General features: G+C 56.0%; 49 protein-coding genes and 1 tRNA gene (2 of these 50 cut by a window edge). 18 read left to right on the forward strand and 32 right to left on the reverse strand.

Annotation, left to right across the window (positions count from 1 at the left end; translation table 11 throughout):
* On the reverse strand, positions 1-64 hold the start of the coding sequence (locus J1779_RS15845) for a hypothetical protein (RefSeq protein WP_217204219.1). The gene continues 476 nt to the left of window position 1, outside the view; the window shows 64 of its 540 coding nt (coding positions 1-64); it begins with the start codon at positions 62-64; the stop codon falls past the left edge of the window.
* Positions 65-384: 320 nt separating this feature from the next.
* Here J1779_RS15845 and J1779_RS15850 point away from each other — a divergent pair, with 320 nt between their 5' ends.
* Entirely contained in the window at positions 385-2,313 is a 1,929-nt protein-coding gene (locus tag J1779_RS15850; protein WP_238485185.1) for a methyl-accepting chemotaxis protein, read from the forward strand.
* Positions 2,314-2,417: 104 nt separating this feature from the next.
* On the forward strand, positions 2,418-3,050 hold the full coding sequence (gene yfcF / locus J1779_RS15855; RefSeq protein WP_056775806.1) for a glutathione transferase: 633 nt from the start codon (positions 2,418-2,420) through the stop codon (positions 3,048-3,050).
* A gap of 45 nt (positions 3,051-3,095) precedes the next feature.
* Here the strand turns inward: yfcF and J1779_RS15860 are convergent, their stop codons facing one another.
* Entirely contained in the window at positions 3,096-3,539 is a 444-nt protein-coding gene (locus tag J1779_RS15860) for a GNAT family N-acetyltransferase (protein WP_217204220.1), read from the reverse strand.
* 191 nt (positions 3,540-3,730) lie between these two features.
* Positions 3,731-3,988: a multiple stress resistance protein BhsA gene (gene bhsA, locus J1779_RS15865; protein ID WP_217204221.1), complete on the reverse strand. Its 258-nt coding sequence runs from the start codon at positions 3,986-3,988 to the stop codon at positions 3,731-3,733.
* A 416-nt stretch (positions 3,989-4,404) separates the two neighbouring features.
* Between bhsA and J1779_RS15870 the strand changes: the two genes are divergently transcribed.
* The gene (locus J1779_RS15870; protein ID WP_056775793.1) at positions 4,405-4,653 is read left to right on the forward strand and encodes a GlsB/YeaQ/YmgE family stress response membrane protein; all 249 of its coding nucleotides are present in this window, start codon (positions 4,405-4,407) and stop codon (positions 4,651-4,653) included.
* 67 nt (positions 4,654-4,720) lie between these two features.
* On the opposite strand, the gene J1779_RS15875 is transcribed toward J1779_RS15870, so the two are convergent.
* The 17 genes from J1779_RS15875 to atzF all read right to left on the reverse strand — a co-directional run bounded on the left by J1779_RS15875 (position 4,721) and on the right by atzF (position 26,099).
* On the reverse strand, positions 4,721-5,104 hold the full coding sequence (locus tag J1779_RS15875; protein WP_136375840.1) for a hypothetical protein: 384 nt from the start codon (positions 5,102-5,104) through the stop codon (positions 4,721-4,723).
* A gap of 28 nt (positions 5,105-5,132) precedes the next feature.
* The gene (locus J1779_RS15880; RefSeq protein WP_217204222.1) at positions 5,133-6,038 is read right to left on the reverse strand and encodes a LysR substrate-binding domain-containing protein; all 906 of its coding nucleotides are present in this window, start codon (positions 6,036-6,038) and stop codon (positions 5,133-5,135) included.
* Between the two features lie 84 nt (positions 6,039-6,122).
* Positions 6,123-7,343 (reverse strand): cytosine permease, encoded by a 1,221-nt coding sequence (locus tag J1779_RS15885; RefSeq protein ID WP_217204223.1) that lies wholly within the window; start codon positions 7,341-7,343, stop codon positions 6,123-6,125.
* A gap of 31 nt (positions 7,344-7,374) precedes the next feature.
* Positions 7,375-7,767 carry an allophanate hydrolase-related protein gene (locus J1779_RS15890; RefSeq protein ID WP_056775786.1) on the reverse strand — a complete coding sequence of 131 codons (393 nt, stop codon included), beginning with the start codon at positions 7,765-7,767 and terminating at the stop codon, positions 7,375-7,377.
* Positions 7,768-7,782: 15 nt separating this feature from the next.
* On the reverse strand, positions 7,783-8,745 hold the full coding sequence (gene arcC, locus J1779_RS15895; protein WP_183849882.1) for a carbamate kinase: 963 nt from the start codon (positions 8,743-8,745) through the stop codon (positions 7,783-7,785).
* On the reverse strand, positions 8,742-10,151 hold the full coding sequence (locus J1779_RS15900; protein WP_122097182.1) for a YlbE family protein: 1,410 nt from the start codon (positions 10,149-10,151) through the stop codon (positions 8,742-8,744). The genes arcC and J1779_RS15900 overlap by 4 nt, the downstream gene beginning before the upstream one ends.
* A complete protein-coding gene (gene fdrA, locus J1779_RS15905; RefSeq protein WP_217204224.1) occupies positions 10,151-11,689 on the reverse strand; it encodes an acyl-CoA synthetase FdrA in 1,539 nt (512 codons plus the stop codon). Before fdrA ends, J1779_RS15900 begins: the two co-directional genes overlap by 1 nt.
* A gap of 92 nt (positions 11,690-11,781) precedes the next feature.
* Positions 11,782-12,570 (reverse strand): oxamate carbamoyltransferase subunit AllH family protein, encoded by a 789-nt coding sequence (locus J1779_RS15910; protein WP_217204225.1) that lies wholly within the window; start codon positions 12,568-12,570, stop codon positions 11,782-11,784.
* Between the two features lies 1 nt (position 12,571).
* On the reverse strand, positions 12,572-13,240 hold the full coding sequence (locus tag J1779_RS15915) for a cysteine hydrolase family protein (RefSeq protein WP_136376848.1): 669 nt from the start codon (positions 13,238-13,240) through the stop codon (positions 12,572-12,574).
* 233 nt (positions 13,241-13,473) lie between these two features.
* The gene (gene urtE, locus J1779_RS15920; RefSeq protein WP_183849874.1) at positions 13,474-14,172 is read right to left on the reverse strand and encodes an urea ABC transporter ATP-binding subunit UrtE; all 699 of its coding nucleotides are present in this window, start codon (positions 14,170-14,172) and stop codon (positions 13,474-13,476) included.
* An 11-nt stretch (positions 14,173-14,183) separates the two neighbouring features.
* The gene (gene urtD, locus J1779_RS15925) at positions 14,184-14,981 is read right to left on the reverse strand and encodes an urea ABC transporter ATP-binding protein UrtD (RefSeq protein WP_056777157.1); all 798 of its coding nucleotides are present in this window, start codon (positions 14,979-14,981) and stop codon (positions 14,184-14,186) included.
* A gap of 8 nt (positions 14,982-14,989) precedes the next feature.
* Complete coding sequence (gene urtC / locus J1779_RS15930; RefSeq protein WP_122097190.1) at positions 14,990-16,063, reverse strand: urea ABC transporter permease subunit UrtC; 1,074 nt, start codon at positions 16,061-16,063, stop codon at positions 14,990-14,992.
* Positions 16,063-17,631, reverse strand: a complete 1,569-nt coding sequence (gene urtB, locus J1779_RS15935) for an urea ABC transporter permease subunit UrtB (RefSeq protein ID WP_217204285.1) — start codon at positions 17,629-17,631, stop codon at positions 16,063-16,065. The genes urtC and urtB overlap by 1 nt, the downstream gene beginning before the upstream one ends.
* An 881-nt stretch (positions 17,632-18,512) precedes the next feature.
* Positions 18,513-19,781, reverse strand: a complete 1,269-nt coding sequence (urtA, locus tag J1779_RS15940; RefSeq protein WP_056775768.1) for an urea ABC transporter substrate-binding protein — start codon at positions 19,779-19,781, stop codon at positions 18,513-18,515.
* A 74-nt stretch (positions 19,782-19,855) separates the two neighbouring features.
* Positions 19,856-20,581 (reverse strand): GntR family transcriptional regulator, encoded by a 726-nt coding sequence (locus J1779_RS15945; RefSeq protein WP_217204226.1) that lies wholly within the window; start codon positions 20,579-20,581, stop codon positions 19,856-19,858.
* Between the two features lie 27 nt (positions 20,582-20,608).
* Positions 20,609-24,241 carry an urea carboxylase gene (uca, locus tag J1779_RS15950; RefSeq protein WP_217204227.1) on the reverse strand — a complete coding sequence of 1,211 codons (3,633 nt, stop codon included), beginning with the start codon at positions 24,239-24,241 and terminating at the stop codon, positions 20,609-20,611.
* A gap of 10 nt (positions 24,242-24,251) precedes the next feature.
* Positions 24,252-26,099 (reverse strand): allophanate hydrolase, encoded by a 1,848-nt coding sequence (gene atzF, locus J1779_RS15955; RefSeq protein ID WP_217204228.1) that lies wholly within the window; start codon positions 26,097-26,099, stop codon positions 24,252-24,254.
* A gap of 362 nt (positions 26,100-26,461) precedes the next feature.
* Between atzF and J1779_RS15960 the strand changes: the two genes are divergently transcribed.
* The 5 genes from J1779_RS15960 (at position 26,462) to J1779_RS15980 (ending at position 31,168) form a co-directional block, all read left to right on the forward strand.
* The gene (locus J1779_RS15960) at positions 26,462-27,907 is read left to right on the forward strand and encodes an alpha/beta hydrolase (protein WP_056775759.1); all 1,446 of its coding nucleotides are present in this window, start codon (positions 26,462-26,464) and stop codon (positions 27,905-27,907) included.
* Between the two features lie 93 nt (positions 27,908-28,000).
* Complete coding sequence (locus J1779_RS15965) at positions 28,001-28,456, forward strand: MarR family winged helix-turn-helix transcriptional regulator (RefSeq protein ID WP_056775757.1); 456 nt, start codon at positions 28,001-28,003, stop codon at positions 28,454-28,456.
* A 189-nt stretch (positions 28,457-28,645) separates the two neighbouring features.
* Positions 28,646-29,068, forward strand: coding sequence for an organic hydroperoxide resistance protein (locus tag J1779_RS15970; RefSeq protein ID WP_122097196.1), 423 nt, complete (start codon positions 28,646-28,648; stop codon positions 29,066-29,068).
* A 243-nt stretch (positions 29,069-29,311) separates the two neighbouring features.
* Entirely contained in the window at positions 29,312-30,991 is a 1,680-nt protein-coding gene (eptB, locus tag J1779_RS15975; RefSeq protein WP_122097197.1) for a kdo(2)-lipid A phosphoethanolamine 7''-transferase, read from the forward strand.
* A 100-nt stretch (positions 30,992-31,091) separates the two neighbouring features.
* Positions 31,092-31,168 (forward strand) — tRNA-Pro (locus J1779_RS15980).
* A gap of 88 nt (positions 31,169-31,256) precedes the next feature.
* On the opposite strand, the gene J1779_RS15985 is transcribed toward J1779_RS15980, so the two are convergent.
* The 3 genes from J1779_RS15985 to J1779_RS15995 all read right to left on the reverse strand — a co-directional run bounded on the left by J1779_RS15985 (position 31,257) and on the right by J1779_RS15995 (position 32,507).
* Positions 31,257-31,736 carry a type II toxin-antitoxin system YhaV family toxin gene (locus J1779_RS15985; RefSeq protein WP_122097198.1) on the reverse strand — a complete coding sequence of 160 codons (480 nt, stop codon included), beginning with the start codon at positions 31,734-31,736 and terminating at the stop codon, positions 31,257-31,259.
* 6 nt (positions 31,737-31,742) lie between these two features.
* A complete protein-coding gene (locus J1779_RS15990) occupies positions 31,743-32,087 on the reverse strand; it encodes a type II toxin-antitoxin system PrlF family antitoxin (protein ID WP_183849859.1) in 345 nt (114 codons plus the stop codon).
* A 99-nt stretch (positions 32,088-32,186) separates the two neighbouring features.
* Positions 32,187-32,507 carry a hypothetical protein gene (locus J1779_RS15995; RefSeq protein WP_217204229.1) on the reverse strand — a complete coding sequence of 107 codons (321 nt, stop codon included), beginning with the start codon at positions 32,505-32,507 and terminating at the stop codon, positions 32,187-32,189.
* Positions 32,508-32,967: 460 nt separating this feature from the next.
* On the opposite strand from J1779_RS15995, the gene dppA reads away from it, so the two are divergent.
* The 7 genes from dppA to J1779_RS16030 all read left to right on the forward strand — a co-directional run bounded on the left by dppA (position 32,968) and on the right by J1779_RS16030 (position 39,641).
* A complete protein-coding gene (gene dppA, locus J1779_RS16000) occupies positions 32,968-34,575 on the forward strand; it encodes a dipeptide ABC transporter periplasmic-binding protein DppA (protein ID WP_122097200.1) in 1,608 nt (535 codons plus the stop codon).
* A 147-nt stretch (positions 34,576-34,722) separates the two neighbouring features.
* Complete coding sequence (gene dppB / locus J1779_RS16005) at positions 34,723-35,742, forward strand: dipeptide ABC transporter permease DppB (RefSeq protein ID WP_056775743.1); 1,020 nt, start codon at positions 34,723-34,725, stop codon at positions 35,740-35,742.
* A gap of 10 nt (positions 35,743-35,752) precedes the next feature.
* Positions 35,753-36,667: a dipeptide ABC transporter permease DppC gene (gene dppC, locus J1779_RS16010; RefSeq protein WP_056775740.1), complete on the forward strand. Its 915-nt coding sequence runs from the start codon at positions 35,753-35,755 to the stop codon at positions 36,665-36,667.
* 10 nt (positions 36,668-36,677) lie between these two features.
* On the forward strand, positions 36,678-37,697 hold the full coding sequence (gene dppD, locus J1779_RS16015) for a dipeptide ABC transporter ATP-binding protein (RefSeq protein ID WP_122097201.1): 1,020 nt from the start codon (positions 36,678-36,680) through the stop codon (positions 37,695-37,697).
* Positions 37,694-38,707, forward strand: a complete 1,014-nt coding sequence (gene dppF / locus J1779_RS16020) for a dipeptide ABC transporter ATP-binding subunit DppF (RefSeq protein WP_122097202.1) — start codon at positions 37,694-37,696, stop codon at positions 38,705-38,707. Before dppD ends, dppF begins: the two co-directional genes overlap by 4 nt.
* A 129-nt stretch (positions 38,708-38,836) precedes the next feature.
* Positions 38,837-39,229: a polymorphic toxin type 44 domain-containing protein gene (locus tag J1779_RS16025; protein WP_238485180.1), complete on the forward strand. Its 393-nt coding sequence runs from the start codon at positions 38,837-38,839 to the stop codon at positions 39,227-39,229.
* Positions 39,207-39,641 (forward strand): hypothetical protein, encoded by a 435-nt coding sequence (locus tag J1779_RS16030; protein WP_217204230.1) that lies wholly within the window; start codon positions 39,207-39,209, stop codon positions 39,639-39,641. Before J1779_RS16025 ends, J1779_RS16030 begins: the two co-directional genes overlap by 23 nt.
* A gap of 58 nt (positions 39,642-39,699) precedes the next feature.
* On the opposite strand, the gene J1779_RS16035 is transcribed toward J1779_RS16030, so the two are convergent.
* The 9 genes from J1779_RS16035 to J1779_RS16075 all read right to left on the reverse strand — a co-directional run bounded on the left by J1779_RS16035 (position 39,700) and on the right by J1779_RS16075 (position 52,725).
* Positions 39,700-40,308 (reverse strand): mobile mystery protein B, encoded by a 609-nt coding sequence (locus J1779_RS16035; protein ID WP_056775734.1) that lies wholly within the window; start codon positions 40,306-40,308, stop codon positions 39,700-39,702.
* On the reverse strand, positions 40,308-40,772 hold the full coding sequence (locus J1779_RS16040; RefSeq protein ID WP_217204231.1) for a mobile mystery protein A: 465 nt from the start codon (positions 40,770-40,772) through the stop codon (positions 40,308-40,310). The genes J1779_RS16035 and J1779_RS16040 overlap by 1 nt, the downstream gene beginning before the upstream one ends.
* Before the next feature lie 190 nt (positions 40,773-40,962).
* Positions 40,963-41,976, reverse strand: coding sequence for a family 8 glycosyl hydrolase (locus J1779_RS16045; protein WP_056775728.1), 1,014 nt, complete (start codon positions 41,974-41,976; stop codon positions 40,963-40,965).
* A 9-nt stretch (positions 41,977-41,985) separates the two neighbouring features.
* Positions 41,986-42,465 (reverse strand): cellulose biosynthesis protein BcsD, encoded by a 480-nt coding sequence (gene bcsD, locus J1779_RS16050; RefSeq protein WP_056775726.1) that lies wholly within the window; start codon positions 42,463-42,465, stop codon positions 41,986-41,988.
* A gap of 17 nt (positions 42,466-42,482) precedes the next feature.
* On the reverse strand, positions 42,483-46,433 hold the full coding sequence (locus tag J1779_RS16055) for a cellulose biosynthesis protein BcsC (protein ID WP_217204232.1): 3,951 nt from the start codon (positions 46,431-46,433) through the stop codon (positions 42,483-42,485).
* A 79-nt stretch (positions 46,434-46,512) separates the two neighbouring features.
* Positions 46,513-49,023, reverse strand: a complete 2,511-nt coding sequence (gene bcsB / locus J1779_RS16060; protein ID WP_217204233.1) for a cellulose biosynthesis cyclic di-GMP-binding regulatory protein BcsB — start codon at positions 49,021-49,023, stop codon at positions 46,513-46,515.
* Positions 49,020-51,119 carry a UDP-forming cellulose synthase catalytic subunit gene (bcsA, locus tag J1779_RS16065; protein WP_056775720.1) on the reverse strand — a complete coding sequence of 700 codons (2,100 nt, stop codon included), beginning with the start codon at positions 51,117-51,119 and terminating at the stop codon, positions 49,020-49,022. The genes bcsB and bcsA overlap by 4 nt, the downstream gene beginning before the upstream one ends.
* Before the next feature lie 29 nt (positions 51,120-51,148).
* Complete coding sequence (bcsQ, locus tag J1779_RS16070; RefSeq protein ID WP_056775717.1) at positions 51,149-51,952, reverse strand: cellulose biosynthesis protein BcsQ; 804 nt, start codon at positions 51,950-51,952, stop codon at positions 51,149-51,151.
* Positions 51,943-52,725, reverse strand: a complete 783-nt coding sequence (locus J1779_RS16075) for a cellulose biosynthesis protein BcsO (protein ID WP_217204234.1) — start codon at positions 52,723-52,725, stop codon at positions 51,943-51,945. Before J1779_RS16075 ends, bcsQ begins: the two co-directional genes overlap by 10 nt.
* A 581-nt stretch (positions 52,726-53,306) precedes the next feature.
* On the opposite strand from J1779_RS16075, the gene hmsP reads away from it, so the two are divergent.
* From hmsP to J1779_RS16090, 3 genes are all read left to right on the forward strand, one after another.
* Positions 53,307-55,289: a biofilm formation regulator HmsP gene (hmsP, locus tag J1779_RS16080; protein WP_217204235.1), complete on the forward strand. Its 1,983-nt coding sequence runs from the start codon at positions 53,307-53,309 to the stop codon at positions 55,287-55,289.
* Between the two features lie 224 nt (positions 55,290-55,513).
* A complete protein-coding gene (locus J1779_RS16085; RefSeq protein ID WP_136375768.1) occupies positions 55,514-56,806 on the forward strand; it encodes a dicarboxylate/amino acid:cation symporter in 1,293 nt (430 codons plus the stop codon).
* 327 nt (positions 56,807-57,133) lie between these two features.
* A protein-coding gene (locus J1779_RS16090) for a M16 family metallopeptidase (RefSeq protein ID WP_217204236.1) crosses the window boundary here: on the forward strand, positions 57,134-57,671 show its 5' portion. 968 nt of this gene lie beyond the right edge of the window; the window shows 538 of its 1,506 coding nt (coding positions 1-538); its start codon is at positions 57,134-57,136; the stop codon falls past the right edge of the window.

Raw genomic sequence — 57,671 nt, forward strand, 5'->3', positions numbered from 1 at the left:
GCGTCGATGCCGCCTGCGAGCACAGCGGTGCGAGCAGCAACAGAGGTAAAAGCCATGACTTCATAGGAGTTTCCTGAACAGGTCTGAATCAGCCGACATAACAGCAGTATAGGGAGCCGTGGGCAGGATGCGAACGTTTATCTTTTCGCGACGGATTTTTACCGTTGTGGCTAAAGCATCCTCAGTCTGTGCCGATAATTCAGACGATAACGGAATTCCTGCTCATCCTCAGAGGCCACGTATCAGGGACAGATAACCCATTTTTCACAGTGAGTTTTTCACAGCACGTTGACTGTTCCGGGGAGTTTTATGAGTCAGATTCAGGCGTTCTCACCTGCGGCCACGGCTGCGCCAAAGAAACATGTACATCCACAGAAACCGCCGATGCGTACCCGCACGCTGATGCTGATCGTCGGGCTGCTCACCATCAGCCTGGGTTATACCATTACGGTCGGCTTGCTCAGCTGGCAGTCGGCCAACCAGCAGCGCGACATCGCCCGGCGTTATCTCCAGCAAACCGCCAATACCGACGGCTATCTCGCCCGTCAGAAACTCGACACCGCCCTCTATGCCGCCCGCGATCTGGTGCAAAGCATGGTAAGCCTGCGCGAAGCCGGGCATGCGGACCGCAAACTGGCCGATACCTTGCTGCAAAATGCGTTGAAAAATCACCCGGATTTTCTGTCGATGTCTCTGGCCTGGGAGCCAGATGCGTTCGACGGGAAAGACGCTGACTTAGCCGCACAGGCAGGGCAGGATCCGGATGGCCGTTACGTCCGTTATGTTGACCGCGACACCAGTGGCAACGTGGTGCTGCACAACCTCACCGATTATGAAACGCCGGGCAGCGGTGATTACTATCTGCTGCCGCGCAAACTCAAAAAAGAGGTGATTCTTGAGCCGTACAGCTACCCCTACAACGGCGTGGAAACGCTGCTGACGTCGATCGCGGTACCGATCATCGTGGAGGGAAAATTCCTCGGTTCGGTCACGGCGGATTTCTCGCTGCAAACCTTGCAGACCATGGTCAACGGCATCAAACCTTATCAGGGCACCGGCTACGCCATGCTGTTTTCGCAGTCCGGCCATTACCTTTCTTCGCCAAAAAAAGATCAGGTCACGCAGAAGCTGGAAAACGATGCGTCGCTGTTGAAAAGTATTCAGACCGGCCAGGCCTATAGCAGCGAACAGCAGGATCCGGTGCTGGGTGAAAACGCCTTTGCCGAGTTTGTGCCGATTCAGATTGGCGATACCGGTACACCCTGGATGCTGGGCATCGTTGCGCCGGTCAACGCGGTGATGAAGGAAAGCACGCGCCAGCTCTATTCCGCGCTGGTGCTGATGGTGCTGAGCATTGTGGTGGTGTTTGCGGTGCTCAGCATTATCTTTACCCGCAAAGTGCTGCGCCCGGTCGGCGGTGAGCCGGCAGATGCGGCGAAAATCGCGCTGACGGTGGCCGATGGCGATTTAACGCATCCGATCCTGACGCTGAAAAACGACCGCACCAGCATCTTCTTCGCGCTGCAAACCATGCAGGCGCAGTTGCGCCACGTGGTCACGGACATTATTTCCACCAGCCATGCGGTCGGCAGCGGCGCGTCGCAGATTGCGGCAGGAAATATCGATCTGGCCTCGCGCACCGAACAACAGGCGGCGGCGCTGGAAGAAACGGCGGCGAGTATGGAGCAGCTCACCGCTACCGTAAAACAGAACGCCGATAACGCGCATGTCGCCACGGAACTCACTGAAAATGCCACAACGATTGCCGGTAAAGGCGATCGCATTATGTCTGACGTTGTCGGCATTATGGGCGAAATAGACGACAGTTCCCGTCGCATTGCCGACATTACATCGGTGATTAACGGCATTGCCTTCCAGACTAACATTCTGGCGCTGAACGCGGCAGTGGAAGCTGCACGGGCAGGGGAACAGGGGCGCGGATTCGCGGTGGTGGCCTCGGAAGTGCGTAGCCTGGCGCAACGCAGCGCCGATGCGGTCAAAGAGATTTCCGCGCTGATCGCAGAATCGACCTCACGCGTCGATCACGGTGTCGGGCTGGTGAAAAATGCCGGTGAGACGATGAAAGAGATCATGAAGGCCATCACTGACGTGCGTGACATCATGAGCGAAATCGTCTCGGCGTCGGACGAACAGTCGCGCGGCATCAGCCAGGTGACGCAGGCCGTGCACGAAATGGACGGCGTCACCCAGCAAAACTCGGCTCTGGTTCAGCAGGCGTCTGCCGCCTCTGCATCTCTCGAAGATCAGGCCCGCCGCCTGAATGAGATCGTGCAGGTATTCCGGCTGAAATAACGCTTCACCGCCTTCTGCCTCCGGGTGGAAGGCTTTTTAACGACACACCCCGCTTTCTGCGCTATGTTTTTGTTCCTTTGTTTGATTTCTTTCAGGAGTTTGCCATGAGCCAGCCTTCGCTGATTTTGTATTCCGACGCCAATTTTTACAGCCCTTACGTGATGTCCGCTTTTGTCGCGCTGACCGAAAAAGGCATCCCCTTCGAACTGGAAAAGGTGGATCTGGCTGACGCGGAGAACCTGAAAGAAACCTATTCGGCGATTTCCGTGACCCGCCGCGTACCGACGTTAACCAACGGGAGCTTTGTGTTATCCGAATCTTCTGCGATTGATGAATATGTCGATGAGCTGTTTCCCGCCCCGACGTTTCCTGCCATTTATCCGGCTGATCCTGAAAACCGCGCCAAAGCCCGCGAAGTTCAGGCCTGGTTGCGCAGTGATCTGATGCCCATCCGCGAAGAACGCTCCACTGAAGTGGTGTTCGCTGGCGCGAAACGCCCGCCGCTGACCGCCAAAGGCCAGCAGGCCGCCGAAAAACTCTACGATGCCGCAGAGCGTTTGCTCGGTGATAAAACGAATCTGTTTGGTGAATGGAGCATTGCGGATGTGGATCTGGCGCTGATGCTGAACCGCCTGCGTCTGAACGGCGATCCGATGCCGGAAAAACTCATCGCCTATGCCCAATCGCAGTGGCAGCGCCCGTCCGTTTTGGCGTGGTTAGCGCTTTCCGCGAAATAAGATGAGTGACGCAGTCAGCTCACAGGCTGACTGCGCTAAAGACGTTTACAGTGATTTCGTCAGGAAAAAGCGGGTGTGCGTGGAAGGCGCATCGTCCGGTGCGCGGGAATCGGCGATGTAATCTTCCAGCGCCATTTGCATGTGATAGCCCATGCGTTCATAGAACGGGCGCGCCTGAAAACTGAACGTATCCACCAGTGAGTAACGACAGCCCCGCGCTTTGGCCTCTTCTTCCGCTTCGGTGATCAGTTGCGTGCCGACATCTTTGCCACGCAGCGATTCATCGACCCACAGCATCTGGATGTACATCCAATTCCCGACGGTTTCCGCCACAATCCCCGCCTGTTTGTTGCCTTTTTCATCTTCCACAAAAATCCCTAACGCACGGAATTTTGATTGAGGGATAAAGTTTCTGTTGAAATTACGCAGGCCACTTTTGATCTCCTCGAGATCGCTTTCGGTCGGGGCATGGCTGAGACGGGTCTTCATGACAGGATTCCTTTTTATTCGCGTTTTATCGTGGTGAGTCGGAGTGCAGAAATGATAAATCAGAATAGTGAATCTGACCGGGAAGTGGCAATGCGCGGATAAAGAAAATCTGAAGATGGAGAGGTAAATACAAAAAAAGCCTGTGGAAGTCAGACTTCCACAGGCTTTTCAGAGGGTTTTATCGCAGGAGATTATTTGTAGATTTCAGCGTCAGCGTGCAGTTTGTTGTTACCGGTCACGGAGATGATGCGGTAAGAAGAAGCACCGGCTTCTTTCGCCTGCTGTGACAGTTTGGTTTCCAGGCCGCTCAGGGTGGTTGAGTTGGCAGCGGAGATAACACCGATTTTCTGCATGTCACCGGACGGCTGATTCACCTGCTGAGCCGCGAAGCTACCGAAAGAAATCAGGGAGAGGGTTGCAGCTACAGCAAAAATTTTGACGTTTTTCATGATGTGTATTCCATTCAGGTTTATTTGATTGAAAGGTGGTTGCCTTTCGATGGATGCATAATAAGCCTGATGCGCAGAGATGAAAAACGGATTGATTTGAGTAAGTCGTTCAAAATATTTGGTCTACTTTTTACGCAATTTTACGTCCCTGTGCGGGCAACTGACGAAACCGCGATAATGCTGACGCAGACTGTAAAAACACCCATCTTTGCTGCTGTTTTCTCCTTCCTGCTGATTTTTGGCGGGTTTGTCTAAAGAGTGCTACGCTTTCAGGGTAGTATCAGAAACGGGTTGTGCGTGGGGTATGAAAGTAAACCTGCCACCCAAACCGCAGGATTTCAATCATTCTGCATTTGTTTGGCCGACTTGGCTGAACAATATTCACGGTAGCGGAAATTTATTCGGAGGAGTCGAAAATGGGAATTTTATCCTGGATCATCTTTGGTCTTATTGCAGGTATTCTGGCTAAGTGGATCATGCCGGGCAAAGATGGCGGTGGTTTCATTCTGACCGTAGTCCTGGGTGTGGTCGGTGCTGTGGTCGGGGGTTACATCAGTACTTTCTTCGGCTTTGGTCGCGTAGACGGTTTCAACTTCGGCAGCTTCGTCGTCGCGGTGATCGGTGCGATTGTCGTACTGTTTATCTACCGCAAAATCAGAAGTTAATGGTTCGCCATTACGCCTGAAAATAAAAAAAAGCCGCGCATTGTCGCGGCTTTTTTGTGTCTGTGATTTACTCCACCGGCGACGTCGGCAGGCGCACGATGTCCTGATTTTCATTGCCCATCCAGTACACGCCTTCCTTCGCCCAGAACGGGCCTTCGATAAAGTCGAGCAGGTCGGAATACTCTTCATAAAACTGTTTGCCGTCGCGGTTATAAACCCGCATATAGCCCGAGTAATGGCCGCCATCGCCCGGCATGGTCATGCGCGGGATAAAATCGACGGTCTTATATTCGCGCACCACATATTCTTTGTTCGGGCTCCACTGCTCGGAAATCAGTTTCCCTTGTTTCCACCACTGGTAACACCCCGCGATAACCATCACCAGCACCGCCAGTATGACCCCGCGCATACGCTGGCGTACCAGCGCTTCCTGACTTTTGATTTTTGGCATTAACATCTCCACCTGGTTTGATGACACTTCACTTCCCGCACAATTCCCCCTTAACGCCCGGTTCCAGCAGATAATCGAGGCACCACTGGCAGACTTTGCCCATGCCGTCGGAGCGGGCGGCGAGGAACAGTTGTGTCGCATGTTTATGTTCCTGCATCGGTTTTTTCACCAGCCGGCCATTGTTGAGTAACGGCAGGGCGAGGTGATGAGGCAGATAGCCGATGCCGGTATTGCGCTCGATAAGGGAAATGGCGATGGCAAAATCTGGGACGAACAAGGGTTTTTGCCCCTCGAGCAGCCACGCCTGCTGATGGGCAAAATTCACTGCCGTATCGCGAATGCACACCGCCGGATACTGCCGCAGCTCGGCGTTGGTCAGCGGTTGCATCAGCGTTGCCAGCGGATGCTGCGGGCCGACGACAAAATCCCATTCCAGCTTGCCGAGACTTTCGGTGATCACCCCTTCGCTGCCCGGCACGTTATGCGGCGCGCCAATCACCAGATCGGCCCGTTTGCTGTAAAGCGCGTCCCAGCAGCCGTTGTAGACCTCAACGTTCAGCGACAGCCGCGTCGAGGGAAATGCCCGCTCAAAGGCACTGATAAAATCCACCAGCACAGGCACCGGCACGATGTTATTCACCGCGATGATAAATTCCTGCTCGACACCTTCATGGATAAGGGCGGTGTTGCGTTTCAGGGCATCGAGATCGCTCAGAAGGGTTTTGCTGTGGCGGATAAAATAGTGCCCGGCAGGCGTCAGTTCAATGTGATTGCCTTTGCGGATAAACAGCGCCACGCCGAGGCTTTCCTCGAGCTTTTTCACGGTATAGCTGATGGCAGAAGGGACTTTGTTCAGCTGATCGGCGGCGGTGGTAATGCTCTGGTATTTCGCGACCAGATGGACGATACGAATACTTTCATCAGAAATCAGCATACAAAGGCGCTCCTGCCATAAAAAAAGGAAACCCGTCGTCATGACGGATTTCCTTAATTATGCCGTATTTTACCCTTTTCGCCGTCAGTGCTTTTGCATCCGGCTAAACAGCGCATAACACACGCAGGCCACCAGAATTGAATCCACTGACGGAATGGTGGTGAGCGTCATCATGCCTTTCACCGTCATGAAACCGACGGCGGAACCGAGCAGCCAGGCGACAAAAGTCAGTAACTTGATTTGTGGCTCGCGGGTCAGGACCTCTGCCTGATAACCGTTGCGACGGTACAGGAAGAAATCTGCGATATAAATCCCGGCCACCGGCGGGGTGGCGATCCCTAAAAACAGCAGGAACGGGATGAACCACGCCATGATGTCCATGCTGCCGATAATCGCCGCAAGCACGCCCAGCGCCAGCGTAATCTGCCATTTAGGGAAACGGGTCAGCAGGGTGGAAACCACCAGCGTGCCCTGGAACATATTCCCCGCATTGCCGGTGATGCAGGCAAAAATCAGCAACATCGCCGCCGGCAGCACCGCGCCGAAAACAGCCATCGCCCCGAGAAGGGAACCCTGACCGCTCAGCGCGCTCGGCATGGCACCGGCCCAGTAGAGCAGCGGATACGCCACCAGAAACGCCGCGGCTGCGGCAATCAGCGCATGTTTGCGGTTATGCACAAAACTGCCGAAATCGGGCAATGTCGCGACCAGCACAATAATGGTGCCGACCACGGTAGACACCGCCACGCCGGTGTTCATCTGGCTGAGGCTTTCCGCCACCGGCGCGTGGCCGTGCATCGCCACATACAGGATGTAGACCAGCACCAGCGCAATCACCGGCACGGCGACCTGCGCGATTTTGCCGAGGACCGCAAAACCGAACGCCGTCGAAGCAACGAACACGCCGCAGCCGAGCGTCACCAGCAGCGGCACGGGCACGTCCAGCCCATGCTCTGCCAGCAAATCATGGACTGAATGGCCGAACATATTGGCGGTGACCGCAATCCAGCCAAACAGGCTGACGGCCATCAGAATGTTAATCGCCACCGCGCCTTTTTCACCGAAGGCATATTTCACAATGCCGTAGGTCGGCAGGCGGGCTTTTTCACCCACGCAGATGGTGATGGCCGCCAGCAGCGTGAGGATAATTCCGCCGAGCGCCACCACGGTAATCAGCTGCGAACCTGACAACTGATTGCCTAAACTTGATGAAGAAAGTAAAACCGGTGTGACGGCAATGCCCAGTAATATCATGGCGATACGCAGGCCTGACGCCGTATTCGGTGCATTTTCTGTTTTACGCATAACCCAATCCTTTTCAGTGAAGGCCGTTCTCTCAGCGGGTGTGATGATGCCCGGTATACTGGCGCCAGCCGCCGGTTGCGGTGATGTCGGTTTGTCCTTCCACCAGCCAGGGTTCTGCCAAAACGCCCAGCACTTCGCTGCCGTCCTGCAACTTCACTTTACCGATGCTCAGTCCTGCCGGTTCGCTGCTCAGCAACGCGGCGAAAGAAGCGGGCGGCAGCGCCCAGATTTCCAGGCTGACGGTGTTTCCGCCCTGCTGAACGCGGATCATCCCCGGATGACGGTCGTTGATGGTCCACAAACGGTAATGGGCATCGGTGCTGTCTTCGCGCACGAACACGCCGCCCGCGCCGGTCATGTTCGGGTTCAGTTCCAGACCGCGCATCAGCGTGCCGTTCACTGCCAGTAAAATAGTGTTTTCCATGTTGATATCCTTATTTTAATTATGTGAAATCCAGGTGCCGGTCTGATGATTCAGGGCGGCTTTAATCGCTTCCGGGCTGGTGATCAGCCCTTTGGCGTGTTTTCCCTGTTGCTGGCTGTTGTTGATAAATTTCACGATGGCCTCGACTTTCGGCTGCATGCTGCCCGCGCCAAATTGCCCTTCGCGAATAAACGTTTCGGCCTGTTCCACGCTGAGATTGCTCAGCCATTGCTGCTGCGGCGTGCCAAAATTCACGGCGACCTGTTTCACGCCGGTCGGGATCAGCAGTAAATCCGCACCGAGTTGTTCCGCTAACAGCGCTGACGCCAGATCCTTATCAATCACCGCTTCCACGCCCGTCAGTTGCTGATGCTCATCGCGTACCACCGGAATACCGCCGCCGCCGCAGGCAATCACAATGCAGCCCTGTGCCAGCAGCGTGCTTAGGGTCTGGCGCTCTAAAATGTCGAGCGGCAGTGGCGAAGGCACGGTTCTGCGCCAGCCGCGTCCGGCGTCTTCGGCGATGGTCCAGCCGAGTTCCTGCTGACGCTGACGGGCGGTCGCTTCATCCATAAATGCGCCGACCGGTTTAACCGGATTTTGAAACGCCGGATCCTGCGCGCTGACCAGCGTTTGCGTTACCAGCGCCACGACCGGGCGCGAAATGCCGCGTTTTTGCAGCTCGTTCAGCAGGGCTTTCTGGAACATATAGCCAATCGCCCCCTGCGTATCGCCGACCGCGTAATCAAGCGGCACCGGCGCCACTTCACCGGCAGCCAGCTCTGAACGGCGCAGAATAAACCCGACCTGCGGGCCATTACCATGCGTGAGCACAACGTCCCAGCCCGCTTCAATCATGTCCACAACCGGACGCACGCTCTCAATCACCGCCTGATACTGATCGGGAATACTGTTTTTGTGTTCATCGGCGATCAGGGCGTTTCCGCCGACGGCCACTACGGCTAAAGGTGTGTTCATGCCGGGATCTCCTGAGAAAGCGCCTGAAGTGCATCGGTAAAGCAGGACATCGGTGCGGTAGTGATCCCCGCGCCAATCTGGCCGACACCCGCCAGTTTGTGGGCGATACCGGTATTGATGATCGGAAGGATGGCGCGGTCGGCGACTTTACGGGCGTCGATGCCTGCCGCCGTCGGCGCGAAGTTCAGTGCGGGCAGGGTAAATGCCGGATTGCCGCCGAGAGTGATCAGCTGCATTTTACGGCTGTTACTGGAGGCATCCGCAGGCGTGCCGCCGACAAATTTGACGATGGCCGGAGACGACGCCATCGCGAAGCCGCCGACACCGGCGGTTTCGGTGATCGCGCTGTCGCCCAGATCGGCGGCGGCATCTTCCACGCCGTAACCGGGGAAGAACAGGCCTTCTACCGGATTGGCCGGAGCCTGATACCAGCGGTCGCCGGTGCCGGAAAGACGTATGCCGAAGTTAACGCCGTTACGCGCCATTACCGTGACCATCGAGCTGTAAGGCACGTCCGCCGCCGCATCCATCATTGCCTTACAGGCCGCCATCGACAAATTGAGGAAGAAGTGATCGTTACCGGTGATAAACGCCACGCAGCGCTGAAGCTGTTCAGCGGGCAAATTGCATTCCAGCAGCGCCGGAACCAGACGCTTGATCAGCAAACCGGTGGCTGCCGCATTGCGGTTATGCACTTCATCGCCCATGTGCAGCGCCTGCGCCATCAGCGGTTTCAGTTCCATCTCACCGAGTTTTAGCACCGCCGCTTTCATCGCCGGAGCCAGCTCTTTTGCCATCCAGCGCAGACGATCCAGAACTTCTTCGTTATTGGCGCCAAAGCGTAAAACTTTGCCAAGACCTTCGTTGAAATTGCTGAATGCCAGTTTGCCGTTGGTTTTGTTTTCAATCACCCACAGCGGCATCGACGGGCTGATAATACCGGCCATCGGACCGACCGCGTGATAGTGGTGACAAGGCTCGAGCGCAATGTTGCCCGCTTCAATCATCTGCTCTGCATTCTGATGACCGGTTGCCCAGCCTTCGTAAATCACCGCGCCGATAATCGCGCCTTTCACCGGGCCGCACATGTCTTGCCAGGCGATAGGCGGGCCGGAATGCAGAATGAGTTTGCGTTCGCTCATGGCCGGAATGGCCTCGCGCGCGGCCAGCACATCCACCAGCGCCGGTTGCGCGCTGAGATAGCGGGCGAACGCCACGTCGTTAGCTTTTTCGACCAGCGGATGGCGCAGCAATTCCGCCAGACTCAGACCGGCAGCGATATCGCCCAGCGCAGGCGGCTGCCAGCTCAGCGGCACCACGTCGCCACCGGCGGTTTTCAGGTTTTCAGCAAAGCTGTTCAGACCGGCATTGACCACGCAAAGTGGCTGATTAAGTAACGTATTCATTATTTTTCTCCCTTCTTTTCTGCCTGAATGCGGGCAATCTGGCTGGCCCACAGCGCGGCCTGTGCGTTGCATTCAGCAATCACCACACCTGCCTGGCGCAATGCGTCGATCTGACGTGAACGTTGTTGCGGATCGGCTTCGGTGCCGCAGACGTGGGCGACCAGCAGCGGACGCTGATCGCGCGGATGCTGTGCGAGGATTTCCAGTAATTCCGCTGCCGGTTCTGCGGCCGCGCCATAACCGAGCACCAGATCGAACAGCAGAACGGCGGTTTGCGGATCACTGAGTTCGGCGGCAATGCGCTGATTGCGCAGCGTCGGGTCGATCATCGGGTGCGGTTTGCCACGGGTGTAATCGTCGTCGCCCATGTCGATCAGGGTGTGACCGCGGCTGCGCCACACGTCATCCGGTTTTTTGTTGCCGGTAACCGGCGTATTAGATGCGGCGTGAAAACCCTGTTGCTGACAAATCAGCTGGCTTTCATAACAGAAAGTGCCTCCGGCAAAGACGCCGCGAATATCGGTGCGTGTCGCCGGTAAGGCGTGACATTGCTCAGGGCGGATGATTTCACCGAAAGCCGTCACGGATGGCCTGCCGCCGAGCAGCGCCACTGCCTTATCGGCGGCTTCTGCGAGAGTGGTTGCCGGGAAAACGCGATCGCGGGCGATATCTGCCGCATCTGCGCCGAGGAAATTCACCACCACCGGCTTGCCGCAGGCGCTGGCCTGTTCCAGGATGCGTTCGGCGACGGCGCGGGCCGGGGGTTTGGAAATCAGCACAATCACTTTGGTATCCGGATCGCCTGCCAGCATGTTCAGGCCGTGCAGCATGGAAATGCCGCCGATCTCTTCATGCAGGTCGTGGCCGCCGGTGCCGAGTGCCTGAGAGATCCCCGCGCCGAGATGATCCACACGGCAGGTGACTTCCTGCACGCCGGTACCGGACGCGCCGACCACGCCGATCGCGCCACGTTTCACGACGTTAGCGAAACCCAGCGGCATCCCGTTGATGATCGCGGTGCCGCAGTCCGGCCCCATCACCAGCCGGTTCTTTTCGCGCGCCAGCGTTTTGATCTGCTTTTCCTGCGTCAGACTGACGTTATCGCTGAACAGCATCACGTTCATGTCCAGTTGCAGCGCCTTAATCGCCTCGGCGGCGGCGTAATCACCGGGCACGGAAATCAGCGCCAGATTGATGTCGGGATGGCGTTCCAGCGCCATATCCAGACTCACCAAATTTGGCGCGAAAACGCCGTCTGTGGCGGCTTCCTGCGGTTTGCTGCTGAGCAGTTCGCGCGCCAGCGTCATGGCTTTCTGACAGGCCGCTTCATCGCCTTTGACCGCAATAATCAAATCGTTTGGACCGGCTTTCATGCCCTGACCCAGACCGGCATCCGCCAGCTGCGCCAGATTGGTTTGCGTGCCCATCACCACAGAGGCCTGTTCGATGCCCGGCTGTTTGCTGATGTTGGCGGAGATTTGCATCAGCGACACCGAGTCCTGATACATATTGCTGAAAACCTGAGAAATGACACTCATAACTAATACCTGTGCTTACTGCCTGTTTTTTCAGGCAAAGGGATCCCCTGCCGGCGCGCAGGGGCAACCGGCATGAAGAGAAAAAGAGTGAGTTACAACGTGGTCTGTAGCGTGCGCATTCCGTGCAGAAGGCCTGCCAGACAGTCAGTGCCTGAACTGGCACCAAACTGCATGACGTTCTGCGCCGCGCTGCGCACTATGTCGTCGCTGGCCGGTGTGGCCAGCAGCATCAGCAGGTCACAAAGCGGCTCAGAGAAATGCCCGTCCAGCGCGCGGCGCAGGTAATGCGCGCTGATATCGTTGGTGCGCGTCAGATGGCTGGCGATGATCTCCTGCATCAGCCGGTAATGTCGGGCGATGCGCGGCTCCGTCTGCCAGCGCCACAATCCGGCCAGATAACCGAGCAGATAATCGTCGCCGTCCGGCGTCAGCCCGCCGCCGAAGCCGATCAGCCGTAACACCTGAAACGTCAGCTTTTCTGTGCTGTCCTGCGCAAAAATATGCGGCTGGCGCTTCGTGCTGTCACCGCCGGGCAGCAGCATCAGTTCACTTTCCACCGGCTGCCTGATCAGCGCTTTCACCAGCGTGGCGTAGTGTTGTGGCCGCTGTTCGGGTGGCACCGGCGTTATCTGCGGCTGCCAGATTTCTGCGTGATCCAGCCCGGTTAATTCGCCGGTCATCCGCCGCCAGTCCCAGCCGTGTGGAAGCTGAACCCGGATGGCATCCGGCAAATTCGGGTAGCGGCTGGCATCGAGCAGCGTCAGTAACTGCCCGTCATCCGCCATCAGATTCATTGCATGCTGAAAGCGGCTGTGCGCCGTCAGCGGCTGCGCGAGGCGGTATTTAGCCAGATAGCCGAGCGAGACGACGGGCAGTTGCACGTTATGCCTTTAAGCCGTTGATGATGGCGTTCGCGTCGCTGACCCAGCCGAAAATCGCGCCCTGCGCTTTGATCATTTCCAGCGCGGATTTCTGGAATTCCGGGAAATAAGATCCGACGCAGTCCTGAGGAATAATGCATTCAAAGCCACGGTCATTGGCCTCGCGCACGGTGGTGGTGACGCACACTTCGGTAGTCACACCGCAGACAATCAGGGTTCTGATACCGTGGTTTTGCAGCACCAGATGCAGATCAGTCTGATAAAACGCGCCTTTGCCTGGCTTATCGATAACCGGCTCACCGGCAACCGGATACAGCTCAGGAATGATGTCGTGACCGGCTTCGCCGCGCACCAGAATGCGACCCATCGGACCGTCAGTGCCGATAAACGTCTGGCCGCCACGGGTCAGTTTAGCCGGAGGACAATCGCTCAGATCGGCACGATGGCCTTCGCGGGTGTGAATGACCAGCATTCCCTGCGCGCGGGCGGCATCCAGCACTTTTTTGCACGGCGCAATCGCCGTGCGCACTTTCGACACGTCGTTGCCCAGCGCTTCGCCAAACCCGCCGGGCTCAACGAAATCGCGTTGCATATCAATCATCACTAACGCCGTCGTTTGCGGGTCAAAGGCTAACGGGAAGGGTTCTGCCTGAAATTGATGCGTAGTCATCGTTACTCTCCTGAACATCCGATGTGGGGAAAAGAAGTACCTGTGCGCAAGTATAAAGAGGCGATGAAAGGGTGACAGCGAAATGATTTTCCGGTGAGCGCCGAATATTTTGCAGCAGGATTTTTAGCCGGAAAGAAGTGTGAGATGCCGCAAACCGCGACGGCGAGCAGCAAATAATTTGATGCTGACCCGCCGCTGGCGAGAAGTTTTTTGTTGAAGGAGTGTGATGAGCGCTAGATCGCCACCAGCCCCCGCACGCCTTCGACCTCCATTTCCTCCCCGCGACCGCGTTTGACGATGCTGCCGCGCGACATCACCAGATAGCTGTCGGCCAGTTCGGCGGCGAAATCGTAGAATTGTTCGACCAGCAGGATCGCCATGTCGCCGCGGGCGGCGAGCTGTTTAATCACCGCACCGATTTCTTTGATCACCGACGGCTGAATGCCTTCGGTCGGTTCGTCGAGGATCAGCAGGTTCGGTTTGCAGGCCAGCGCGCGGCCAATCGCCAGCTGTTGTTGCTGGCCGCCGGACAAATCCCCGCCGCGTCGGTGTTTCATTTCCAGCAGGATCGGAAACAGATGGTAGATTTCATCCGGCACCTGCTTTGCCTGGCTGCCGGAAAAACGCGACAGACCCATCAGCAGATTTTCTTCGACGGTCAGGCGCGGAAAAATTTCGCGTCCCTGCGGGACGTAGGCAATTCCCGCCTGCACACGCTGGTGCGGTTTGCGGGAATTGATCACCTGATTTTGCCAGCTGATGGTGCCGGATTTCGCCGGGATCAGCCCCATCAGGCATTTCAGCAGCGTGGTTTTGCCGACGCCGTTGCGCCCGAGCAGGCACGTCACTTCGCCGATTTTTGCCTCAAAAGACAGGCCGCGCAGAATGTGGCTGCCGCCGTAAAACTGATTCAGTTCATTTACCTGCAACATAATGCGATTCCTCAGCGCCCTAAATACACGTCGATAACCTGCTCGTTGGCCTGCACGTCGCGCAGTGAACCTTCGGCCAGCACCTGCCCCTGATGGAGCACCGTCACGTGGTCGGCGATGGTTTCCACAAACCCCATATCGTGCTCGACCACCATCAGCGAATGTTTGCCCGCCAGCTGTTTGAACAGCTCGGCGGTGTATTCGGTTTCGGCATCGGTCATGCCCGCCGCCGGTTCGTCGAGCAGTAATAAATGCGGTTCCTGCACCAGCAGCATGCCGATCTCCAGAAACTGTTTCTGACCGTGGGACAGCAACCCCGCCGGGCGATGGCGTTCCGCCGCCAGACGCAGCGTGCCCAGCATTTCATCAATGCGGTCGCGCTGTTCGCTGTTCATTTTGGCGCGCAGGCACGCCCACACCGATTTATTGGTTTTCTGCGCGATTTCCAGATTTTCGAACACCGTCAGCGCTTCAAACACCGTCGGTTTCTGGAATTTCCGCCCGATGCCGGACTGCGCGATGCGCACCGGATCAAGCTTCGTCAGATCGGTGCGCTGATCGTAATAAACGCGGCCGCTTTGTGGTTTGGTTTTGCCGGTGATCACGTCCATCAGCGTGGTTTTCCCTGCGCCGTTCGGGCCGATCACGCAGCGCAGTTCGCCGACGCCGATATTGAGCGACAAATTGGTCAGCGCCTTAAATCCGTCAAAACTGACGTTGATGTTTTCCAGCTGCAAAATCGGGTCGGTCTGCGCGCGGTGGCGGTCCGCCAGGTGCGGCTGGGTAAACAGGTCTTCGGTCATGGTCATCGGGCTCATCAGGATTTCCTCTTACGCAGCAGGCCAATCACGCCTTGCGGCAGGAACAGCGTCACCAGAATAAACATGCCGCCGAGGACAAATTGCCAGTATTCGGGAATGGCGACGGTGAACCAGCTTTTCGCGCCATTGACGATGCCCGCGCCGATGACCGGGCCGATCAGCGTGCCGCGCCCGCCGAGTGCCACCCAGATGGCGGCTTCGATGGAGTTGGTCGGTGACATTTCGCTGGGGTTAATAATCCCGACCTGCGGCACGTACAGCGCGCCCGCCAGGCCGCACAGCATGGCGGAAATCGTCCACACGAACAGCTTGAAACCCTTCGGATCGTAGCCGCAGAAAATCAGCCGGTTTTCGGCGTCGCGCACTGCCGTCAGCACGCGGCCATATTTACTGCGCGCCAGCGCGAATCCGAGCGCGAGGCTGGCGACCAGCACCAGAACCGTCGCCAGAAATAATCCCACGCGCGTGCCGGTGGCGGTGACCTGAAAGCCGAGCAGGGTGGTAAAACCGGTGAAACCGTTATTGCCGCCGAAGCCGGTTTCATTGCGAAAAAACAGCAACATACCGGCGTAAGTCAGCGCCTGCGTCATGATCGAAAAGTACACGCCTTTGATTTTCGAACGGAAGGCGAAATAGCCGAACACAAACGCCAGCGCGCCCGGCACCAGTACGATCAGGCACAGCGCCCAGGCGAAATGCTGGGTGCCGGCCCAGAACCACGGCAGTTCGGTCCACGACAGAAACGACATAAAGTCCGGCAGCCCGCTGCCTGCGGCCTGGCGCATCAAATACATGCCCATCGCGTAGCCGCCGAGGGCGAAAAACAGCCCGTGACCGAGCGATAACAAACCGGCGTAACCCCAGACCAGATCGAGGGCGATCGCGACGATCGCATAACAGAGGATCTTGCCGACCAGCGTCAGCGTGTAAGTGGAGATCGCCAGCGGGTTGCTGGCGGGCAGCAGCGCCAGAAACGGCATCACAATCAGGAGGATGAGCACCAGCGTGCCCACAGAAATCGCAATCTTCGGCGCTTTTTGTACGCCGGTTATCGTCAGCGGCTGGCTCATCAGTCAATCACCCTGCCTTTGAAGGCGAAGAGTCCCTGCGGACGTTTCTGGATAAACAGGATTATCAGCGCGAGGATCAGGATTTTCCCCAGTACCGCGCCGATTTCCGGCTCAAGAATTTTGTTCACAATGCCCAGACCAAAGGCCGCCACCACGGTGCCAGCCAGTTGCCCGACACCGCCGAGCACCACGACTAAGAAGGAATCGATGATGTAGCCCTGACCGAGTTCCGGCCCGACGTTACTCAGCTGCGACAGCGCGACGCCGCCCAGACCGGCGATGCCGGAGCCGAGGCCGAACGCCAGCATATCGACGCGGCCGGTCGGCACGCCGCAGCAGGCCGCCATCGCACGGTTTTGCGTCACGGCGCGCACGTTCATGCCGAGCCGCGTTTTATTGAGCAGCAGCCAGGTCAGACCGAGCACCAGCAAGACAAAGATGATCACCGCGATGCGGTTGTACGGCAGCACCAGATTGGGCAGCAGCTGAATGCCGCCGGAGAGCCAGCCGGGATTCGCCACTTCGACGTTCTGCGCGCCAAACAGCACGCGCACGCCCTGGATAAGGATCAGGCTGATGCCCCAGGTCGCCAGCAGGGTTTCCAGCGGGCGACCGTATAAATGGCGGATGACGGTGCGCTCCAGCGCCATACCCATTCCGGCGGTGATGAAAAAAGCCACCGGCAGCGCGACCAGCGGATACAGCGCCAGTAGCCCCGGCGCGTAATGCTGAAACAGCGACTGCACCATGTAGGTCGAGTAAGAGCCGAGCATTAACATTTCGCCGTGCGCCATGTTAATCACGCCCAGCAAACCGTAAGTGATCGCCAGACCGAGCGCGGCGAGCAGCAGAATTGAGCCGAGAGACAAGCCGGTAAACGCCTGACCCAGTAAATCGCCGATCAGCAGACGATGCTGCACCGCTTTCAGGCTGGTGAGCGCGGCGTTACGCACTGTGGCATCTGGCTCAGTTTTCGGGTCGGTCAGGCTTTGCAGACGGCCTTGTGTATCCGGATCGCCCGAGGTGCCGAGCAGCTCAACGGCTTTCAGGCGCACCTGCGGGCTGGCGTCGGCGAGCTGTAAATTCGCCAGCGCGATAGAAAGGGCATCGTGCACCGTGCTGTCTTTTTCCAGCTCAAGACGACGGGTCAGCAGCGGCAACTGATCGGCCTGCGCGTCGCGCTGTAAGGCTTTGGCGGCCTGCAAACGAACGGTATTGTCGGTGCTCACCAGACGGTGCGCGGAAAGTGCATTGGCGATCAAAATTCGCAGGCGATTGTTCAGCCAGACTTTTTTGGCTTCGCCCTGGGGTTTAACGTCGCCTTCCAGCGGCGTCAGCTGATCGCCATTCTGTGTGAATGCGTGTTTCGCTTCGTCGATGACGACGTTTTCCTGCTTCAGCGCCTCGAGCAGCGGCAACCTTTCCGGCTGCGGATCTGCCGCCCATTGCTGCAATAACGTGGCCTGCTGGCTGCGGCTGGCGGCAGCAAAATCGTTGGCCGGACCGGCGTGAACAAGCCATGGCAGGCAGCCAAGCAGGAAAAACAGAGATCGAAGTAAAGTTTTCATCATGTTTTCGCCATAAAAGTAGTACCTCTGGGAGCGTGGGCTTGCAGCCCAAACTGGCTTAAACCGTGGGCTTGCAGCCCACACCTGCTAAGACCGTGGGCCTGCAGCCCACACCCGCCAAGACCTTGGGCTCGCCGCCCAAACTGGCCCAAAGGAGGCATAAACGTGCCTCCTTTGGAATCCTGCGTTTTTTCTCTGAGGCACCGACAGCTTCGCGCCATGCAGGCACCGTGTGCCAGAGGCTCCCGTTCTCGCCGCAAAATCCCGCCGCTACGCGGTGCCTTCGCTGCGGGATTCCAACCCGCGCAAAAAGACGCGCGGTTTTCCACCTCTTGCTCAGCGGAATTTTTGAGCGCGGCCTGGAGGCTATGTAAGTCAAAAGAAAACAGCAGCCCAAACTGCTTTTGACCTTAAAAATGCCTCAAAGGCGCATTCAAAACGACGCGCGGTTTTCCACCTCTTGCTCAGCGGAATTTTTGAGTGCGGCCTGGAGGCTATGTAAGTCAAAAGAAAACAGCAGCCCAAACTGCTTTTGACCTTAAAAATGCCTCAAAGGCGCATTCAAAACGACGTCGAATGAACGGTGAGAAACCGCTCGGGTCTTTTTCCGAGCGGGTCCGAACCTGAAATGAGAGCACCGCGTAGCGGCGGCGTTTGCGCCGTGAACGAAAGCTCCTGAAACACGTTCCCTGCCAACAGCGATAGCCGTCGGTGTCACAACCAAAAAGGCGCGGGATGTCCAGAAGGGGCGCGCCTTGGCGCTCCTTCTGGGCCAGTTTGGGCGGCGAGCCCAAGGTCTTAGGCAGTTTGGACGCCAAGCCCAAAGTCTTAGCGGGTGTGGACGCCAAGCCCAAGCTCTCAGCGGGCCTGGGCTCCGATCCCTAATTAGTCGTTTTCACCGGGGTATCTGGCTTCTTATCGTTCCCAACGATGTACGGGCTCCACGGCTGGGCGCGGACCGGTTTGTCGGTCTGCCAGACCACGTTGAACTGACCGTTGGATTCGATTTCGCCGATCATCACCGGTTTGTGCAGGTGGTGGTTGGTTTTATCCATGGTCAGCGTGAAACCGGACGGGGCGGCGAAGGTTTGGCCGGCCATGGCGGCGCGGACTTTATCCACGTCCGTCGTACCGGCTTTTTCTACCGCCTGCGCCCACATATGGATGCCGACATAGGTCGCTTCCATCGGGTCGTTGGTCACCGCGTTATCGGCGTTAGGCAGCTTGTGAGCCCTGGCGTACGCCTTCCATTCAGCGACGAATTTCTTGTTGGTCGGGTTATCCACGGACTGGAAGTAGTTCCAGGCCGCGAGGTCACCAACCAGCGGTTTGGTGTCGATGCCGCGCAGTTCTTCTTCACCAACCGAGAATGCCACCACCGGCACGTCGGTCGCTTTCACGCCCTGATTCGCCAGCTCTTTGTAGAACGGCACGTTGGAATCGCCGTTGATGGTGGAGATCACCGCCGTTTTGCCGCCTGCGGAGAATTTCTTAATGTTGGAAACGATGGTCTGATAATCGCTGTAACCGAACGGCGTATAGACTTCTTCGATGTCGCTGTCTTTCACGCCTTTGGAATGCAGGAAGGCGCGCAGAATTTTGTTGGTGGTGCGCGGATAAACGTAGTCGGTGCCGAGCAGGAAGAAGCGTTTGGCGGCGCCGCCGTCTTCGCTCATCAGATATTCCACCGCCGGAATGGCCTGCTGGTTAGGCGCGGCGCCGGTGTAGAACACGTTTGGCGACATCTCTTCGCCTTCGTACTGCACCGGATAGAACAGCAGACCGTTCAGCTCTTCAAACACCGGCAGCACCGATTTGCGCGATACCGACGTCCAGCAACCAAACACCACCGCGACTTTATCCTGCGTCAGCAACTGGCGGGCTTTTTCGGCGAACAGCGGCCAGTTAGAGGCCGGATCAACCACCACCGGTTCCAGCTTTTTGCCGAGCACGCCGCCTTTGGCGTTGATGTCGTCAATGGTCATCAGCGCGATGTCTTTCAGCGGCGTTTCTGAAATCGCCATGGTGCCGGAAAGGGAATGCATGATCCCGATTTTGATGGTGTCGGCTGCCTGCGCGCTCCAGGCTAACCCCATGCTGACTACGGTGGCGGACAGAGCAAAGGCTTTAATAAAACGTCGACGTTGCATAGATGTACCCTCGAAATGAAAAGATGATTAAGAGAACGCTGGTATGTAGAAAGTCGAAAAAATGTTTAAAAAAGTCATGACGGAAGTGTTCCGTTATTCTCCGCCCGGGCCTGATGCAGCATGTGCAGGGTAATTTTGCGCACCTCGGCTTTACTGACGGCAATATGGTCGTGTAGTTGGCGTTGTGCCTCCTCAGTGCGTTGCCCGATGATGGCGAGCAAAATGCTCGCGTGTTCCTGATAAGTGGCGTTGATCCGCTCATCTTTGGTGAAATCCAGCCGCCGGATGATGCGGATTTTCTCGGTCAGTTCGCGGTGAATACGCGCCATTTCGGCGTTACCGGCCGCGGCCACCAGCGTCATGTGAAACTCTTCGTCAAAGCGCGATACCGCCTGCCCGTCTTGCAGCCGTGGCTTGTCTATCCAAAAATCTTTCAGCTCCGCCAGTTGCAGGGGCTGAGACGCCGGCGCACAGGCGCACAGGCGTTTGACCGCCTCCAGTTCCAGCACAATGCGCAGATCGTAAAGCTGTTCGAAGAAGTCGAAATCGAAAGGCCGCACCTGCCATCCGCTGCGAAAAAACACTTCGACGTAACCTTCGCGTTCGAGCCAGAACAGCGCCTGACGCACCGGCGTGCGGCTGACTTCCATGCGGTCGGCGATGTCGTTTTCGCTGAACCGATCGCCCGGCAGCAGGCGGAAGCTGAAAATGTCGGTTTTCAGCTGCTGATAAATGCGTTCTGCCAGCCCTTCCGGGCGGTTATTTTTACTGCGTGCCGATTTGGCGTCAGTCAGTTGCATAAAGAGTCCCTTGTGGGTTCAACCCGCTTAAACCGCTAAATCCAGCCACAGCAGCGCATCACCTGGCCCGACCGGACGGCCCTGCTGGCAACTGATTTTCAGAACGGTGCCGGCGCACGGCGCGTTCACCGAGAGTTCCATTTTCATGGCTTCGACGACGATCAGCGGCTGGCCTTCTTCGACCTGCTGACCCGGCTCGACCAGAATTTTCCAGATATTGCCGTTCAGATCGGCGCTGACGAGATGCCCGTCCTGATCCGCATCGTCTTCCACTAACTGCACGGCGTTGGCGGCGGCTTCCACCGCGGCGGTTTCGGCTTCGTGCCAGTGCGCGACTTCGCGGGTAAAGGCTTCGGCCTGTTTCGCGCGGAATTCAGCAATATCGGCGGCGTTGTCGGCAAGGAATTGTGTGTATTGCGCAAAGTCGAATTCGGTTTCTTCGATACGAACTTGTGCGCGGCCTTCGCGGAACGCTTCGCGCTGGATGTCCAGTTCGGCTTCGGTGACCTCATAAAACCGCACCTGATCGAAGAAGTGCAGCAGCCACGGCTCGCCGTTTTTGAATTGCTCGTTTTTCAGGAATTTGTTCCAGATAGGCAGCGTGCGGCCCACCAGCTGATAGCCGCCCGGTGAATCCATGCCATAAATGCACATGTACATGCCGCCGATGCCGACCGTGCCTTCGGCGGTAAACGTACGCGCCGGGTTGTATTTGGAACTGAGCAGGCGGTGGCGCGGATCGACCGGCACCGCGCACGGCGCGCCGAGATACACATCGCCCAGCCCGAGGATCAGATAGCTGGCGTCGAAAATGATGTTTTTCACTTCGTCGCGGCTCGCCAGCCCGTTGGTGCGCTGGATGAAATCGACGTTATTCGGCAGCCACGGCGCGTCGGCACGTACGGTCTGCTGATAGCGTTCGACCGCGCCGAGCGTGGCGGAATCTTCAAAGGCCATCGGCATGTGCACGATGCGGGTGGGGATTTTGAGCTGGCTGACATCGGCAAGACTGTTTTCCAGCGTCAGTAAATGTTGCAGCAGCGCCGTCTGATGCAGCACGCCGCTGTCGTAGCGGATTTGCAGCGAACGCACGCCCGGCGACAACTCCTCAATGCCTTCCTGACCGGCGGCTTTAATGGCGTTCATCAGCAGGTAAATGCGCATCCGCACCGCCAGATCCAGTACGTTATCGCCGTACTCAATCAGCACGTAGCCGTCGCCAGCCTGGCGGTATTCCACCGACGGACGATCGGCTGTCGCCGCAAGCGCAGCGAGAATGGTGGCGGAGGCGGTGGTATCGGGCAGCAGCGACGGCACCGGCAGCGCCATGGCGTTGATCGGCATCAGCGAATCGAGCGTGCCTTGCTGCGCCAGTTCCAGCGCCTGCGCCTGTTCAAAACTGATCGGATGGAAACGGATTTTGTCGCCCGGTTTTACCTGGCCGACTTTCCACAATTCGGCTTTGGCGATGGTCACCGGGCAGACGAAACCGCCGAGGCTTGGCCCGTCGCGGGTCAAAATGACCGGGAAATCGCCGGTGAAGTTAATTGCGCCGATGGCGTATTCACAGTCATGCACGTTCGACGGATGCAGCCCGGCTTCGCCGCCGTCCTGTCGCGCCCATTGCGGTTTCGGGCCAACCAGCCGCACACCGAGGCGGTTGGAGTTGTAATGCACCTGCCATTCGGCGGCGAAGAAGGTGTCGATAGATTCTTTGGTGAAGAAATCCGGCGCGCCGTGCGGCCCGTAAAGCACGCCGATATTCCAGATATCGCCGTAAGGCGGCACGATGTTTTCGGCTGCCGCCTGCGGTAAGCCCACCGGCGCAGGCGTGGTGCAGGCCGCGAGTTCCGGCTGCGAAACGGTCAGCATATCGGCGACGCGCAGCGTACGGCCCGCGTGACCGCCAAACTGCCCGAGCGCAAAGGTCGAGCGGCTGCCGAGATACACCGGCACGTCGAAACCGTTACGCACGGCAAGATAGGTGCGGCAACCCTGCGTGGCGCGGCCCAGCGTCAGCGTCTGACCGGCTTTCACATCGACCGGCTGCCAGTAAGAAACCGGTTCGCCATCGATGGTGGCCGGGCAACGCGCGCCGGTCAGGGCGATAATGGCGTCGCAATGAAAACGCAGCGTGGGTCCCTGTAACGTGAATTCCAGACCGGCGGCATCCAGATGATTACCGACAATGCGGTTGGCGAGACGAAAGGCAAAATCGTCCATCGGGCCGGACGGCGGCACGCCGATATCCCAGTAACCGAGACGCCCCGGATAATCCTGCACGCTGCTGTAAGTGCCGGGCGCGATGACTTCGATGGCGTTGGGTGCATAAGCAAAACTGTCGAGCATGCGCGTCCACATGTCGCCGTCGCGGAACACCGGCGTGGCGACCACCTGACGCAGATAATCAATGTTGGTGGCGATACCGTGCAGACGCGTGGCGGCCAGTGCGGCCGACATTTTCGCCAGTGCGTCCTGACGGTCGGTGCCGTGAACAATCAGTTTAGCGATCATCGGGTCGTAAAATGCCGACACGTCGCTGCCGGTAGACACCCAGCCATCGACGCGCACGTCTTCGGGGAAGAACACTTCGGTCAGCACGCCGGGGCTTGGCTGGAAATTCTTCAGCGGATCTTCGGCGTAAATGCGCACTTCCATCGACGCGCCCTGCGGGGCTTTTTCCATCGCAGGCCAGTCCAGCGGCTCATCCGCGGCGACTTTCAGCATGCAGTCGATGAGATCCAGACCGGTGACCATTTCGGTGACCGGATGCTCCACCTGCAAACGGGTGTTTACTTCGAGAAAATAAAATTCGTCGCGCGCGGCGTCATAGATAAATTCCACGGTTCCGGCGCTGCGGTAATTCACCGACTTGCCCAGCTCCACGGCAGCGCGATGCAACGCTTCGCGGCTGGCCTGCGGCAAGTTCGGCGCAGGCGTTTCTTCCACCACTTTCTGATTACGGCGCTGCAATGAACAGTCGCGTTCGCCGAGTGCCACCACGCGGCCTTTGCCGTCGCCAAAAATCTGTACTTCGACGTGACGGGCGCGGTCGACAAAGCGCTCCAGAAACACCCCGGCGTCGCGGAAAAACTGCTCGCCGAGACGCTTCACGCTGTCCCACGCAGCGCGCAGGGCGTCTTCGTCGTCACAGCGTGTCAGGCCAATGCCTCCGCCGCCTGCGGTGCTTTTCAGCATCACCGGATAACCGATGTCTGCGGCCGTTTTCACGGCGTCTTCCAGGCTTGCGAGCAAACCGGTGCCCGGCGTCATCGGCACATTTGCGGCACCGGCTAATTCACGGGCGCGGTGCTTGAGGCCAAACTCGCGGATTTGCCCGGCGGTCGGCCCGATAAACGCAATGCCCGCCGCTTCGCAGGCATCGGCAAATTCTGCGCTCTCGGATAAAAAGCCGTATCCCGGATAAATCGCCTGCGCGCCGGTTTCTGCCGCGGCGGCCAGAATTTTGTCGATCATCAGGTAGCTTTCGCTGGCCTTTTCGCCGCCCAGCGCGATGGCGATATCCGCCTGCGTGACGTGCGGTGCATTGCGGTCGGCATCGGAATACACGGCCACGCTGGTGACGCCCAGACGTTTCAGCGTGCGGATCGCGCGGCAGGCGATTTCGCCACGGTTAGCAATTAACACGGTAGTAAACATGTGCGCGCCCTCAGCTTTTAACCGGTGAATTCAGGCTCTGGATATAACTTCTCCAGCCGCCAAAATGAGTGATGTCTGTGGCTTCGCTAATCGCCCACGGCTCGCAGATAAAGCCTTTCACGGTGCGGCCATCGGCCAGTTCGAGCGAACCGATACCCAGCGGTGCCGGGATTTCAGCGACGAATTCCCCGAAGCGCGCCAGCGGAATATCCCAGAGTTCGACGATAATCGCGCTGCCCGACCCGGCACGTACCAGCCCCGGTTTTGGCGGCGTGGTATTCGCGAGGGCGTAAAGTTTGTAGGTCGCGGCGGTCGCGGTTTGTTCGACGCGCACCGCGTTCCGGCTGGTGAGCTGAACATTGAGCGGCATGCCGGTCAGGTGCGCGCCAACCACGGCGACGCGCACGCTGGCAGCACTGACCGGCGCGGAGATCATGAATTCTTCAGGCTTCATCGCCAGCCCGGTTGCGCCAAGCGGCAGGCTCAGGCTGCGCTGCCACTGACGGCCAAAGCTGGCTAACGCATCATCGTGCCAGGCCGGGGCGACCAGGGTGATCCCGGCGGGCAGGCCGTCGGCGCGCAGGCTGGACGGCAGCGCAAGAGCAGACAAATCCGCCAGATTGGTGAAGTTGGTGTAAATGCCGAACTGCGAGTTGTAGAGCACCGGCTCCTGCGCCATTTCTGCCTGAGTGCGGATGGTCGGTGAGGTCGGCACCACCAGCGCATCAAACCCTTCCAGCGCCAGATTGATTTTGCGCGACAATTCTGCGCGTAAATATTCGGCGCGCCAGGCATCGCAGGCGCTGTAGTTCAGACCACTGGCGACGATGCCGCGCACCACCGGATCCATCGCTTCCGGGTTTTCTTCGAAAATCTGACCCACCGCAACCGTACGTTCCGCCACCCATGCGCCGTAATACAGCTGCTCCGCGAGTTCACGGAACGGCGTGAAATCCACCGGGACCAGCGTGACGCCGCTGCTGCTCAGGCGTTCCAGTGCCTGATCGAATTCAAATTCGGCCAGCGCATCACCGAAGAATTCCAGGCTGTCCGGCACCGCAAAGCGTGGATGAGCCGAAATTGCCACCGGCGCAGTGCGCGGATTGCGGCGCGAATAGGCATCCGTGGCGTCGTATCCGCCCGCGGCATGGGCGACGGTCTGCGCGTCGGCAACGGTCAGCGCAAAAATTGACACCGAGTCATTCAGGCGACAGGCAGGCACCACGCCGGTATTCGACAGCCAGCCTTTGGTCGGTTTTAGCCCGACGACATTGTTGAATCCGGCCGGGACACGGCCCGAGCCGGCGGTGTCGGTCCCGAGGGAAAAGGCCACCAGGCCGCGTGCCAGAACGGAGGCCGACCCGGAACTGGAGCCGCCGCTGACATAGTCCGGGTTGAAGGTGTTGCGCACGGCACCAAACGGCGAGCGGGTTCCCACCAGACCGGTGGCAAACTGGTCGAGATTGGTTTTGCCGATGACGATCGCGCCTTTGGCTTTCAGGTTCGCGACCACGGTGGCATCGGCTTCGGCGGTGTAAGTGAACGCCGGGCAGGCGGCGCTGGTCGGCCAGCCGGCAATATCAATATTGTCTTTGACAGCGAAGGGGACGCCAAACAACGACAGGTCTTTCAGCGAGCCTTCGGCCTTCTGGCGCAGGCTTTCCAGATGCGCAATCTGATCTTCAAGCTGGTTGGCGCTGGCGCGATAAAGCCAGGCGTTATCGGCGGGGCTCAGGCTACCCAACACCATCGACAGCGTGGTGCGCAGGCTGCCCGGCGCAGTGCGATAATGCTGTTGCCAGTCCCGCAGGGTAAAACCGCGATAAGGTGAGCTGGTAGAATGTGAGGCGTCGGTCATAAGTTGAATTCCATCTGGTACACAAGATTGAATTCACTTAAGCAAGGCCTGTGCCAAATCATTATTTGTTGATTTTAAATGATTTATTATTTATCGCGTGAAAGCGTTGTACGTTTGTTGCACCACGCACGCAAGGCAACTGAGCGAAAATGGGGCGAAAATTTGCGCGATGTCCCGCAGGAAAAAGATAAACGTGGCCCGATAAAGGTTCCGGTATACAGTTGTATGAACTGATGATTTATTATTCTTTGCAGAAAAGCGGGCGGATTCATGTCCAGAAAACGATCCATCATTGCGCAGTAATGTGCCTGGCAGAGGCTGGTGCATACCTCGCAACATTAGCCAGAGGAAACCCCTAATTAATGCAACTTCGTCGTCTCTATGTACGCCTGAAAAAGCTGCTGCTGGCGCTGATTCTGGTGATTATTACGCTTCTGGCCGTGCGCACTTATGACGCCTTACAGGGGCCGCCGCTTGAGCCGTGGCACAAACTGGTGCCGGACGAACTGAGTGCGGAACAGCTGGATAAGAGTGACTGGGCGGCGTATTTACGCGCGGAACAGCAGGCATTTCTTGAAGTGAAGCAGGAAGTGACGGACAAGCTGGACGCCGAAGAACGTATTCCGCTTAACCGCTATTACGACCGCAGCCCGATTTACCCTGAGCATTTTGCACAGGACTGGAACCGGTCTTATGAGCTGATGCCCGACGGCAAACCGGTCGGCGCAGTGGTGTTATTGCACGGCCTGACCGATTCCCCTTACAGCCTGCGCCATATAGCGCAGGATTATCGCCGTCGCGGATTCGTGGCCGTCGGTATTCGCCTGCCGGGCCACGGAACGGTGCCCGGTGGCCTGACGCGGGTGGACTGGGAGCAGTGGATGGCGGCAACGCGGCTGGCGGTGCGCGAGGCGCGCCGTGTCGCCGGGCCGGATGTGCCGCTGCAACTGGTGGGCTTTTCAAACGGCGGCGCGCTGGCGATGAAATATACGCTGGATTCCCTTGATGACTCCGCGCTGGTGCGGCCTTCCCGCGTGGTGCTGATTTCCCCGATGATCGGCGTGACGAGCTTCGCGCGCTTTGCCGGATATGCAGGCTGGCCTGCGATTTTCCCGGCCTTTGCCAAAACCGCCTGGCTGAACCTGATGCCGGAATTCAATCCGTTTAAATACAACTCGTTTCCGGTCAAAGCCGCACGCCAGTCTTATCTGCTGACCCATGTGTTGCAGCAGCAAATCACCCGGGATGCGCAATCCGGCAAGCTGGCGCAGTTACCGCCGGTGCTGGCATTCCAGTCGGTGGTTGATTCCACCGTCAGTAGCCGGGCAGTCGTGACGGCGCTGTTTAATCAGCTGCCTGCGAACGGCAGCCAGCTGGTGCTGTTTGATATTAACCGCAGTGCGTACGTCGGTCCGCTGCTGCGGGTGGCGTCAGAGACGGCGGTAGGGCGTTTACTTCCGCCTGCGCCACGGCGTTACCAGACCACGGTGATCACCAATGCGGCGCCCGATCAGGCCGCGACGGTCGCGCAGATCACGGCGGCAGGTCAGACTGCCGTGGTGACGACGCCGCTGGGGCTGGATTATCCCGCGGAATTTTTCTCGCTTTCGCACGTTGCGCTGCCGTTCCCGCCAGATGATTCGCTGTATGGCCGTACTCCTCAGGGGCCGGCACAGTTTGGCATCCGGCTGGGTACGCTGGCGGCCCGCGGTGAAAACGGCGCGCTGGTCGTCAGTATGGATCAACTGATGCGCGTATCGTCGAATCCGTTTTATCCTTATCTGTTGCACAGAGTGAACGGATTCTGATTGCCGGGCGCCTGCACTGTTGGCGTCAGCGGATATTTCCCCCAGAAAGCGATTGCGATTATATCGCGCGCTATATAGATTGGCGGCATGAACATGAAAACAGACAACGATTCCACGCCCAACCGCATGCATCTGGATCAACAGATGTGTTTCGCACTGTATTCCGCGAATCTTGCGTTGCATAAGGTTTACCGCAAATGGCTCAGCCAGCTGGAGCTGACGTATCCGCAGTATCTGGTGATGCTGGTTCTCTGGCAGCGCGACGAAGTGACCGTCTCTGAGATCGGCGACAAGCTGTTTCTGGATTCGGCGACGCTGACGCCACTGCTCAAACGCCTTGAAACCGCCGGTTTACTGCTGCGCCGTCGGGCGAAAGCCGATGAGCGCCAGGTCATCATCACCCTGACCGAGGCCGGCAGGCAGTTGCGCGAGAAAGCTCAGGGAATTCCTGAAGCGATTTTGTGTGCGACCGAGTGCGAGCTCAGTGAAATGATGACGCTCAAACAGCAGCTCGAATCTCTTCGCGAGAATCTGAAAGACAAATCCTGAACGGCGGGCGAGGTGTTGCCCGCCGCTTTCGTTGATTGATGGTACCTATTTCAGCAAGCAGATAAATCCGACGTGCGCTTTCGAATTTGTCTGCTAGTATCTAATACATAGCGCACGATTAAATCGTGTATAAATTTCTGATTACATCACTCTTGTCATTCAGTCATCTGACCCGAAAAGGAACGAAATATGTCTATCGAAAAAGTTGTGTATCGTGCTCATGCATCTGCTACCGGTGGCCGTGACGGCCGCGCTGTTTCTGACGACGGCGTGCTGGATGTCAAACTGGGTGTGCCAAAGGAAATGGGCGGCATGGGCGGCGGTACCAACCCTGAGCAGCTGTTTGCTGCCGGTTACTCAGCCTGTTTCCTCGGCGCACTGAAAGCCGTGGCTGCACAGGAAAAAATTAAGATCCCTGCTGACGCGAAAATTGAAGGCGCGGTGGGTATCGGGGCAATCCCGGGCGGTTACGGTATCGAAGTTCAGCTTGATATCACCCTGCCGGGCTTTGAACGCAGCGACGCAGAAGCGCTGGTGGCCAAAGCACATCAGGTTTGCCCGTACTCCAATGCCACCCGTGGCAACATCGATGTAACCTTGAATATTAAGTAATTTTTAGAGAAGTACCGCCTTCACCAGGGCGTTTTAATGCACTATCCGGGAGGCTTCGGCCTCCCTTTTCCTGTCTGAAATTCCCGCCACGATCTTCTCATCTCCTCTGCAGGGCGCTTGCGCTCAGGCATTTCGCCGGTATGTATATAAACGTAATCTCAGCATAATCTGTGAACTCGCCGGGCATAAACATGTCACAATGATTCAGAATCTTTCAAAAAACTTCCCGGAAAACCACATTACATGAATAGAGTGAAGACTCTATCGCAGCAAAATATTTCATTATTGTTAGCGATTTATATTGGCATTTTCCTGAATGTCTCCGTGTTTCAGCGCCGCTTTGCCGCCTTAATTAATCACTTCACTTCCATTGAACTGATGCAGGCTGTCACTGAAGTCTGCGCCATCGTGCTGTTTACCTTCTTCGTACTGCGCCTGGTGTCACTGGGTGGACGGCTGTTTTTCCGCATCGTCGCCAGCCTGCTGGTGCTGATTTCCGTCGCCGCCAGCTATTACATGGTGATGTTCAATGTGGTGATCGGCTACGGCATCGTGGTGTCGGTGATGACCACTGACATTGACCTCAGCAAAGAGATCATTGGCCTGCATTTGTTTGTCTGGATGGCGCTGGTCAGTGCGATCCCGCTGTTCCTGATCTGGAAAAACAACCTGCGGCTGACGCTGATTGAGCAGATTAAAACACCGGGGCAGCGCGCGTTGCCGCTGATGGTTCTGCTGGCAACGGCATTGCTGGTCTGGCTGCCGCTGCGTTATCTCGATCACGAACAAAGTGTGAACGAGAAGAAAACCAACGTCGATTTGCCGAGCTATGGCGGCGTTGTCGCCCACTCTTATTTACCGTCTAACTGGCTGGCCGCGCTGGGTTTATATGCCTATACCCAGGTGGATGAAGGTCAGGATGCCAGCCATTTCCTTGATCCGGCGAAAGAGTTTACCTACGTGCCACCGGCAGATATCGACGATACCTATGTGGTATTTATCATCGGTGAAACCACGCGCTGGGATCATATGGGTATTCTGGGCTACGAGCGCGACACCACGCCGCGCCTGTCGAAAGAGAAGAATCTGGTGGCGTTTCGCGGGACGTCGTGCGACACGGCGACCAAGCTCTCTCTGCGCTGTATGTTCGTGAGGGAAGGCGGTACGGAAGATAATCCTCAGCGCACCCTGAAAGAGCAGAACATTTTTGCAGTGATGAAATCATTAGGTTTCACCTCTGAACTGTTCGCGATGCAAAGCGAGTTGTGGTTCTACAACAATGCCAACACCAACAATTTCTCCTTCCGTGAAATCATCGCCTCTGAAAAGCGTAATGACGGTAAGCCGGTGGACGATATGTTGCTGGTGAATGAATTACAGGAGTCGCTGAAAAATCATCCGAAAGGCAAACATCTGGTGATCCTGCATACCAAAGGTTCGCATTATCTCTACTCCCAGCGTTATCCGCGCAGCTACGCACGTTATACGCCGGAGTGTAAGAGCAACACCTGTACCAAAGATGAGCTGATAAATGCCTTCGATAACAGCGTGTTGTACACCGACACCTTTATCGACAACGTGATAGATCAGCTGCGTGATAAGAAAGCGCTGGTGTTTTACGCGTCCGATCACGGCGAATCCATTGATGAAAACTCACATCTGCACGGAACACCGCGCGAGATGGCACCGCCGGAGCAGTTCCGCGTGCCGATGATGGTGTGGGCATCCGACAGTTTCCTCGAGCAGCCGGATCATAAAGAGGCGTTCGAGCAGCTCCAGGCGCAGCAACGCGTCGGGGCGAAGAAGCGTCATGTTGAGTTGTTCGATTCAATTTTGGGCTGCCTGGGTTACACCTCACCGGACGGTGGCATCAATCCGGCGAACAACTGGTGTGCAAAACCTCAGACGGATCAGAAGTTATAGGTTAATTTGGCGGCGTATCGGATGATTTCTGGGCAGTCGGTGAATATGCATTAAAAAGCCGTTGACGCTCTGAAACCGTCGCAGTAAGATGCGCCCCACTCGGCGAGTAGCGCAGCTTGGTAGCGCAACTGGTTTGGGACCAGTGGGTCGGAGGTTCGAATCCTCTCTCGCCGACCATATCCCAGTCTGATGATGCATTCAGTCATCAGATAACGAAAAGCCCGTAGCCTTCTGGTTGCGGGCTTTTTGTTTTGTACGATACCCCTCAGGTTGTTTCTTCCTTCAGGTTTTCCTTTTTTGCTGCTTCATACAACGCCACCCAGCTGTCAGGCGGCTCACCGCTTTTGAGCATTTTGCGAAATACCCGGTAAGCGTCTGTTTTACTCTCATAGGCTCGCAGTTCTTTATCATCATTAACCCATGCGTAAATGATGATCCGGCTTTTAAAGTTGTAGCGAAAAAAAAGACGGTATTGCTGAAAGAATTTTGCCCTGAACCAGTGAGTAAACTCCCCGCCTAACGTATCTCCCTGTCGAAACTCCGCCCGGGCAGGGTCTTGCGGGATGACTTCAAACATCAACTTATTAATGGCCGCCAGTCTCTTGGTCGCATTCCTGTTTTTGTAACCCACAGGGTCTTTACGGCGCAGCTGTACGACCTGCTCGGTGAGTTTCTCTATCTGTTGCAGAATCAACGGGTGAGCGAGCAGCGTCCACCCATTACTCTCCATGGCCTGATTATGCATAGTCCTTTACTCATCATCGTCAGAAAGCGGGCTCTCAAGGTCAACGGCAACGCCAGTGGTCAGTACACTCATCTTTTCATGCACAGATAAGGTCACCGGTTGCATATTTTCCGGATGATTGAGCATATCCGTCGCCACGAAATCCAGAAAGGCATTGATGACAGGATCTTCCGGTTCTTCGAGTTGCCTCGAAATAACCACCTGTCCGTCCGGTAAGATCTTGTATTGAATGCGATCGTTCCCGCTGAGATTTAACGCCTTGCGTATGGCTGCGGGGATGGTGGTTTGAAAGCGACGGGTCACTTTAGACTCGGCTTCGAGTTTGATTCCCCATGTGACTGAGGCAGGCATAGACGAGACTCCTTGTGATGCTTAATTGAGCGATTTCGGCAGGGTAATGCAAATGCATTGGTAATGCAAATGCCCCGAATGTACGTGATCGTTTATGTGTTACGTGCCGCAAATCTGCGTCAGATTGCCTCTTAAACCTGCATTTTCGTTTTGCAAAACGCTGACCGGATACTGCATATGTCGCGCAAAGCAATAAACACGCCAGAATTCAAATTTGGGAAACATGATCGTTTCGATATATTTCAGCCCTTGTGCGCTCTTTCGTTGAAAAAATAAGCAGGGAGTGGGTGTCGGAGGAGATGCACCACCACGGCACATTTGCGCCATTTTGGGGTGTTTTGCCGGTGCCGCTGGCCGACGCTTTTTATGACAGCTTTGCGACAATCGCGGCTCTTCCCAGCATTTTCCGCTGGTTTCCACCCCTATCTCAAAAATAACCGTTCATATATTCATCATTTAGCGAGAAATTTTTAGGGATTTAATATGAGTGAAACACCCGTGAATATTCTTTTACAAAGTTGATTGTGTGGGTTTTGGGTTCAAAAACTGAACATTCATCCTGATTTGGTTAACAGAATGTTTTTTTATGTTTGTTTGCTGTTACTCACAGTCTGTGTAAATGCCTGATGGTTATATTGACGTCAGGGATAGGAGTTGCCAAATTGATAGCCCCAAGGAAGACCAGTGATTATTTCCGGTAAAGATCTGTAAAGTCCGCTTTACAGTTCGATGGAAAAAAAATGGCAGTTCACCATGCTCTGGTTGGACTTATTGCAGCGCACAACCAACACAGTCACCCGCAAATAAAAATAAAGGGTGCCGTGAGCTGCAAAACACAACACACACATCCACATCACCATTCATCAATGGAGCAGAAGCGATGACAATCTCTTTAGGTAAGTCGGGGCTACTGAAATTCAGTATGGGCCTGATTGCGCTGACCGTTGCGGCAAGCGTGCAGGCAAAAACGTTAGTGTATTGTTCTGAAGGTTCACCTGAAGGCTTCAACCCTCAGCTGTTCACCTCAGGCACCACGTATGACGCCAGCTCCGTGCCTATCTACAACCGTTTGGTTGAGTTCAAGATCGGGACCACAGAAATTCAGTCCGGTCTGGCTGAAAAGTGGGACGTGTCGGCAGACGGTAAAACCTACACCTTCCACCTGCGCAAAGGCGTGAAATGGCAGGATAACAAGGAATTCAAACCGACCCGTGATTTCAATGCGGACGACGTTGTGTTCTCCTTCGAGCGTCAGCTGGACAAAAATAACGCTTACCACGGTGTGTCCGGCGGCAGCTACGAATACTTCGAAGGTATGGGCATGGGCGATCTGATCAACAAGATCGTGAAAGTGGACGACAACACCGTGCAGTTCGTACTGAACCGCCCTGAGTCTCCATTCCTGGCTGACCTGGCGATGGACTTCGCGTCAATCCTGTCTGCGGAATACGCAGACAACATGCTGAAAGCCAAAACCCCTGAGAAAGTCGATTTGGATCCGATCGGTACCGGTCCGTTCCAGCTTGTGCAATACCAGAAAGATTCACGCATCCTCTACAAAGCCTTCCCAGGCTACTGGGGCACCAAGCCGCAGATCGACCGTTTAGTCTTCTCCATCACGCCTGACGCTTCCGTGCGTTATGCGAAATTGCAGAAAAACGAATGTCAGGTGATGCCGTACCCGAACCCGGCTGACATCGCTGCCATGAAGAAAGATAAAACCATCAACCTGATGCAACAGCCAGGTCTGAACGTCGGTTATCTGTCCTTCAACGTTGAGAAAAAACCGTTAGATGAAGTGAAAGTGCGTCAGGCACTGACCATGGCTGTGAACAAAAAAGCCATCATCGATGCGGTTTATCAGGGTGCTGGCCAGCCGGCTAAAAACCTGATCCCACCAACAATGTGGGGCTACAACAAAGACGTGGTGGATTACGAATACAATCCTGAAAAAGCCAAAGAGCTGCTGAAAGAAGCAGGTCACGCAGACGGTTTCACTATCGATTTGTGGGCAATGCCGGTACAGCGTCCGTACAACCCGAACGCACGTCGTATGGCTGAAATGATCCAGGCTGACTGGGCGAAAGTGGGCGTGAAAGCCAACATCGTCACTTACGAGTGGGGCGAATACCTCAAGCGTGCAAAAGCGGGCGAACACCAGTCTGTGATGATGGGCTGGACCGGGGACAATGGGGATCCGGACAACTTCTTCGCCACGCTGTTCAGCTGCACCGCAGCTAAAGACGGTTCCAACTATTCCCGCTGGTGCTACAAGCCGTTTGAAGATCTGATCCAGCCTGCTCGTGCTGAATCCGATCATGCCAAACGTGCTGCGCTGTACCAGCAGGCTCAGGTTGTGATGCATGACCAGGCACCTGCGCTGATCATCGCTCACTCCACTGTGTACGAACCTGTTCGTAAAGAAGTTAAAGGCTATGTGGTTGATCCGCTTGGCAAGCATCACTTCGAAAACGTCTCAATGGAGTGATCGCCTGCTGAATAATAACCCGTGAGCTGCGTTATCTGGTGCTCGCGGGCCATTCAGTACAGCTTTGATTCTCAAGAAAGAAATGTGAGCCACAATAAGCCCGGCGAGCTACGGTTCTCCGGGCATTTTATACAGAGAGTACGGGATATGTTTCAGTTCATACTCCGACGTTTGGGGTTAGTTATCCCAACGTTTATCGGCATAACTTTGCTGACTTTTGCCTTCGTACACATGATACCAGGCGACCCGGTCACCATCATGGCAGGCGAGCGCGGTGTTTCCCCCGAGCGTCATGCCCAGTTAATGGCAGATATGGGGCTCGATAAGCCTCTTTATCAACAATACTTCCACTATGTGAACGGGGTGCTGCACGGCGACCTGGGCACGTCCTTAAAAAGCCGAACGCCTGTCTGGCAGGAGTTTGTACCGCGTTTCAAAGCGACGCTGGAGCTGGGCATTTGCGCGATGATTTTCGCGATCCTTGTCGGCATCCCGGTGGGTGTACTGGCAGCGGTAAAACGGGGATCGATATTCGACCACACGGCGGTGGGCATCTCACTGACCGGCTATTCGATGCCGATATTCTGGTGGGGGATCATGCTGGTGATGCTGGTTTCGGTACAGCTCAACCTCACGCCCGTATCGGGGCGAATAAGCGATACGGTCTTCCTTGATGACAGCATGCCGCTGACCGGCTTTATGTTGATCGACTCCCTCATCTGGGGCGAGCCGGGCGATTTTAAAGACGCCGTGATGCACATGATTTTGCCAGCGCTGGTGCTTGGCACCATTCCTCTGGCCGTTATCGTACGTATGACCCGCTCTTCCATGCTGGAAGTGCTGGGTGAAGATTATATCCGTACCGCGCGCGCCAAAGGCGTCAGCCGTATGCGGGTGATTGTCGTCCACGCACTGCGCAACGCGCTTTTGCCGGTGGTGACCATCATTGGTTTGCAGGTCGGGACGCTGCTCGGCGGCGCTATCCTGACGGAAACCATCTTCTCCTGGCCGGGTCTGGGCCGGTGGCTGATCGACGCACTCCAGCGCCGCGACTATCCGGTCGTGCAGGGCGGGGTGTTGCTGGTCGCGACTTTGATCATCGTGGTTAACCTGCTGGTAGACGTGCTCTACGGCGTGGTCAACCCGCGTATTCGTCACAGAAAATAAGGGGCGCAAAATGTCTCAGGTTACAGAGCCCGTCGCGAATGAAATCGTGACGGCTGCGCCAGTGCCGATGCCGCCGTTGCGCGAATTCTGGCATTACTTCAAGCGTAATAAAGGGGCCGTTACCGGCCTGGCTTACATCATCATCATGCTGGTGATTGCGATCGGGGCGAATGTGATCGCACCGCATCTGCCCGCTGAACAGTTCCGTGACGCGCTGCTGCGTCCGCCGGTCTGGATGGAAGGCGGCAGCTGGAAATTCCTGCTCGGCACCGATGACGTGGGTCGCGATATTCTGTCGCGTCTGATGTACGGCGCACGCCTGTCGTTGCTGGTCGGTTGTCTGGTGGTGGTGCTTTCGCTGATCCTCGGCGTGATTTTCGGCCTGTTTGCCGGTTATTACGGCGGTGTGATCGATGCGATCATCATGCGCGTGGTGGATATCATGCTGGCCCTGCCGAGCCTGCTGCTGGCGCTGGTGCTGGTGGCGATTTTCGGCCCGTCGATCGTTAACGCCTCGCTGGCGCTGACCTTCGTGGCGTTGCCGCACTACGTGCGTTTAACCCGCGCGGCGGTGCTGGTGGAAGTTAACCGCGACTACGTGACCGCATCGCGCGTGGCGGGGGCCGGTGCGGCCCGCCAGATGTTCATCAACATTTTACCTAACTGCTTAGCGCCGCTGATTGTTCAGGCGTCGCTCGGTTTCTCCAACGCCATCCTCGACATGGCGGCTCTCGGCTTCCTCGGCATGGGCGCGCAACCGCCTACGCCGGAGTGGGGCACGATGCTGTCCGACGTCTTACAGTTTGCTCAAAGTGCCTGGTGGGTTGTGACCTTCCCCGGTGTGATCATCCTGCTGACGGTACTGGCATTTAACCTGATGGGTGACGGCCTGCGCGACGCCCTTGACCCTAAACTCAAGCAGTAGGGGACGAGAGATGGAAACCACATTGATTCAAGACGTACCGGTCGGCAAAACGCTGCTGACCGTCGATAAGCTTTCCGTACACTTTGGTGATGAAGGCACGCCGTTTCGCGCCGTAGACCGTATCAGCTACAGCGTAAAACAGGGCGAAGTGGTCGGGATTGTCGGCGAATCCGGCTCCGGCAAATCGGTGAGTTCACTGGCGCTGATGGGCCTTATCGACTTCCCCGGCAAAGTGATGGCTGAGAAGCTGGAGTTTGGTGGCCGCGACCTGAAAAGCATGAGCGAAAAAGAGCGCCGCCAGATTGTCGGTGCCGAAGTCGCGATGATTTTCCAGGATCCGATGACCAGCCTCAACCCGTGTTACACCGTAGGTTTCCAGATCATGGAAGCCATCAAAGTGCATCAGGGTGGCAATAAAAAGACCCGTCGTCAGCGCACCATCGATTTGCTGAACCTGGTCGGTATTCCTGACCCGGCTTCACGCCTCGACGTCTATCCGCACCAGCTTTCCGGGGGCATGAGCCAGCGCGTGATGATCGCGATGGCGATCGCCTGCCGTCCAAAACTGCTGATTGCCGATGAGCCGACGACCGCGCTCGACGTCACCATTCAGGCGCAAATCATCGAACTGCTGCTTGAGCTGCAACAGCAAGAGAACATGGCACTGATGCTGATCACCCATGACCTGGCGCTGGTGGCGGAAGCCGCACAACACATCATCGTGATGTATGCCGGTCAGGTGGTGGAATCGGCAAAAGCCACGGAGATTTTCCGTGCGCCGCGCCATCCGTACACCCAGGCGCTGCTGCGCTCGCTGCCGGAGTTCGCGGCAGATAAGGCGCGTTTGCAGTCCCTGCCGGGCGTGGTGCCGGGCAAATATGACCGTCCTGACGGCTGCCTGCTCAATCCACGTTGTCCGTATGCCACCGATCTTTGCCGCAAAGAAGAACCGGCGCTGCGTGACCTCGCGAACGGGCGTCAGTCGAAGTGCCATTATCCGCTGGATGATGCCGGGAGACCTACTTTATGAGTCCTGATAACACCGCATCGCAGCCGTTGTTGCATGCGATTGACCTGAAAAAGCATTACCCGGTGAAGAAAGGGATGTTTGCCCCGGAACGCACGGTAAAAGCGCTCGACGGCGTGTCCTTTACGCTTGAACGCGGCAAAACGCTGGCCGTGGTGGGCGAATCCGGCTGTGGTAAATCCACGCTGGGCCGTTTGCTGACCATGATTGAAGTGCCGACCGGCGGTGAACTCTATTATCGCGGGCAGGATTTGCTTAAGCCTGATGCCACAGCGGAAAAGCTGCGCCGCCAGAAGATCCAAATCGTGTTCCAGAATCCTTACGGATCGCTGAACCCGCGTAAGAAAGTCGGCCAGATCCTCGAAGAACCTCTGCTGATCAACACCAGGCTGAGCAGCGCCGAACGCCGTGAAAAAGCACTGGCGATGATGGCGAAAGTCGGTCTGAAGAATGAGCATTACGACCGCTATCCGCATATGTTCTCCGGCGGTCAGCGTCAGCGTATTGCTATCGCTCGTGGTCTGATGCTGGATCCGGACGTGGTGATCGCCGACGAACCGGTTTCTGCGCTCGACGTTTCCGTGCGTGCGCAGGTGCTGAATCTGATGATGGATTTGCAGCAGGATTTGGGGCTGTCGTACGTGTTCATCTCACACGATTTGTCGGTGGTAGAACATATCGCGGACGAAGTGATGGTGATGTACCTTGGCCGCTGCGTGGAGAAGGGCCCGAAAGACGCCATCTTCAGCAATCCGCGCCATCCGTACACCCAGGCACTGCTTTCCGCGACGCCACGTCTGAACCCGGACGAACGCCGTGAACGCATCAAACTGACCGGCGAGCTGCCAAGCCCGCTGAATCCGCCAGCCGGTTGCGCGTTCAACGCCCGCTGCCGCCGCGCCTTCGGCACCTGCAAACAGTTCCAGCCACAGCTGAAACAGTACGGCGACCAGCTTGTCGCCTGTTTTGCAGTGGATCAGGATGAAAATGGCACTGCGCAGACGGTCGCGTAAATCTGGCTGAAGCGCTGAAATCCAAAATGAATAAGCCCGCGAAAGCGGGCTTTTTTGTGGGCGATTTTCAGACACGTTGGCTGATGGGCTATTGATATGATGCTTTCACCCTACAATAACAGGACGTTTATGATGGCATCCGTTCCCCTATCCGGACCCGGTTCTCTGGTTATTCAAAATAATATGAGAGAATCAAGGCAGCATGGAACATCGAGAAACATGGCGACAGCAAGTACATATTATTGGTTTTATCAGAAAGTGAGGAACCACGGCCCCTGGGATTATAAAGCGTATGATCCTTACTGGGCGGCCTTCGGGAATTTTAACTTCGGTGCTGCAGGAACAGCAGCAGGTATACCGGCAAATACACTCCTTATGGGCGCAGGGTTTGCGCAAGGACGCGCAGGAACATCGAAACCTGAGTGGGGAAAATGGACTCAAAAGCCGCCATATGGCGATGACCCGACAGATCAGCGCAACATACAAGAAGGGATCGATTATGCCATTCAGAATGGCTATTAAATGGCTGCATCGTGTTGTAACCCTTACCCTGTTACTTCTGGTCATTGGTTTCTGGTGGCTTAGTCATAGCGAAGATGATCCCGCCGGAGATAAATTGCTCCGCACCCAAAAAATCAATGACCATATGTGGTTGTACATGACTGAAAGCCAAAGTGGTGGCGCAACGGTTCCATTCCATTACAGATATTATCTGGCGGGGGAACTGAAGGGTAACAATAGTGACGTTGTTAAGTCGCTGGCGGAAGGTTTTCCGTTTATCTCAGGAAGTGGAACCATTGTTGATATCAGCACCGGTGCGAATAACCGGGTGAATGTTACCTATAGCGGAAACGTTTTGTCGTTAAGCAATGCTGCGAGCTATATCTATAACAGCCACAGCTATACGGCTAATTTTAGCTATCAAATTAATTAAACTGCGATTCATCAAACAGGCCAGTCAGCATTCCCTGACTGGCCTGTTTGATGTAAACCTAGCCAGCAGCAAACCTGATGAGCCGGGTATAATCGCCGCGGTCAGCTTCTCTCAGAGCCACAATGTATTCAGCACGATGTTCGTCAGGGGAGACGAGTTCGCCGCCTGAGCTTCCCCATGAAAAATACCCACTCCCGAGGGCACGACGCAGTATGTCGCAATAAATTCGGGAATGCCTTCCATTTCCATTGGGAAAAGGGTGGATCCATACAATGTCTCTGTGAAGTCTCAGACAGATTTCATCGCGCGGATAGGTGTCGTTTTCAACCCAGTACGCTGCATTATCCAGGGTATCCCTGACACGCATTGAGATCATATAAGGCGGTGTATTCCCGATGTTGACCTCTCTGCGTCTAAGTTGCCCTGCCCATTCCCATGTTTTATCAAACATGTTTCGGTGTAGCTGAAGACAGAAATCCACCGTTAAGATCTGCTGGCAACTCAGCTTCTGACGGCTGAGGCGCGCTAATGCATTCTGAATGTTTGTTTTTTCAAATTGATTCAGGTCTTCCCGGGTAACGATATAATCGGGAAGTAAACCGGCCAGATCATCAGGGCTAAGTTCCGTCGCCCCTTCGGGTAGGCCATCATTGATGGTTTCGCTCATTATTCATCCCAGAAATCCCGAGGCCATTTTTGTAAGAGCTCGCTTTTAAGCTTGTCTTGTGTCGATTTTTGAAAAGCTGATGATGTGGGTTGCTGTTCCAGCGACATATGAATTTCAGTGTACTGAGTCAGGTATTTCGCTTTTTTTTCTGCCTGGTGTTCCCGCAGATTTTCGAGTGTTTGTCCTTGTTTTGGCTGTAAAAAGTATACCAGTTCACAATTCAGACCTTCTGCGACTTTCTCCAGGGTATTAAGGGTCAAAGTACCGTCGATCTCTCCTTTTTCGATCAACGAAATACGCGACTGGCTTAGCCCGCACCTCTCACCCAAAGCGCGAGTGCTCATTCCCAGTGTGGATCTGAGCAACTGCAACCAGCCTTTTTTGGGGCGTTTTACATTTCGCTCTGGCTTCATACTTTTTAAAAGATTATCTACCTGTTTGATTTTTAACTCTTTATCCCACATGAAGAAACCTTCTGATTGTATATTTACAATGAAATTATTGTATTTCAATATTAAATATACAATCAAACAAGATAAAATCAATTGTATATATGCAATTGATTTACGTTTTTTCTATTGCGTATATACAATAAATTTCAACAAAAAAGGCCAGTCAGCATTCCCTGACTGGCCTTTTTGATCTAAACCGCACTTACCCTTTCTGACTCGCCCACCAGCTCAGCAGTTGCAGCGTTGAGGAGTAGTAATCGTCTTTCGGGGCCAGGTTCGGGCTGATCGCACCGGCATTGGCCATGGTGAAGTCGCGGATAGCCAGTAATCCCGGTGACATGTTGTAGCCCGCTTTGGTGCCGGTCATGACGTCAATCCAGGCCGGGGTCGCGGTGCGTGGCGATTTTTGCCACCACAGAATGAACGGTGCCAGCTGCGGGCTGCCCGGATGTGCCCAGCCGAGGTACAGCGGGATACGTATTGCGTCGTAACTGAAGCGGGTCGGCCAGCGGCTGGCGGGTTTCATGCTGCCATCGGCTTGCATATCAACCCAGTCAGTCGGCAGACGGAATTCACCGAAGGCCATTTTGCTGAGCATCGCGGTGCCGCTTTCATCCAGATCTTTCCACACCTTAAGGTGGCTGTGAGCGTAAAACGCTTTCCACGCCGGGAAGATGAAGTAGGACGCATTGACGGTGACGTTGCTGGTTTGATTAAACCCGGTCACGCCCGGCAACATCACTTTGTAACCGGCGTAATCAATCACGTTGTATTTGATCAGCGCCGACTGCAATTTCTCTGAAGCCTTGGTATAGCGCGAATCACTCCATTTATCGCCCGCCAACAGCAGCGCCCAGGCGATAAGCTGGTCACCGTCGGAGGCGTTATTTTTGTCGGCCACGTGGACGCTGTTATTCGGGTCATAGCGCCAGGAGTAAAGGCCAATGTCTTTGCGGTACAGCGTGTTGTTCGCCCATTGCCACAGTTTGTCGAAGGTCGCCTGATCGTCGTTAAAGACGGCCAGCAGCATGCTGAACCCCTGGCCTTCGGTGTGACTGACGTTTTTATTGGCGGTATCAATGATCCGGCCATCAGGCATCAGGAAACGACTCTTGAAAGCTGACCACCCCTGATCCTGCGCCATTACTGCCGTGGTGAATAATGAGAAAACCAGACCGAACCACAGCACCAGGCCGTAGCGTCGAAATGCCAACATAAAAATTCCTTACAAACCATTTTGATAACGGAAGACGAATGCGCCTTCGGGTGTACTTTCCTGCCAGCGCAGCGGAACGTAAGGCTGCCCGCCTTGCGCCTGTAACCATTGTGCATACAGCCCTTCAAACAGCGAAATCAGCGCGATGCGCCACAGTTCGTCGTTCTCGCCCTGAGGCGAAACCGGCCAGGCGATGTGCACCAGCGTGAGCTGCTGCCGGGTGGCTTCAATTTTCACCACGCCCCAGTCAAAGCGGCTGAGAAGGTGATTAATGTTTTCTTCCAGTTCGCCGAGCGTGGCGGAAACCGGTAACGCATGCTGACGCGCCAGATTACCGCCCATCAGCGTGAGAAACCGGCGGCCATCCTCGTCGTCGGCGGAGGCCAGAATACCTGAAAATAGCACCTGCACCAGACTTTGCCAGCCCGGTGTGGTGTGACGCTGGCGGTAATAATCCTGCGCGACCTGAGTATAGTTCTGTTCCTGCATGGTTTTATTCCACCGGTTTAATTTTGGCCCATCAGATAGCGGAAGTAGACCTGCGCTTTGCTTTCGTTGTAATCACCGAAAGTATCGTAGCCAACCTGTCCGCCAATCTGCATGTTCTTGTTCAGATGATAGTTGCCGCCCACGCCCGCATTCCAGCCGATACCATTTTCGGTTTTACCGGAATAGTACGCTTCGGTGCCGTAGCCCGCGGCCACCAGATCTTCCAGCTGTTTCTGCAAGTCCGGGTTGTTCGGGAAGTAGGCGCTCTTATCCTGAGAATAGGACTGATAACCCACAGAGCCGGACAATTTCAAATCCCAGTCGTCATACTTCTGAGTGTATTCCACCGGGAAGGAGACGCTGACGTAGTTCTGCGGGCTGAAGTAACCGCCCTGGCCGTAGCTGTAGTAGCTGAGGTTTTTGTCGAAATCCATGTAACCGACGTTGATGCCGGTTTTCAGCTCGCGGTCATCGTAACGATACGGACGAACGTACAACCCGGCGTTGGCGTTAACCGACTGGTTGCTCTTCACGTTATTACCCAGATAGCTGTAATAACCGGCACCGGCATAGAAACCGGCGTCGCCGTCATCATAGGAAAGATTGACGCTGCCGCCGTTTTTGGTGACCTGGCCCCACTCTTTTCCGCTGTAGTTATCTTTGGTACCGACGTAAGACAGAATACTGTCGGTGATTGCGCGGCGTTCTGCGGTGACCGTCAGCGTGGTGAAGTCGGTCAGTTTTGGTGCCCATTGCACGCCACCGACCAGTGAGTTCAGATCCTGCCCGAGCGGCGTACTGCCCACATCGGCTTTATAGCTGTCACCGGTCAGCGCGGCGTTCACTTCCACGCCGGTGGCACTTTGATTGCCTGCATCCGTCGCGCTATACGTCGTTGGATCTATGCTGTTGATGGTGCCGTAGGCGGCACAGGTTGCCGCATCGCCCCCCGCCGCACACGCCGTACTGAGGTCAGTGGCAGAGATACTTTTTCTCAAATCAGAAAGACTTAATGTGGGATCCAGCCCCGCCGCTGTTGCCGCCGCTGCCACATCTTTTTGTGCAGACTGCGCCTGTGCCAGCGCCCCCTGACCAAATCGGGCATTGGCCGTACCGGCCGGGCTGCCTGCGCTGAGGGAAACCGGCGTAACGCCGATGCTCAGACGCGACGTATCAAACGGCACGAAGGCGAAAGTCATTGGCGCTTTGGCTTCGGTCAGCTGACTGAGGCCGCTTTCGCCGTCACGTCCACGGATCGACATCTCGCCCTGCGCCCAGGTCGCGGTTTTGCCCTGCAAATCGTCGAGCATGTCGTCGATCTGTTTTTCCGTTGCATTACGCTGCACCACGGCGGTTGGCGCAGCACCCGGTACTGGCACCGTGCTGTTAACCGAGGTCTGATCGGTTTGTTGCCACGGCAGTACCGTGCCATAAGTGGACTGGGTGGTGGAACGCGTGGTGCGCGTTGAACGGTTGATGAACGGATTGTCGGAAAGCTGCAATCCGGCGACCTGCGCCGAACCGTCTGCGCCTTCCAGACCGATCATCTTGCCCTTCGCGGAACGCAACAGCGCCATCGCCTGCTGGTGGTCGCCCTGCGCTTCGGCAACGCGGGCAGCCAGTAACAGGCGGTCCGGCGTGCGAGGGCCGGTCAGCCCATTCATCAGTTGCTGCGCGCGCGCCGTATCGCCTTCGCCCAGCGCGATATTGATCGCCCCCACACGGGCATCCTGATTCGGTGTGTCGTTGGTCATCAGGTAGTTGTAGACCTGACCGGCCTGTTTGTTGAGCTTGCCGGACTGATACAGGCGTGCCATTGCCAGCATCAGATCGCGGTTTTGCGGGTCGGCCTGCAGGGCGACGATAAGCTTGTCATAAGCCGCGGCATACTGGCCCTGTTCACGCAGCTGATCGGCCTGAGTGATGACGAAACCGTTGCGCAGATTCGCCAGCGCGGTCGGTGAAGTGCCGGACTGAATCTCCGGATTTTGCAGGAAGGCCTGGGCTTCGTTACTCAGCCCGGCCTGATTCAGCACCGTCACCTGATCGGCGTAATCCCCGGCGTTGCCTTTCACACCGTTGCGCATGTTCTGGCGCACCAGTTGTACCGCCAGCGGAAGCTGCCCGGTGGCGGCCAGATTTTTCGCCAGCGCACCGACGTCAGCCGGCGCGGAAGGCGGATTCTGCGCCAGTGCGCGTAAGGTGTTGGCGGCGGCCGCGCTGTTGCCCTGTTGCAGATAGTTCTCCGCATCGGCCATTTGCGCATTGAAGTTGGCGCGTTGTGCCAGTTCACGCATACCCTGATTCTGACTGCCACGCGGAATGCGCGAGAGCAGGGCGCTGGCGGTGGACCAGTTTTTGGTTTCGGAGGCAAATAAGGCGGCCGCGTAGAGATCGGCTGAAGACGCGCCCGGACGCGAAGACGGCGCCATGATGGATTGCGCCTGCGCGGTTTGCCCCTGCGATTGCAGGATGCGCGCCATATCCAGTTTCACCCAGACGTTTGACGGCTGACGTTCCTGCGCCTGCTGAAGTAAATTCAGCGCCCGTTGCGGATCGTTATTCGCCACGGCCTGCGCCGCCTGACGGCGTAACGGCTCGATGACATCCGCCACTTTCGGCGGATTCATTTTGTTCTGAATATCCGCAGGCAGCGTTTTCAATACTTCGCTGGCTTCGGCAGATTTGTTCTGCTGACGCAGCACGTAGAACAGCCCGGCGCGGGCATCGGCATTGTCGCCAAGCGCGCTGTATTGCTGCTCGGCACCGGCCAGATCGCCTTTACGGCGCAGAATGTCGGCGCGCAGCAAACCGGCTGACTGACCTTTCTCGCCACCGACCTGGGTCAGCGGCGTGACCGCCGCCAGTGCGGCGTCGTAACTGCCGGAACCGGCTGCGTCTTTGGCTTTCGCCAGCTGGGCATAAAATGCCGAGTCCTGCGCCTGATTGCTCAGCTGTGCGCTGTTCGGCCCGCCCTGTGCGGCGGCTTTGCTAAGGTATTGCGAGGCAGCTTCGAAATCACCGCTGCGCTGCGCGATATACCCCAGACCGGCCAGCGCGTCGGCGTCGTTCGGATCGCCTGCCAGCACGCTTTCGAACTTGGCTTTGGCATCGGTGACGTTGCCGCTGTTGAGCGCAGTAAAGCCCTGACCTTTGGCTGCGCCGCCGATATTTTTCTGGAAGTAGGCCATCACGCCGGTGTCATTGGGGTGACGCGCCTGATAGCCCTGATACAGGTCGCGATCGCTTTCCTGCGGCGCCATCCACAACAATGCCTGACGCAGTGACCGGTCGGCATCGCTGTTACTGCCCGCCAGCGTGCTCAGCAGTTTGATGCCATCGCGGCGCGACGATTCCTGATAAGTCAGCACTTTACCCAGCGCCAGGCGCGCCTGAGTATCGTCCGGGCGTGAGGCCACGCGCTGCTGTAATCCCTGAATCGCCTGCGACTGGAGCGACTTATCGCCCGCCATGGTCAGGTAATATTCGGTCGCCAGACTGTCTAGCGGCTGATTGCCGTTGAAGATGGTGCGGTAGGCCGAAAGTGAACCGCTGACGTTGCCCTGCGCGGCCATCTGGCGGGCAGAGGCGAGCTGCGCCGGAGGAATCGACTGCATGGCTTTGGCGCTGTTGAGCGAGGCCAGACGCGGATCGTCCGGTGAGGCAGCCGAGAGTTTTTCGCGCCATTGGTTCGCCGCCGTTTTGTCACCGCTCTGCATGGAATACAGCGACATCAGGTACAGCGCCTGTGCGTTGTTCGGCTCGACCAGCAGCACTTTCTGCAAGGCGTCTTTTGCCAGATCGTCATGGGCGCGTTCGTGCCAGTAAGCGGCCTGATCAAACAGCGCTTTCATGGCCGGATTGGTGGTGTCCGCCGCCAATGTGGCGGCGCTAAAACTTACGGCTCCGGCGATCCCTACCAGATAAATAGCCCTGATCACCGCCAGGGACAGTTTATGTTTTTTCATTTTCCAGCTCCGGTAATCGCCAGGTTATAGCCGGGAGTAACGGCCACCTTCATTGTTCTTTTTCTTCGTTCGAGGCTTTTCATTTTTGACCCAGACGTTTGGCCGCGTGCCCGCGCAGAACGACGAACAGGCTCAGGCCCACCACCAGCGAAACCAGCGTGGCAATCAGCGACAGGATCACGATGTGCGTGCTGGCGTACCAGAGCACCATCATGTACCACGGCATTTGTCCGGTCGGGAATTGCTGGCCGACCGAGAAGCTGCGGATGCCGTTTTCATCGGTGATGATCGCCAGATCGCCACGCACGTTGGCGTTGATTTGTGGCGATTTGAGATCGTTGTGAATTTTCAGCAGCTGCTGATCGTCAGTTCCCGTGGCGACCACCACGACGTGATCGTTTGACCAGCGGGAGCGGAAGCTGACAAAGCCGCGCCAGGCGCCGGTTGACGACAGATAACGGTCGGCATCCACCGGCTGGCGGTACCAGTCGCCGGTTAGCCAGGCCACCATGCGCTGCACCTGCGTCGGTGTTTTTACGCCCATCGAGTTCGCGTTTACGCCAAAGGGAGAATCGGCCAGCAGCTGCTGCGTGAAGGCGGCGTCGCCCAGCGTTGTGACAGCCAGAATATCGCGGTCAAACAGCGGGTTTCCCTGTTCATCACCCGACAGGCCAAAGGCAACCTGCACATGGCTCACCGGCACGCCGGTGGCTTTCCCTGCGCGCGCGGCGAGGTTCAGCAAGGTGTGAATTTCATCAGCGCTCGGTTGCGGTGGCAGCAACATCAGCGTGTCCGAGAAATCAGCCAGTTTGGAATACGGATAAGAAGCCCCCACGAAATACGACAGGTTCGGCAACTGTGCGAAATGGTAACTTCCGCTCAGGTCGATGAAGGATTTCGGATCGATGCGGCTCTTGATGTTGTCGCTGGTCAGAATGCTGCACGGCGCGTCTTTTTTCGGTTTGATGTCGAAATAGAACTGCAACTGGTTGTCGCCGTAAATCAGGTACGGCGCGAGCTGCATGGTGTAGCGTTCCTGCCGACTGTCACCGCCGAGGCGACGCCAGAGGTTTTCCACCAGACCGACTTTGTTGACGGTCAGGCTGCGCAGGAAGTTGCTGTTGATGGACACATTGAGCCGCGAGGTATCTTCATCGATCCAGTTTTCGGTCGGGAAGCGGTAATCAATGCGCACCGGGATATTGTGTCCGTCCCACATGAACAGATCCGGCGCAGCGCGGAACGCAACCTGAATACCATCGTGATAAATGCCGTTAGAAATCAGTGAATCCGGATCTTTACCCGCCAGTTCGCCCAGCGTGACCGGGCGCGAGGTGTCTATCCAGCGTGGCGCATCGTAAGGTTTGCTCGACGGAATAGTTTGCTGCGCGACGTCCAGATGATCGGTGTTGTTCGGCATACCGCCGCTTATCAGACGGTAAGCCGCCTGGCGCAGCTGATTATCATCATTGCCCAGCACCAGCAGCAGTTTGTAGACCGGATTTATCGGGTTATCGATGATTTGAATCGATGCACCACTGCTGGACGGCAGGGTGAGCGAACCGATTTTGTCCCCCGGTTTGCCAAACAGAATGCCGTTCTGATCGGGCAAATCGTTCAGGATCACCGGAAAATCCACGTCGCGATAATCGGATAACATGCCGAGATACGAAGACACCATCGCCGCTGCGCTGACATCTCCCGGTTTCATCGCCGAGGAGAAGCCCATGGTGATTTTAGATTCCTGCATTTGCAGGCTGTCGAAGAACGGGCGCGGGAAATTGCCCAGATTGCGGCCAATGTTCAGTTGCTGACCTTCCAGACCAATGCTGGTGGTAGGCAAAATCGTGACCCAATATTTGTCCGACTGATCTTTCTCGCAGGTCATGGTGTTGCTGTCATGCACGCGAAAGCTCAGATTGTTGCTCGATACCACCATCGCTGACGGGATATCCAGTTCGTAGACATCGCCGCCGTTACTGCTCTGGTTGAGCGGCAGATTGCCCAGCGGCTGGCCGTTGAGCATCAGCTCCAGCGTAGTATCGCGGGCGATAAGCGCAGGAGAAATTTTCAGTGCCAGCGAAAGATGGGCGTTGGTCACCACCTCATCCGCAGGCAGGGTGAAGAGAATACCCGACTGTAACTGGCCGCCGCTGAGGGTCAGGCCGTTTGGCTGGCCCATTTCGGCGACGGTCACGTTGCTGGTGACCGGCTGAACCAGCGGGATCACCGGGGCAGGCGCGGCGGCAGGATCGGCAGCCACAGCCGCAGCATTTGCCGACTCGCTGTTGTTGACCGGCGTGGTGTCGGTCTGGGGCGCATATTCTGAGGGCACCGGCTGAGCCACTGGCGGCGTGGCGGTGTCTGCGGGTGCCGTTTGTTCTGGCATTACCGGCGCCGGGGGCAGCCACGAAGGGGCGGCAGGCAAACTGGTTGCCGGATCAACCGCCGCAGCGGGAGCGTCTTCTGCATGGGTAAACGGCAGGCTGCTGAAGGTCAGCAGCAGGCCGGTGGTGATTTTTCTGAAAAGGGACGTGCCAGGCACCGCAGACAAACGGCGTTTACTCATCGGTTTACGAGGTCGGTTCATGCTGCTTCACTCTTGCTGGTGGTTTCAGCGGGTGTATTTTTGCCGCGGCGTTCTTTCCAGGTGTTGTAGAACAATTCAAATACGCAGCGGATGATGCTGAGCAGCGATTTGAACGGGTTGTCTGGCGGGTATTCTTCACCAATCCAGGCATCCGCACGGCAGAGAACCACACGCACCAGTTCGCGGCGTTTAGACAGCGGCAGGTTTTCAAATTGCAGACGAATGCGCTCTTTGTTGCCGCTGATCTGCGTGACCGGGAAACTCTCCGCGCCAGATGAAAGCTGAATTTCCACTTCTTCAATTTCTTCTTCCAGATAACGCACATCCGGCGTCACCAGCTGCACGCCACCCATCGACATATCAATGGTGGTGGTGCGCAGAGAAATGCCATTGGCGTAATGAATGATGGCCGGGATCGCCACATCAATACGGATGGTTTTACGCACCTGACGGGTTTCTTTCGCGACGGCAATCGCCGCCAGCAGGATCAGAACGCTGAAGCTGCCCCACGCCACGTTCAGGGCGATAACGTTCGGATCGATGGCAAAGTAGTTGTGGAATACCGCGCGCACCAGCCCGTAACCGATGCCGATAATCATCAGAATGGCGACGATCAGGTGAGGTTTGACGATGTTGAAGTCAAAGAAGCCGACGTCCAGTAAACCGCCTTTGTCGGTGACGTTAAACTTGCCGCGTTTTGGCGCGAACATGGTCACCAGCGTTGGCAGGATCAGGTGGAACGCCATCACGGTTTCGTAAATTTCACCCCAGAAGGTATAGCGGAAACGGCCATTCATGCGGGAGTTGATGTACAACGACATCACCAGATGCGGCAGCGCATAAGCAAAAATCAGGCTGGCGGATGAGGAGATGATGTTCAGGTTGAACAGCAGGAACGCCAGCGGCGCGGTCAGGAACACCACGCGCGGCAGGCCAAACTGGAAGTGCAGCATGGCGTTCAGGTAGCACAGACGCTGCTGCCATTTCAGACCACGGCCAAACAACGGGTTATCGACGCGGAAAATCTGCGTCATACCGCGCGCCCAGCGGGTACGCTGAATGACGTGCAGGCCGAGGCGTTCTGTTGCCAGACCCGCCGCCAGCGGGATATCGAGAAACGCGGTGTTCCAGCCACGACGCTGCATTTTCAGCGCTGAGTGCGCATCTTCGGTGACGGTTTCCACCGCAAAGCCGCCGACTTCTTCCAGCGCCACGCGGCGGATCACGGCACAGGAACCGCAGAAGAACGTCGCGTTCCAGTTATCGTTACCTTGCTGAACCGGGCCGTAGAACAGCGCACCTTCGTTTGGCATGGTGCGGCCAGCGGACAGGTTACGTTCGAACGGATCCGGTGAATAGAAGTAGTGCGGCGTCTGGATCAGGGCCAGACGCGGGTCTTTCAGGAAGCTGCCGACGGTGGCCTGTAAAAAGGCGCGAGTCGCAACGTGGTCGCAATCGAATACGCAAATCAGCTCGCCCTTGGTGAGTTTCATTGCGTGATTCAGGTTACCGGCTTTTGCATGGGCGTTATTATCGCGGGTGATATATCCCACGCCTGCATCGGCGGAGAACACCGCAAATTCGTCGCGCTTGCCGTCATCCAGAACGTATATTTTGATTTTGTCTTTTGGATAATCGATGCACTGCGCCGCCAGAACGGTATCACGCACCACGTCCAGACTTTCGTTATACGAGGGAATATACACATCCACCGTTGGCCACAATGTAGTGTCATCCGGCAAAGGTTCGATGGTGCGTTTCAGTGGCCAGGTGGTTTGCAGATAACCCAGTAACAGAATAAGCCAGACATACAGCTCGGCGAGGAATAAGCCGATGCCTAAAATAGCTTCAATGGTGGAATTGAAATGCAGTGTTTCTGTGGCGCGCCAGTAAATATATCGCGTGGACATCATGACTGACATGATGACCATGACCACACTTATCCGGCGGCTTTTACTGATGCCCAGTAAAAATAAAAGACCAATACTGATCAGCCCGAAGATGTACTGCTTCTGGCTGTCCATTGGCGTGATGACGATAACTGCTGCCACCGGCAGCAGCAGAAGCACAAGCAGGGAAAACAGGAATTTATTCATCGCTTTGGGATCGCTGTTATCAGTGACAGTTAATAACTGCCGGTTTTAGGCGCGGCGTGTAATTCACCATCACCGACTTTAATCCCTAAAATGGCGGCGACTTTTTTGCTGATCAGTTCAATATCAAACGCGGACGCTGATACCGGACTGAAATCAATAATAGATCGCTGAGAGGCATTCGCCTCCGGCACACATTCATCCCTGTGTATTGTGCCTAATAATCTTTCATTTAAACGCTGTTCGAAAAATTGCGTGACATCGCGGCTTAATGTCCGGCGCGTGTCACTTTGATTCACAACGTAATATTCCCCTTTCTTATTATTCAGCGGGGTGCCTATTAATTTGTTCTTTTCCATTAACGGCAGTAAAGACAATGACGCCGTATCTGCCAGCATGACCACAACATGTAAATCAGCAATGCTCTGCACGGCTTTTAATGCCGGGCTCGGGCCGGGAGGGAAATCCGCAATAATAATTAACCCCGGATAATTCAGGACGGTATTTAATCCACGCGGTAAAAAATGCGGATCGCTGGCTAACTGATGTTCAAACTCCAGCCGCTGATCTTCGCTCACTTCGCCATAGGGCAGCACAAACGTGTTCGACCCGGCTTTGAGAATAAACTGGCTCCAGTCGGATTCATTGCCTGACCCGGCGACAAAACCGCGGGTATCGGAAATAGGCACACCAAAATGGAGGCGCAGGGCATTCTGCACATCAAAATCGATGACCAGTACTTTGCTGCCGCTGCGGGCAAGCGAATAGGCCAGGTTGGAGGCCACCGTGGTTTTTCCAACCCCACCTTTCGGTGAACAAACGCAAACTAACGGCATGAGGCAATCATCTCTAACAAAGGTTGAAGCGGTGTGTCGCGATGCAGATAAGCGCCGGCAGGCTGAGGCGCCCGCTGTTTAAACATCTGTTTAAAACGCTGATCGGTATCGGCAGACGCCGCAGATGCGGGCACCACGTGCGCGGGTGCCGGGCTCTGTAATGGGGTTGAATGGATTACCGGTGCAGGCTGATACACCGGCGCTGCGGGTGCGGGCGCTGCGCTGGCCGGGGGCGCGGGTGGCTGACGCGGCGCTTGCGGCATGGCTTTGCGCAGGGAGTCGAGCAAACCTGAACCGTTGTCCGGTATCACAGACTGCGCGTGCAGGGCCGGAGTCGAATGAACCGGGGGAGAATGCGGAGCCTGTGCTGGCGCGGGTGCCGGATGTTCAGGCACGGGCGGCAGAGTTTCACGCAGGGCATCGAGCAAACCAAAGCCCGCCGCCGGAGGATGGACTTCTGAAGACATGGGGCCGGCGTGTTCAGGCGCAGCGGTATCAGTCTGCGGCTGCGAATGCTGGGCTTGCAGCGCTTCCTGCGCCGACTGTGGCGAGAATTCATCAGCAGAAATGGACTGTGGCGTGGGCTGCGTCGAGCGCCCGTTATCTAAGGGGCCACCCGGCGTCTGGCTGGCAGAAACCTGCTTGATCAAGGTCCATTGATTCATCGAACCGGTAATTGATTCCCCGGTCGATTTATCATTTAGCTCTTTGTAATCAAGCTGTTTAAGGTTGGTCTTATCCATAAAACGCTTAATGTCGTCATATTTGTTCATATATCCCGCCCGGTAGGATTATATTTTTGTGGGAATTATCTGGACGTCAAAGCGGCCAAGCAAGAAACGCTGTCAACCAAGCGAGAACTGCTAATAAAGAGTGTAAAAGGTTTAATTTTTTTGAAGTTTTTTTTGAGGATAAGATTAATCTTAATATATCAGTTCTTGTACAGCATGGAGCACTTTTTACAAAAATTAGGAATAGCACCATAAAAAACAATACCCTTATAACTGGCTGTCACAAAAGGTTTTTTGTTTTTTTTATCTGATTTTTTATCTTATGTGAGAGTAAACGGTTGCATTTTGTGTGATGTGCAGCACAGAGATTGCATCAGGGACATTAAACTCAGAATTTTAATAACACCACTAATCATCGGGTTAATGCAGAGTGTCGGTTTTTCGTCAGTAAAATAACATAAAGTATTTCTGTGATAATTTCAGAGGTGCAAACACATTGTTTTTTATAGCCTAACGGCCCTGTTTTGCCTCGAAATAACACGATATAAGGTATACTGCGCTCTAATAGTGTTCCTGATAAGTAGAACGGAGCAAAACAGGTCGGCGGTTGATGGAGAACTAAGTTGCGGGTCAGGCGTTCATTAACAATCAAGCAGATGGCAGCCGTGTCGAGTGTGGCTGCGATAACTATTTGTATTTTCATCATTATCCAGTTGTTCCACTTTGTGCAACAACGGAGGGATGATTACGCCCAGCAGCTTGAAAATATCGCCCATTCTGTCCGCGAACCGCTGTCCCAGGCGGTCCTGGACGTTGATCTGGATGAAACTCAGGAGATCCTGAACACACTGCAACCCGTCGGTATTCTCAGCCGTGCGGATGTGGTGATGCCCAATGAAATCGCAGCGCTGCACACCCATTTTCCGCCAGGCCGCCCGGTGCCGCAGTGGGTGTCCCGGGGATTCAATCTGCCCGTCACGATTTCCGTTCCTCTTTATTCCGCCGCGGCCAGCCCGAAAGACCCGAAACCCCTGGCGTACCTGGTCGTGCAGGCTGACTCCTACCGGATGTACCAGTTTATCGTCAGCGCGCTGTCCACCATGCTGACGACGTATCTGCTGCTGGCGCTGATCCTGACCATTTCCCTCAGCTGGATCATTAACCGGCTGATTGTCAAACCGGTACGCACTATCGCCCGCGAGCTGGAATCCCTGCCGGAAGGCGATGTGCCGTATCATCAGCTGACCATGCCTGCGCTTCACGAAGATGATGAAATCGGCATGCTGGTGCGCAGTTACAACCGCAATCAGCAGCACATGCAAAAATTGCAGCAAGAGATCAGCGATGCGCAGCCTCCCGCACAAGACTGCATCAGTAATGAAGAGCAGTTTATGTCGCGGCTGCAACACCGGTTGCACTCCACCGAGCCGGAAAAAGGGTTTCATCTGTTAATGATAGGTATCGAAAGCCTGCGTGATGACGGCCACGTCGATTGCCCGCTGGTGAGATCCATCATTGATGCGCTGCCCGAGCACTGCTTACTGGCGCGCCTGAGCTATAACGAATTTGCTTTGCTGGCCGGGGACATTGTCCGGCCATTTATGGCGATGCGTCTCGCCCGTCATATTATGGAACGCATCAATGCACCGCAGGAAAGCGATGCAGGCAATATGTCGCTGCATCCGACGGGCAGTATCGGCATCGTTCAATATACCGGCGAATTCCCGGCCACGGCGCAGCAGTTGATGGTCAATGCGCGGGCGGCACGGGTGTCGGCTTATCGGCAGGGTAAGAATCAAATTCTGTTCTTTGAGCCGGAGTTAACGGCAAAGATTCAGAAACGTTTGTTGCAGGAAAACGACATTCTGCACGCCATGGAGCAGAACGATTTCACGCTGTTTATCCAGCCGCAGGTAAATATGCGTACCCGCGCGGTGGTCGGTGCTGAAGCGCTGCTGCGCCGGAAAATGGCCGACGGCAGTTACGGGCTGGAAAGCGATTTCATTGTGCTTGCCGAAGAAATCGGCGTGATGAGCATGCTGGGCTACAAAATTCTTGAACTGGGCTGCGGTATCCTCGCTGACTGGCAGCGGCGGGGGATTGATTTGCCCCTGTCAGTGAATCTCTCCGGTGTTCAGGTGCAGCAACGCAATTTCCTGCCGGAACTGCGCAGTTTACTGAGCCGCTACAAAATCAATCCGGGGCAGCTGGTGCTGGAAATCACCGAAACTGCGCGTATCGACGACCTTGATCGCGCACTGCTGCTACTGGGCGAACTGCGCGCCGTAGGGGTGTCGATTGAACTGGATGATTTCGGCCTCGGCTATTCAGGCCTCGAATACCTTAACCGCCTGCGTTCGCTGCCTATTGATGTCATTAAAATCGACCGCAGCTTTGTCGGCGCTCTGCCGCAGGACGATGTGATGGTCAATATTGTGGCCTCGATCGCCCGCGCGATGAACATCCAGCTGGTGGCTGAAGGTGTCGAGAATGAAGCGCAACGCCAGTGGTTACTTGAGCAAAACATTCTGTTAGGTCAGGGGTATTTATTCTCCGCGCCACTGTCGAAAGACGCCTTCGAACTGAAATTCTGCCAGCCTGACTGACCCTTCTGAAGACAGGAAACCCGTTCCTGTCTGTCATTTTATCTGCTTTTTTTACTTACTCTCCGTCGGCTGAATGCTTTCAGCTCTGGTTTTTCATGACCCGTCTTTTCCGGAGGAAACAATATATTTCCATGATGTTGTGATGGTGTTATTTTTCGGCAGTCGCTCATTATCTGTACCCCTACAAAACAAAGGGCGACACTCTCACATCAGGATGGCGATTCATGAAAAAATCTATCTTCAAAAGCCTGTATTTCCAGGTGCTTATGGCAATAACCCTGGGTGTCATGCTGGGTCATTTCTACCCTGACCTCGGCGCTCAAATGAAACCATTAGGTGATGGTTTTGTTAAGTTAATCAAGATGATCATCGCTCCGGTGATTTTCTGTACGGTGGTTACCGGCATCGCAGGCATGGAGAGCATGAAAGCGGTTGGCCGTACCGGTGCGATTGCACTGCTGTATTTCGAAATTGTCAGCACGCTGGCGCTGATTATCGGGCTGGTCATCGTGAATATCGTCCAGCCGGGCGCGGGGATGAACGTTGATCCTGCGGCTCTGGATGCCAAAGCGGTGGCAGTCTATGCCGAACAGGCACAAAGTCAGGGCATCATTCCTTTCCTGCTTGATGTGATCCCTTCCAGCGTGATTGGTGCGTTTGCCAGCGGGAATATCCTGCAGGTGCTGTTGTTTGCCGTGCTGTTTGGTTTTGCGCTGCACCGTCTGGGCCATAAAGGACAGCTGATTTTCAACGTAATCGACAGCTTCTCGCAGGTCATCTTCGGCATCATCAACATGATCATGCGCCTGGCTCCGCTGGGGGCTTTCGGTGCGATGGCGTTCACCATCGGTAAATACGGCGTGGGTTCTCTGGTGCAACTCGGCCAGCTGATCATCTGTTTCTACCTGACCTGCGTCTTGTTCGTGGTAGTGGTGCTCGGGCTAATCGCACGCTTCACCGGCTTTAGTATCTTCAAGTTTGTTAACTACATTAAAGAAGAGTTGCTGATCGTTCTGGGTACGTCATCTTCCGAGTCTGCGCTGCCGCGTATGCTGGATAAGATGGAGCGTCTGGGATGCAAGAAATCGGTGGTCGGGCTGGTGATCCCAACGGGGTATTCCTTCAACCTTGACGGCACCTCGATTTACCTGACCATGGCGGCGGTTTTCATCGCGCAGGCCACCAATACACATATGGATATCTGGCATCAGATTACCCTGATTGTGGTGCTGCTGTTGTCCTCCAAAGGGGCGGCGGGCGTGACCGGCAGTGGCTTCATCGTTCTGGCGGCAACCCTGTCGGCAGTCGGACATTTACCGGTTGCAGGTCTGGCGCTGATTTTAGGCATTGACCGCTTTATGTCGGAGGCGCGTGCGCTCACCAACCTGGTGGGTAACGGCGTGGCGACGATTGTGGTTGCGAAGTGGTGCGGACAGCTCGATGAAGGCCAGCTGAAAGCCACATTGAACGGTCAGAAGGGCCTGACGGAAGCGGAAAAGTCAGTTTCCGGTGCCTGATTGTTTCTGAATAATGGTGGATATGTGGGCATAAAACCCGCGTAAGCTTCCAAAAAAAGCATTTATTCGGCGTCATCTCCCCTAATATCCACCGGTTGCTTGATGTAACCGGTGGATTATCTTCATAATATGCCCCTCTTGTGCCGTCACCGGCGCTATTTCCGAGAATATTTTTGACGGATGCGCGACTTTGAGAAAAACCCGCGGTCTAACGAAGAGCTTTATTTTTTCGGGCTTTATTTTACGCATTCAGTTCCTGTGGGCCCGTCATCAGACACCGGCAGGACAGCACTCTGAAAATTGGATTGTCATTACGTAGGGGTTCACATGCAGGGCACCAAAATCCGTTTACTCATTGGTGGATTGCTGCTGGCAGCAGCCGCAAGTCATGTGCAGGCAGAAACATTACAACCCGACCCGGCCTGGCAGCAGGGCAAGTTAGAAAACGGGTTCACCTGGCAGCTTCTGACTACACCACAACGTCCGAGCGATCGTATTGAATTACGCCTGGTGGTTCGCACCGGGTCACTGGCAGAGTCAGCACAACAGTCTGGCTACACGCATTTCCTTCCTCGTCTGGCGTTAATGCATAGCGAAGGATTCAGCACGGCCCAACTCCAGTCTCTCTGGCAGCAGAGCATTAACCCGCAACGGCCATTGCCGCCGGCGGTCAGCTCGTACGATTTCACCATGTACAACCTGAGTCTTCCCAATAACCGCCCGGACCTGCTGAAAGACGCATTGAACTGGCTGGCGAACACTGTAGGGAAAGTCTCCGTGACACCCGAACTGGTGAGCGCCGCGCGTCAGGAGTCGCGGGATCCGGTGGGGTCGCTGCCGCAAAATACCCAGGACGCCTTCTGGC

It is taken from the genome of Rahnella rivi (assembly GCF_019049655.1).
Taxonomy (GTDB): domain Bacteria; phylum Pseudomonadota; class Gammaproteobacteria; order Enterobacterales; family Enterobacteriaceae; genus Rahnella; species Rahnella rivi.

Excerpts from the sequence above, each read along its gene's own strand:
- J1779_RS15850 (WP_238485185.1), top strand. The coding sequence starts at position 385 with ATGCGTACCCGCACGCTGATGCTGATCGTCGGGCTGCTCACCATCAGC.
- yfcF (WP_056775806.1), top strand. The coding sequence starts at position 2,418 with ATGAGCCAGCCTTCGCTGATTTTGTATTCCGACGCCAATTTTTACAGC.
- J1779_RS15860 (WP_217204220.1), bottom strand. The coding sequence starts at position 3,539 with ATGAAGACCCGTCTCAGCCATGCCCCGACCGAAAGCGATCTCGAGGAG.
- bhsA (WP_217204221.1), bottom strand. The coding sequence starts at position 3,988 with ATGAAAAACGTCAAAATTTTTGCTGTAGCTGCAACCCTCTCCCTGATT.
- J1779_RS15870 (WP_056775793.1), top strand. The coding sequence starts at position 4,405 with ATGGGAATTTTATCCTGGATCATCTTTGGTCTTATTGCAGGTATTCTG.
- J1779_RS15875 (WP_136375840.1), bottom strand. The coding sequence starts at position 5,104 with ATGCCAAAAATCAAAAGTCAGGAAGCGCTGGTACGCCAGCGTATGCGC.
- J1779_RS15880 (WP_217204222.1), bottom strand. The coding sequence starts at position 6,038 with ATGCTGATTTCTGATGAAAGTATTCGTATCGTCCATCTGGTCGCGAAA.
- J1779_RS15885 (WP_217204223.1), bottom strand. The coding sequence starts at position 7,343 with ATGCGTAAAACAGAAAATGCACCGAATACGGCGTCAGGCCTGCGTATC.
- J1779_RS15890 (WP_056775786.1), bottom strand. The coding sequence starts at position 7,767 with ATGGAAAACACTATTTTACTGGCAGTGAACGGCACGCTGATGCGCGGT.
- arcC (WP_183849882.1), bottom strand. The coding sequence starts at position 8,745 with ATGAACACACCTTTAGCCGTAGTGGCCGTCGGCGGAAACGCCCTGATC.
- J1779_RS15900 (WP_122097182.1), bottom strand. The coding sequence starts at position 10,151 with ATGAATACGTTACTTAATCAGCCACTTTGCGTGGTCAATGCCGGTCTG.
- fdrA (WP_217204224.1), bottom strand. The coding sequence starts at position 11,689 with ATGAGTGTCATTTCTCAGGTTTTCAGCAATATGTATCAGGACTCGGTG.
- J1779_RS15915 (WP_136376848.1), bottom strand. The coding sequence starts at position 13,240 with ATGACTACGCATCAATTTCAGGCAGAACCCTTCCCGTTAGCCTTTGAC.
- urtE (WP_183849874.1), bottom strand. The coding sequence starts at position 14,172 with ATGTTGCAGGTAAATGAACTGAATCAGTTTTACGGCGGCAGCCACATT.
- urtD (WP_056777157.1), bottom strand. The coding sequence starts at position 14,981 with ATGACCATGACCGAAGACCTGTTTACCCAGCCGCACCTGGCGGACCGC.
- urtC (WP_122097190.1), bottom strand. The coding sequence starts at position 16,063 with ATGAGCCAGCCGCTGACGATAACCGGCGTACAAAAAGCGCCGAAGATT.
- urtB (WP_217204285.1), bottom strand. The coding sequence starts at position 17,631 with ATGAAAACTTTACTTCGATCTCTGTTTTTCCTGCTTGGCTGCCTGCCA.
- urtA (WP_056775768.1), bottom strand. The coding sequence starts at position 19,781 with ATGCAACGTCGACGTTTTATTAAAGCCTTTGCTCTGTCCGCCACCGTA.
- J1779_RS15945 (WP_217204226.1), bottom strand. The coding sequence starts at position 20,581 with ATGCAACTGACTGACGCCAAATCGGCACGCAGTAAAAATAACCGCCCG.
- uca (WP_217204227.1), bottom strand. The coding sequence starts at position 24,241 with ATGTTTACTACCGTGTTAATTGCTAACCGTGGCGAAATCGCCTGCCGC.
- atzF (WP_217204228.1), bottom strand. The coding sequence starts at position 26,099 with ATGACCGACGCCTCACATTCTACCAGCTCACCTTATCGCGGTTTTACC.
- J1779_RS15960 (WP_056775759.1), top strand. The coding sequence starts at position 26,462 with ATGCAACTTCGTCGTCTCTATGTACGCCTGAAAAAGCTGCTGCTGGCG.
- J1779_RS15965 (WP_056775757.1), top strand. The coding sequence starts at position 28,001 with ATGAAAACAGACAACGATTCCACGCCCAACCGCATGCATCTGGATCAA.
- J1779_RS15970 (WP_122097196.1), top strand. The coding sequence starts at position 28,646 with ATGTCTATCGAAAAAGTTGTGTATCGTGCTCATGCATCTGCTACCGGT.
- eptB (WP_122097197.1), top strand. The coding sequence starts at position 29,312 with ATGAATAGAGTGAAGACTCTATCGCAGCAAAATATTTCATTATTGTTA.
- J1779_RS15985 (WP_122097198.1), bottom strand. The coding sequence starts at position 31,736 with ATGCATAATCAGGCCATGGAGAGTAATGGGTGGACGCTGCTCGCTCAC.
- J1779_RS15990 (WP_183849859.1), bottom strand. The coding sequence starts at position 32,087 with ATGCCTGCCTCAGTCACATGGGGAATCAAACTCGAAGCCGAGTCTAAA.
- dppA (WP_122097200.1), top strand. The coding sequence starts at position 32,968 with ATGACAATCTCTTTAGGTAAGTCGGGGCTACTGAAATTCAGTATGGGC.
- dppB (WP_056775743.1), top strand. The coding sequence starts at position 34,723 with ATGTTTCAGTTCATACTCCGACGTTTGGGGTTAGTTATCCCAACGTTT.
- dppC (WP_056775740.1), top strand. The coding sequence starts at position 35,753 with ATGTCTCAGGTTACAGAGCCCGTCGCGAATGAAATCGTGACGGCTGCG.
- dppD (WP_122097201.1), top strand. The coding sequence starts at position 36,678 with ATGGAAACCACATTGATTCAAGACGTACCGGTCGGCAAAACGCTGCTG.
- dppF (WP_122097202.1), top strand. The coding sequence starts at position 37,694 with ATGAGTCCTGATAACACCGCATCGCAGCCGTTGTTGCATGCGATTGAC.
- J1779_RS16025 (WP_238485180.1), top strand. The coding sequence starts at position 38,837 with ATGATGGCATCCGTTCCCCTATCCGGACCCGGTTCTCTGGTTATTCAA.
- J1779_RS16030 (WP_217204230.1), top strand. The coding sequence starts at position 39,207 with ATGCCATTCAGAATGGCTATTAAATGGCTGCATCGTGTTGTAACCCTT.
- J1779_RS16035 (WP_056775734.1), bottom strand. The coding sequence starts at position 40,308 with ATGAGCGAAACCATCAATGATGGCCTACCCGAAGGGGCGACGGAACTT.
- J1779_RS16040 (WP_217204231.1), bottom strand. The coding sequence starts at position 40,772 with ATGTGGGATAAAGAGTTAAAAATCAAACAGGTAGATAATCTTTTAAAA.
- J1779_RS16045 (WP_056775728.1), bottom strand. The coding sequence starts at position 41,976 with ATGTTGGCATTTCGACGCTACGGCCTGGTGCTGTGGTTCGGTCTGGTT.
- bcsD (WP_056775726.1), bottom strand. The coding sequence starts at position 42,465 with ATGCAGGAACAGAACTATACTCAGGTCGCGCAGGATTATTACCGCCAG.
- J1779_RS16055 (WP_217204232.1), bottom strand. The coding sequence starts at position 46,433 with ATGAAAAAACATAAACTGTCCCTGGCGGTGATCAGGGCTATTTATCTG.
- bcsB (WP_217204233.1), bottom strand. The coding sequence starts at position 49,023 with ATGAACCGACCTCGTAAACCGATGAGTAAACGCCGTTTGTCTGCGGTG.
- bcsA (WP_056775720.1), bottom strand. The coding sequence starts at position 51,119 with ATGAATAAATTCCTGTTTTCCCTGCTTGTGCTTCTGCTGCTGCCGGTG.
- bcsQ (WP_056775717.1), bottom strand. The coding sequence starts at position 51,952 with ATGCCGTTAGTTTGCGTTTGTTCACCGAAAGGTGGGGTTGGAAAAACC.
- J1779_RS16075 (WP_217204234.1), bottom strand. The coding sequence starts at position 52,725 with ATGAACAAATATGACGACATTAAGCGTTTTATGGATAAGACCAACCTT.
- J1779_RS16085 (WP_136375768.1), top strand. The coding sequence starts at position 55,514 with ATGAAAAAATCTATCTTCAAAAGCCTGTATTTCCAGGTGCTTATGGCA.